48 protein-coding genes and 1 pseudogene (2 of these 49 only partly in view) are annotated in these 57368 nt (G+C 62.8%); 22 read left to right on the forward strand and 27 right to left on the reverse strand.

Annotation, left to right across the window (positions count from 1 at the left end):
• From FW789_RS05375 to FW789_RS05390, 4 genes are all read right to left on the reverse strand, one after another.
• On the reverse strand, positions 1-1169 hold the 5' portion of the coding sequence (locus FW789_RS05375) for an LLM class flavin-dependent oxidoreductase (RefSeq protein ID WP_411563327.1). 226 nt of this gene lie to the left of the window's left edge; 1169 of the gene's 1395 nt are visible here — the first part of the coding sequence; its start codon is at positions 1167-1169; the stop codon falls past the left edge of the window.
• A gap of 92 nt (positions 1170-1261) precedes the next feature.
• On the reverse strand, positions 1262-1858 hold the full coding sequence (locus FW789_RS05380) for a TetR family transcriptional regulator (RefSeq protein ID WP_207074158.1): 597 nt from the start codon (positions 1856-1858) through the stop codon (positions 1262-1264).
• Between the two features lie 12 nt (positions 1859-1870).
• On the reverse strand, positions 1871-2719 hold the full coding sequence (locus FW789_RS05385; protein WP_103437145.1) for a 3-hydroxybutyryl-CoA dehydrogenase: 849 nt from the start codon (positions 2717-2719) through the stop codon (positions 1871-1873).
• Positions 2720-2730: 11 nt separating this feature from the next.
• Entirely contained in the window at positions 2731-3915 is a 1185-nt protein-coding gene (locus FW789_RS05390) for an acetyl-CoA C-acyltransferase family protein (RefSeq protein ID WP_207074157.1), read from the reverse strand.
• Between the two features lie 169 nt (positions 3916-4084).
• Here FW789_RS05390 and FW789_RS05395 point away from each other — a divergent pair, with 169 nt between their 5' ends.
• Positions 4085-5098, forward strand: coding sequence for an AraC family transcriptional regulator (locus tag FW789_RS05395; protein WP_103437147.1), 1014 nt, complete (start codon positions 4085-4087; stop codon positions 5096-5098).
• Between the two features lie 7 nt (positions 5099-5105).
• Here the strand turns inward: FW789_RS05395 and FW789_RS05400 are convergent, their stop codons facing one another.
• Positions 5106-5543, reverse strand: coding sequence for a carboxymuconolactone decarboxylase family protein (locus FW789_RS05400; RefSeq protein ID WP_103437148.1), 438 nt, complete (start codon positions 5541-5543; stop codon positions 5106-5108).
• Between the two features lie 213 nt (positions 5544-5756).
• On the opposite strand from FW789_RS05400, the gene FW789_RS05405 reads away from it, so the two are divergent.
• Both FW789_RS05405 and FW789_RS05410 read left to right on the forward strand, forming a co-directional pair.
• Entirely contained in the window at positions 5757-6215 is a 459-nt protein-coding gene (locus tag FW789_RS05405; RefSeq protein WP_103437149.1) for a nucleoside deaminase, read from the forward strand.
• On the forward strand, positions 6212-7408 hold the full coding sequence (locus FW789_RS05410; RefSeq protein WP_207074156.1) for a cyanate transporter: 1197 nt from the start codon (positions 6212-6214) through the stop codon (positions 7406-7408). Before FW789_RS05405 ends, FW789_RS05410 begins: the two co-directional genes overlap by 4 nt.
• Here the strand turns inward: FW789_RS05410 and pdxR are convergent.
• The 6 genes from pdxR to FW789_RS05440 all read right to left on the reverse strand — a co-directional run bounded on the left by pdxR (position 7401) and on the right by FW789_RS05440 (position 14947).
• Complete coding sequence (pdxR, locus tag FW789_RS05415; protein ID WP_446431099.1) at positions 7401-8834, reverse strand: MocR-like pyridoxine biosynthesis transcription factor PdxR; 1434 nt, start codon at positions 8832-8834, stop codon at positions 7401-7403. The two genes, FW789_RS05410 and pdxR, sit on opposite strands and share 8 nt — an antisense overlap.
• Positions 8835-8875: 41 nt before the next feature.
• A complete protein-coding gene (locus FW789_RS05420; protein ID WP_181003796.1) occupies positions 8876-9658 on the reverse strand; it encodes an EAL domain-containing protein in 783 nt (260 codons plus the stop codon).
• A 244-nt stretch (positions 9659-9902) separates the two neighbouring features.
• Positions 9903-11129 carry a glycolate oxidase subunit GlcF gene (gene glcF, locus FW789_RS05425; protein WP_207074153.1) on the reverse strand — a complete coding sequence of 409 codons (1227 nt, stop codon included), beginning with the start codon at positions 11127-11129 and terminating at the stop codon, positions 9903-9905.
• Between the two features lie 9 nt (positions 11130-11138).
• Positions 11139-12191, reverse strand: a complete 1053-nt coding sequence (glcE, locus tag FW789_RS05430) for a glycolate oxidase subunit GlcE (RefSeq protein ID WP_207074152.1) — start codon at positions 12189-12191, stop codon at positions 11139-11141.
• Positions 12191-13690 carry a glycolate oxidase subunit GlcD gene (glcD, locus tag FW789_RS05435; RefSeq protein WP_207074151.1) on the reverse strand — a complete coding sequence of 500 codons (1500 nt, stop codon included), beginning with the start codon at positions 13688-13690 and terminating at the stop codon, positions 12191-12193. Before glcD ends, glcE begins: the two co-directional genes overlap by 1 nt.
• Before the next feature lie 24 nt (positions 13691-13714).
• Entirely contained in the window at positions 13715-14947 is a 1233-nt protein-coding gene (locus tag FW789_RS05440) for a M20/M25/M40 family metallo-hydrolase (RefSeq protein ID WP_207074150.1), read from the reverse strand.
• A 102-nt stretch (positions 14948-15049) separates the two neighbouring features.
• Between FW789_RS05440 and FW789_RS05445 the strand changes: the two genes are divergently transcribed.
• A complete protein-coding gene (locus tag FW789_RS05445; protein ID WP_446431235.1) occupies positions 15050-15949 on the forward strand; it encodes a LysR substrate-binding domain-containing protein in 900 nt (299 codons plus the stop codon).
• Positions 15950-15977: 28 nt separating this feature from the next.
• Here the strand turns inward: FW789_RS05445 and FW789_RS05450 are convergent, their stop codons facing one another.
• Together FW789_RS05450 and FW789_RS05455 are read right to left on the reverse strand one after the other, a co-directional pair.
• Positions 15978-16994: a zinc-binding alcohol dehydrogenase family protein gene (locus FW789_RS05450; RefSeq protein ID WP_446431100.1), complete on the reverse strand. Its 1017-nt coding sequence runs from the start codon at positions 16992-16994 to the stop codon at positions 15978-15980.
• 190 nt (positions 16995-17184) lie between these two features.
• The gene (locus tag FW789_RS05455) at positions 17185-17487 is read right to left on the reverse strand and encodes a DUF2388 domain-containing protein (protein WP_101318955.1); all 303 of its coding nucleotides are present in this window, start codon (positions 17485-17487) and stop codon (positions 17185-17187) included.
• Positions 17488-17654: 167 nt separating this feature from the next.
• On the opposite strand from FW789_RS05455, the gene FW789_RS05460 reads away from it, so the two are divergent.
• Entirely contained in the window at positions 17655-18284 is a 630-nt protein-coding gene (locus FW789_RS05460; protein ID WP_207074148.1) for a glutathione S-transferase N-terminal domain-containing protein, read from the forward strand.
• A 45-nt stretch (positions 18285-18329) separates the two neighbouring features.
• On the opposite strand, the gene FW789_RS05465 is transcribed toward FW789_RS05460, so the two are convergent.
• Positions 18330-20444, reverse strand: a complete 2115-nt coding sequence (locus tag FW789_RS05465; protein ID WP_446431101.1) for a TonB-dependent receptor family protein — start codon at positions 20442-20444, stop codon at positions 18330-18332.
• 479 nt (positions 20445-20923) lie between these two features.
• On the opposite strand from FW789_RS05465, the gene FW789_RS05470 reads away from it, so the two are divergent.
• Genes FW789_RS05470 through FW789_RS05505 form a run of 8 tightly spaced genes read left to right on the forward strand, consistent with a single transcriptional unit; the run spans position 20924 to position 31947 of the window.
• The gene (locus FW789_RS05470; RefSeq protein WP_446431102.1) at positions 20924-23023 is read left to right on the forward strand and encodes a TonB-dependent receptor family protein; all 2100 of its coding nucleotides are present in this window, start codon (positions 20924-20926) and stop codon (positions 23021-23023) included.
• Positions 23023-24744: an ABC transporter substrate-binding protein gene (locus tag FW789_RS05475; RefSeq protein WP_446431103.1), complete on the forward strand. Its 1722-nt coding sequence runs from the start codon at positions 23023-23025 to the stop codon at positions 24742-24744. The genes FW789_RS05470 and FW789_RS05475 overlap by 1 nt, the downstream gene beginning before the upstream one ends.
• Complete coding sequence (locus tag FW789_RS05480) at positions 24741-25673, forward strand: ABC transporter permease (RefSeq protein ID WP_446431104.1); 933 nt, start codon at positions 24741-24743, stop codon at positions 25671-25673. The genes FW789_RS05475 and FW789_RS05480 overlap by 4 nt, the downstream gene beginning before the upstream one ends.
• A gap of 19 nt (positions 25674-25692) precedes the next feature.
• On the forward strand, positions 25693-26949 hold the full coding sequence (locus FW789_RS05485) for an acyl-CoA dehydrogenase (RefSeq protein ID WP_340610805.1): 1257 nt from the start codon (positions 25693-25695) through the stop codon (positions 26947-26949).
• Positions 26950-26963: 14 nt separating this feature from the next.
• Positions 26964-28343: an LLM class flavin-dependent oxidoreductase gene (locus tag FW789_RS05490; protein WP_340610803.1), complete on the forward strand. Its 1380-nt coding sequence runs from the start codon at positions 26964-26966 to the stop codon at positions 28341-28343.
• Positions 28344-28356: 13 nt separating this feature from the next.
• Complete coding sequence (locus FW789_RS05495) at positions 28357-29412, forward strand: NADP(H)-dependent aldo-keto reductase (protein WP_207074144.1); 1056 nt, start codon at positions 28357-28359, stop codon at positions 29410-29412.
• A gap of 13 nt (positions 29413-29425) precedes the next feature.
• Positions 29426-30298 carry an ABC transporter permease gene (locus FW789_RS05500; protein ID WP_446431105.1) on the forward strand — a complete coding sequence of 291 codons (873 nt, stop codon included), beginning with the start codon at positions 29426-29428 and terminating at the stop codon, positions 30296-30298.
• Entirely contained in the window at positions 30295-31947 is a 1653-nt protein-coding gene (locus FW789_RS05505) for a dipeptide ABC transporter ATP-binding protein (protein ID WP_446431106.1), read from the forward strand. Before FW789_RS05500 ends, FW789_RS05505 begins: the two co-directional genes overlap by 4 nt.
• A 3-nt stretch (positions 31948-31950) precedes the next feature.
• On the opposite strand, the gene FW789_RS05510 is transcribed toward FW789_RS05505, so the two are convergent.
• Entirely contained in the window at positions 31951-32562 is a 612-nt protein-coding gene (locus FW789_RS05510; RefSeq protein ID WP_446431107.1) for a cell wall hydrolase, read from the reverse strand.
• Positions 32563-32741: 179 nt separating this feature from the next.
• Between FW789_RS05510 and FW789_RS05515 the strand changes: the two genes are divergently transcribed.
• Positions 32742-34685, forward strand: a complete 1944-nt coding sequence (locus FW789_RS05515; protein ID WP_446431108.1) for a S8 family serine peptidase — start codon at positions 32742-32744, stop codon at positions 34683-34685.
• Between the two features lie 50 nt (positions 34686-34735).
• On the opposite strand, the gene FW789_RS05520 is transcribed toward FW789_RS05515, so the two are convergent.
• A complete protein-coding gene (locus FW789_RS05520; protein ID WP_446431236.1) occupies positions 34736-35491 on the reverse strand; it encodes a methyl-accepting chemotaxis protein in 756 nt (251 codons plus the stop codon).
• Between the two features lie 102 nt (positions 35492-35593).
• A pseudogene (locus FW789_RS05525) lies at positions 35594-36982 on the reverse strand (HAMP domain-containing protein); the annotation flags it as partial.
• 124 nt (positions 36983-37106) lie between these two features.
• On the opposite strand from FW789_RS05525, the gene FW789_RS05530 reads away from it, so the two are divergent.
• Positions 37107-38426 (forward strand): Na+/H+ antiporter NhaC family protein, encoded by a 1320-nt coding sequence (locus FW789_RS05530; protein ID WP_207074140.1) that lies wholly within the window; start codon positions 37107-37109, stop codon positions 38424-38426.
• A 9-nt stretch (positions 38427-38435) separates the two neighbouring features.
• Here the strand turns inward: FW789_RS05530 and FW789_RS05535 are convergent, their stop codons facing one another.
• Both FW789_RS05535 and xthA read right to left on the reverse strand, forming a co-directional pair.
• Complete coding sequence (locus FW789_RS05535) at positions 38436-39443, reverse strand: FecR family protein (protein ID WP_446431109.1); 1008 nt, start codon at positions 39441-39443, stop codon at positions 38436-38438.
• A 141-nt stretch (positions 39444-39584) separates the two neighbouring features.
• Positions 39585-40397 carry an exodeoxyribonuclease III gene (xthA, locus tag FW789_RS05540; protein ID WP_446431110.1) on the reverse strand — a complete coding sequence of 271 codons (813 nt, stop codon included), beginning with the start codon at positions 40395-40397 and terminating at the stop codon, positions 39585-39587.
• Positions 40398-40558: 161 nt separating this feature from the next.
• On the opposite strand from xthA, the gene FW789_RS05545 reads away from it, so the two are divergent.
• From FW789_RS05545 to FW789_RS05555, 3 genes are read left to right on the forward strand one after another with little or no spacing between them, the layout of a single operon-like run.
• Entirely contained in the window at positions 40559-41221 is a 663-nt protein-coding gene (locus FW789_RS05545; protein ID WP_103437172.1) for a GNAT family N-acetyltransferase, read from the forward strand.
• Positions 41222-41261: 40 nt separating this feature from the next.
• Positions 41262-43004, forward strand: a complete 1743-nt coding sequence (locus tag FW789_RS05550) for an autotransporter assembly complex protein TamA (protein WP_411561746.1) — start codon at positions 41262-41264, stop codon at positions 43002-43004.
• Positions 43001-46675, forward strand: a complete 3675-nt coding sequence (locus FW789_RS05555) for a translocation/assembly module TamB domain-containing protein (protein ID WP_446431111.1) — start codon at positions 43001-43003, stop codon at positions 46673-46675. Before FW789_RS05550 ends, FW789_RS05555 begins: the two co-directional genes overlap by 4 nt.
• 9 nt (positions 46676-46684) lie before the next feature.
• On the opposite strand, the gene FW789_RS05560 is transcribed toward FW789_RS05555, so the two are convergent.
• From FW789_RS05560 to FW789_RS05575, 4 genes are all read right to left on the reverse strand, one after another.
• Entirely contained in the window at positions 46685-47224 is a 540-nt protein-coding gene (locus FW789_RS05560) for a DUF2589 domain-containing protein (protein ID WP_103438763.1), read from the reverse strand.
• Between the two features lie 100 nt (positions 47225-47324).
• Entirely contained in the window at positions 47325-47954 is a 630-nt protein-coding gene (locus tag FW789_RS05565; protein WP_207074135.1) for a DUF2589 domain-containing protein, read from the reverse strand.
• Positions 47955-47975: 21 nt separating this feature from the next.
• A complete protein-coding gene (locus FW789_RS05570) occupies positions 47976-48365 on the reverse strand; it encodes a Mor transcription activator family protein (RefSeq protein ID WP_103437175.1) in 390 nt (129 codons plus the stop codon).
• A 271-nt stretch (positions 48366-48636) separates the two neighbouring features.
• Positions 48637-49098, reverse strand: a complete 462-nt coding sequence (locus FW789_RS05575) for a hypothetical protein (protein WP_242548712.1) — start codon at positions 49096-49098, stop codon at positions 48637-48639.
• 149 nt (positions 49099-49247) lie between these two features.
• Between FW789_RS05575 and FW789_RS05580 the strand changes: the two genes are divergently transcribed.
• On the forward strand, positions 49248-49436 hold the full coding sequence (locus FW789_RS05580; RefSeq protein WP_101318997.1) for a hypothetical protein: 189 nt from the start codon (positions 49248-49250) through the stop codon (positions 49434-49436).
• Positions 49437-49471: 35 nt separating this feature from the next.
• Here FW789_RS05580 and FW789_RS05585 read toward each other — a convergent pair whose 3' ends face one another.
• Complete coding sequence (locus FW789_RS05585; RefSeq protein ID WP_103437177.1) at positions 49472-49846, reverse strand: fe2+ zn2+ uptake regulation protein; 375 nt, start codon at positions 49844-49846, stop codon at positions 49472-49474.
• 199 nt (positions 49847-50045) lie between these two features.
• Here FW789_RS05585 and pvdQ point away from each other — a divergent pair, with 199 nt between their 5' ends.
• Positions 50046-52361 carry a bifunctional acylase PvdQ gene (pvdQ, locus tag FW789_RS05590; RefSeq protein WP_411561744.1) on the forward strand — a complete coding sequence of 772 codons (2316 nt, stop codon included), beginning with the start codon at positions 50046-50048 and terminating at the stop codon, positions 52359-52361.
• Positions 52362-52439: 78 nt separating this feature from the next.
• Here the strand turns inward: pvdQ and FW789_RS05595 are convergent, their stop codons facing one another.
• Together FW789_RS05595 and FW789_RS05600 are read right to left on the reverse strand one after the other, a co-directional pair.
• The gene (locus FW789_RS05595; protein WP_103437178.1) at positions 52440-53162 is read right to left on the reverse strand and encodes a UDP-2,3-diacylglucosamine diphosphatase; all 723 of its coding nucleotides are present in this window, start codon (positions 53160-53162) and stop codon (positions 52440-52442) included.
• Positions 53159-53662: a peptidylprolyl isomerase gene (locus FW789_RS05600; protein ID WP_103437179.1), complete on the reverse strand. Its 504-nt coding sequence runs from the start codon at positions 53660-53662 to the stop codon at positions 53159-53161. Before FW789_RS05600 ends, FW789_RS05595 begins: the two co-directional genes overlap by 4 nt.
• A gap of 234 nt (positions 53663-53896) precedes the next feature.
• Here FW789_RS05600 and FW789_RS05605 point away from each other — a divergent pair, with 234 nt between their 5' ends.
• Both FW789_RS05605 and cysS read left to right on the forward strand, forming a co-directional pair.
• On the forward strand, positions 53897-55600 hold the full coding sequence (locus tag FW789_RS05605; protein WP_411561743.1) for a glutamine--tRNA ligase/YqeY domain fusion protein: 1704 nt from the start codon (positions 53897-53899) through the stop codon (positions 55598-55600).
• 9 nt (positions 55601-55609) lie between these two features.
• Positions 55610-56992, forward strand: a complete 1383-nt coding sequence (gene cysS / locus FW789_RS05610) for a cysteine--tRNA ligase (RefSeq protein ID WP_103437181.1) — start codon at positions 55610-55612, stop codon at positions 56990-56992.
• 36 nt (positions 56993-57028) lie between these two features.
• On the opposite strand, the gene FW789_RS05615 is transcribed toward cysS, so the two are convergent.
• Positions 57029-57368: the 3' portion of a sensor histidine kinase gene (locus FW789_RS05615; protein WP_103437182.1), read on the reverse strand. Its footprint extends 1043 nt past the window's final position; only the last 340 of its 1383 coding nucleotides appear in the window; the start codon falls outside the window, past its right edge; it ends in the stop codon at positions 57029-57031.

Here is a 57368-nt window from a genome sequence, read left to right on the forward strand (position 1 = left end):
CGCTGCGCTACCTGCTCAGGCGTGCCGACCAGGATCAGGTCGGTGCCTCGGGTGACGCTGGCAAAGCGCTGTTTCACATCGCCAGCGGTCAGCGGCTTGCCGCTGCCGTCAGGGCGCATCATGTACGAGGTCAGGCCTTCGGTGTGGGTCGCCAGGGGTTCGTTGTCGGCATAGCGGCTGATGTCGATGCCCGTGTCGCCGGCGTAGCTGACCAGTTGCGCTTGCAGGTGGTAGTTGCTCTGCAGTTGCTCGTATTTGCGCTGCGCCTCGATTTCGGTTTTGGCGGTGACGATCCGCAGCACCGTCAGCGACTTTACATCGTCGGCATGGCGACCACGGGCCTGCGCCTGGGCCCATATTTCATCCAGACCCTGACGGATTTCCAGCGGGTTGGACTTGGCGATGAAGATCAGCTCGGCGTGTTTGGCGGCAAACTCGCGCCCGCGCCCGGACCAGCCGGCCTGGATAAGCAGCGGTGTGCGCTGGGGTGACGGTGAGCTGAGGTGCGGGCCGGCGACGCGGTAGTGTTCGCCAACATGGTTGATCGGCCGCACGCGTTCACCCTGGGCATAGAGTTGGCGGGACTTGTCGGCGACCACCGCGTCCTGCGCCCAGCTGCCTTCCCACAACTTGTAGACCACATCGAGGAATTCTTCGGCACGCTCGTAGCGGTCATTGTGCTTGATCATCTGTTCCAGGCCGAAGTTGCGCGCGGCGCTGTTCAGGTAGGAGGTGACGATGTTCCAGCCGACCCGGCCATTGCTCAGGTGATCCAGCGTGCTGAAGCGCCGGGCATGGGTGAAGGGATGTTCGTAGCTGGTGCTGACGGTGACCCCGAAGGCTAGGTTTTCAGTCACTGCAGCCAATGCCGGGATGATCATCAGCGGATCATTGGCAGGCGCTTCGACGGCCCACTTGAGGGCAGCGTCGGCTGTGCCGCCATAGCCATCGTAGAAGCCCAGCACATCGGCAAAGAACAGCATGTCGAGGTTGGCCTGATCGGCGATTCGCGCCAGGTTCGACCAGTAGCTCAGCGAGTTGATGCTCAGGCGTTCGTCGGCCGGGTGGGTCCACAGGCTCGGCGCACCGCCACAGCCGACACTGGCTTGTTCATACAGGGCAAACAGCAAAGGTTTGGGATCAGCTCCCGGGTGCGGCGAAGTGCTCAAGTTGCGGCTCCAGTCCAATAGAATTCGTTAGATTGAAGCGCACTAAAAAATCTAAATAAACGACTTATTGGGAATATAAGACTCTGTTGCGGCTATATGACCGCATCTTTGAGGGTGCGCTCGATACCGCCCAGCAGCAGGCTCTGCATCAAGCGCAGGCCCTCATCCTCGGCCAACCCGCGGCCCTGTAGCCAGCCAGGCAGTTGATTGAGCAGTGCGCCGAGCGCTTGCCCGGTGGCCGTCAGCGCCGGACCACTGAGGCGTGTCTGTGGTGCCACCAACTTCAGCAAGCCCGCCTGATAACGCAGGCGAACCAGCGCCAGCCGCGCCTGCTGCTCATCGCTCAGGCAACACAGATCGCGTTCGGCCAGGCGAAACTGCAAGCCGCGCTCAGCGTGCAGTTGCCAGTGCGCTGCGATCACCGCAGGCAGCGCCGGCTTGCCTCGGGCCAAGGCCTTGCGGCCCTGGTCGAGGGTCGCCTGCAGCTCCTCGTACAACTCTTCGATCAGGTCATAGAGCAAATCCTGCTTGCTCGGAAAATGGTGATACAGCGAGCCTGCAGTCAGGCCGACATGCGCCGCCAGCTCACGCATGCTGACCTGGCCAAAGCCCTTGGCGGCGAACAGTGCCATGGCCTTGTCGCGACGCTCGTCAAAATTGCTGCAGCGCAGGGCGGCATTGGCCGACATGGCGGGCGCTCCTCAGTAGGTGAAGAAGCCGCGACCGCTTTTGCGGCCGAGGTAACCGGCCGCGACCATTTCCCGCAGCAGCGGAGCAGGGCGGTACTTGCTGTCGTTGAAGCCATCGACGAATGCCTCCATTATCGCCAGCACTGTGTCCAGGCCGATCAGGTCAGCCAACGCCAGCGGGCCGATTGGCTGGTTGCAGCCCAGGCGCATGCCGGTGTCGATGTCTTCAGCGCTGGCCAGGCCTTCCTGGCGCACGAAGATGGCTTCGTTGATCATCGGCAGCAGGATACGGTTGACCACAAAGCCCGGACGGTTGCCAGCTGTGATCGGCGTCTTGCCGAGCTTTTCGGTCACCACCAAGGCCTGGGCGTAGGTGCTGTCGTCTGTCTGCAAACCACGGATGATTTCCACCAGCGCCATCATTGGCACCGGGTTGAAGAAGTGCACGCCGATAAAGCGCTCGGGGTGCTCGATGCTGGCGGCCAGCTGGGTTACCGACAGCGATGAGGTGTTGGTCGCGATCAGGCAATCGCTACTGACGTTGGCCGCGGCCTGTTGCAGGATGCGCTGCTTCAACTCAAGGTTTTCGGTCGCAGCCTCGATCAACAGCTGCACATCGCGCAGGTCTGCATAAGCGGTGCTGGTGCGAATCCGGCCCTTTGCTGCTGTAGCCTTGTCGGCCTCGAGCGTGCCCTTGCTGACCTGGCGTTCGAGGTTCTTGTTCAAGGTCGCCATACCGCGCTCCAGCGCAGCATCGCTGACGTCGATCAGCAGCACCTGATAGCCCGCCACTGCGCACACCTGGGCAATGCCGTTACCCATGGTCCCGGCGCCGATCACTGCAATCCGTTCAATGCTCACAACGTCGCTCCTTATACGCGTTCAAAGACAACAGCGATGCCTTGGCCGCCGCCGATGCACATGGTCGCCAGGGCATAGCGGCCCTGCACCCGCTGCAGTTCATGGATGGCCTTGGTAGCAATGATTGCGCCGGTGGCGCCGACGGGGTGACCGAGCGAGATGCCCGAGCCGTTCGGGTTGACCTTTTCAGGGTCGAAGTCCAGCGCGCGAGCCACTGCGCAGGCTTGCGCGGCAAACGCCTCGTTGGACTCGATCACATCCAGGTCATTGACCGTCAGGCCGGCCTTTTGCAGCGCTTTTTGCGTAGCCGGAATCGGTCCCAGGCCCATCAGTGCCGGCTCGACGCCGGCATGGGCGTAGGCTACCAACCGCGCCAGCGGCTTGAGGCCCAGCCGGCGTACCGCTTCACCGGTGGCCAGCACCAGGCCGGCGGCGCCGTCGTTGATACCGCTGGCATTGCCTGCGGTGACCGTACCGTCCTTCTTGAACACAGTCTTCATAGCTGCCAGCTGCTCGGCGCTTACATCGCTGCGCACATGCTCGTCGACGGCGAACTGCACTGGGCCTTTGCGGGTTTTCAGTTCCAGCGGCACGATCTGGCTGTCAAAACGGCCTTCGGCAATCGCCCGGGCGGCGCGTTGCTGGCTGGTCAGCGCCAGCTCGTCCTGCATCTGCCGGGTGATGCCGTGCTTGGCCGCGACGTTCTCGGCGGTGATGCCCATGTGGAAATGCTCGAACGGGTCCTGCAGCACACCGACCAGATAATCGATGCCTTGCAGATCACCCATGCGTGCGCCCCAGCGCGCCTGTGGCAGCAGGTACGGCGCGCGGCTCATCGACTCGGCGCCGGCCGCCAGGGCGATATCGGTGTCGCCCAGCAGCAAGCTTTGCGCGGCCGAGACGATCGCCTGCAGGCCCGAACCGCACAGACGGTTGACGTTGAAGGCCGGGGTTTCCCTGGGGATGCCGGCATTCATCGCCGCCACCCGGCCCAGATAGGCATCGCGGGCTTCGGTGGGGATGACGTTGCCCATCACTACATGACCAATCTGCTCGGCAGCCACGCCGGAGCGCTCGATGGCGGCACGGGCCAGCGCCGTGGCGAGGTCGGCCAGCGGCAGGTCCTTGAGGGCACCGCCAAAGCCTCCGATGGCGGAACGGACGGCACTGACGACGTAGATTTCTGTACTGCTCATGGCGGGCTCCAGTTGCGAAGGCGTAGCGGGACGGGGCCAGGCTCTGCGAGAATGGCCGCCATCTGTGGATGGCCCGAGTCTAGGCAATGCCTGCCTCGCGGCCTATGTCGGATCTGCTCATTCAACCTGGCGTTTTTTGCCACTCAGCATAGACAAGCGAACCCCAGCCATGCGCGATAGCGATTCGGTCGCGGTGTATTTTCTCCAGGCCATGCTGCATGCCCTGGCTGATCAGCCGCAGTTGCGCGATGCACAGTTGCGCGCCGTCGGCATAGCCCCTGAGCTGCTTGAAGACCCGGAGGCACGGGTGCCGGCCAAGGCCTTTGCCCAGCTTTGGTTAAGTTTGATCCAGGTGTTGGACGACGAATTTTTCCGCCTCGACAGCCATGGCATGCCGCTGGGCAGCTTTGCCTTGATCTGCCGTGGGTTGATTCAGGAACCCAGCCTGGACAAGGCACTGCGTCAGTGCCTGGGCAATTTCGGCCTGTTTCTGCGCGACCTGCGTGGCTCGATCAGCGTACGTGGCTCGCGCACAGTGATCAGCGTGCAGTCGAGCATTGCCGATCCGCTGACCCGGGGGTATGCCGAGGAAACCTATCTGGTGCTGGTGGTCGGTCTGCTGTGCTGGTTGGGCGGTCGCCGGTTGCAGATCGAACGCACCGAGCTGGCCATTGCACGCCCGCCACTGGAAGACGACACGCTGCTGTGGGGCGCTGACCTGCGCCTGGGCAGTGGCTGTACCGAGGTGGAGTTCAACAGTGCCGACCTGCGCCTGCCCGTAGTGCAGGACCTGGCTGCCCTAAAGACTTTTTTGCGCACTGCGCCGCAAGGGCTGGTCATTCGCTTTCGCAATCAGAACGGCCTGGTGGCGAAGGTTTATCGCCACCTCAAGGCCCGCGATTATGGCGAGTGGCCGACGCTGGTCGGCCTGGCAGAGCAGCAGGGTTTGAGCGCCAGCAGCTTTCGCCGGCAGTTGCAGCGCGAAGGGCGCTCATACCAGCAGATCAAGGACGAAGTACGTCGGGCGATGGCCTTCGAACGCCTGCGCGAAGGCCGCTTGAGCATTGCCGAAATCGCCGAGCAGACCGGTTTCCAGGAGCCCAGCGCGTTTCACCGGGCGTTCAAGAAATGGACCGGGCACAGTCCTGGAAGCTATCGCTCGCAGCTGCTCGGACGCGAGTAACCGCGGCTTAAGCCGGGATCATTGCGAACCCTACGCCGAAACGATTCCAGGCGTTGATGGTGGCAATTGCCAGCGTCAGGTTGACCACTTCGGCAGGCTCGAAGTGCTCCTGCAGCGCTTGATACTGGTCTTGCGGCGCACCGTGTTCAGGCAACTTGGTCAGGCTCTCGACCCAGGCCAGTGCCGCCCGCTCGCGAGGGGTGAAGTAGTGGGTTTCCTGCCAGACCAGCAAGGTTTGTAAACGGGCCTCGGTTTCGCCGGCCTTGCGCGCATCATTGCTGTGCAGGTTGACGCAGTAGGCGCAGCCGTTGATCTGCGATGCGCGCAGGCGGATCAGCTCGAGCAGCGAGGTTTCCAGGCCACTGTTGGCCAGCGCCTGCTCCAGGCTGAGCATGGCTTTGTAGGCTTCGGGCGCGTGTTTGGCCCATTCAAGGCGACTGTGCATGGTTTGGCTCCGGTAGGTGCTAGAGGCCGCCGGCTGGCGGGCTGTTGCGCAAAGCTTAGCGCCGGGCAGCGTGGCGCCCGATAGCCAATCCCCGGCTTTGCCAGGAGGCCAATGGCGCTATTCAGGTGGCCACTGACAGGCATCCAATCTCTTCATTTCAGCCTTGACCCTGGAGTCGGGATAATCAGCGCATCGCTTACCGGAGATTCATTCATGTCCAACCCAAGCCATATGCGCGAAGCGCTGGATCTGGCCCGAGAGAATATTCAGGCCGGCGGCCGTCCGTTCGGGGCTGTGCTGGTCTATCAAGGTCGGGTAGTGGCGCGTGCCGTCAATGAGATCCACAGCAGCCAGGACCCAACTGCCCATGCCGAAATGCAGGCCATCCGCCAGGCGTCGCAGGTGCTCGGCACAGCGCGCCTGGACGGGGCCGAGATCTATGCCAGCGGTCACCCGTGCCCGATGTGTCTGGCGGCCATGCACCTGTGCGGCATCGAGCGCGCATGGTTTGCCTACGACAACGACGAGGGCGCTGCCTTCGGCCTGTCGACCGCTGCCGTATACGCTGAAATGGCCAAGCCGGCGCAACAGCAAAGCCTGCCTTTGCGGCCACTCAAGCCGCAGGGCGAGGCTGGCCTGTATCAACAATGGCAGCAGGCCCAGCAGGTATGAGAGGTGCATTGAACCTGCTGCTGATCATGCTCCTGGCGCTTAATCTGCGGCCGATCCTGACCAGTATCGGGCCGTTGCTTGAAGCGATGCGCGCCAGTACCGGCCTTGGCTATCAGCAAGCGGCGCTGCTGACTGCGTTGCCGGTGCTCTGCATGGGCCTGGTGCCCTTGACCCAGCCCTGGCTGCGACGCTGGCTGAGTGAGCATGGCGGCATGCTATTCGGCTTGGGCGCCATCGCTGCGGCATGCCTGTGGCGTTTGCAGGTGGCCAGCGCGTGGGCGCTGATCGTCAGTGCTTTGCTGGCCGGGATCGGCGTGGCGCTGGTGCAAGGCATGATGCCGGGGTTGGTCAACCGCTGGTTCCCGCAGCGGCTGGCAGCCAGCATGGGCCTTTATTCAGCGGCGTTGATGACCGGCGGCGGCCTGGCGGCGGTGCTTGGCCCGCACATCAGCGAGTACTTTCAGCGCTGGCAGGTCGGCCTCGGCATCTGGGCAGTGCCGGCGCTGCTGGCAATGCTTGCCTGGGGTGTGTTGCGTCCACGCCAGGCGCCTGCACAGGCATCGGGCGCGGCGCGCGGGCACTGGTTCGGCAATCGCCGGGCGTGGTTGCTCGCACTGTACTTCGGCCTGATCAACGGCGGTTACACGAGCATGGTGGCGTGGCTGCCGGCCTATCATCTGGAGCACGGCGGCACCGCTCAGGGCGGGGGTGACCTGGTCGGTTTGATGACCGTGTTCCAGGTCATCGGCGCGCTGGGGATGCCATTGCTGTTGCGCCATTTGATGGATCGCCGGCCTGGCCTGTGGCTGGCGTTGCTGGTGCAACTGTGCGGCTTCAGCGGGCTGCTGCTGGCACCCAACAGCGCGATGGGCTTGTGGGTCGGCTTGATCGGTTTTGGTCTGGGCTCATGTTTCAGCCTGAGCCTGACCTTGACTCTGGAGCATGTGAAAACCCCAGCAGAGGCGGGTAGCCTGGCGGCTTTCGTGCAAGGTATCGGCTTTATCATTACCGGCATCGTGCCGTACATCACCGGCTGGCTGCGCGATGTCAGCGGCGACTTTCAGGCCTCATGGACCTTGCTCACGCTGACGGTAGTGGCCATGTTGCTGGTCACCGCTCGGTTCGTCCCGCAGGGCTACGCTGGCGCGATGGCCCGGCCAGCACGTGGTGCCGAGGTGCAGCCGCTCAGCTGATCTGGCGCAGGGTATCGGCGACCCGGTCCAGCGCCGGGTCGATATCCAGTAGCTCGATGGCGCCGAAGCCCAGTAGCAGGCCAGGGCGTACGGGCACCTCGCTGAAGAACGGCGCCAGCGAATACAGGCCGACCTCGACCTTGCGCACCAGCTTGATCAGCAACTCGACATCGACAGTGGGGCTGGCCAGCGCGCTCATGTGGAAGCCAGCATTGGCCGGCACCGCACTGAACCATGGCGCCAGGTCCCCCTGCAAACGCTGCAGGATCCGCCCGCGGCGGGCGCTGTAGATTTCGTGGCAACGGCGGATGTGCTTGCTCAGGTAGCCCTCGTTGATAAACCGCGCCAGTGCCCACTGTTGCAGGGCCGGGCTGTGCAGATCGCTCAGGTGCTTGGCCACGCAGGCGGCGCGCAGTACTGCGGGCGGCAGCACCGCATAGCCGAGGCGCAATTCCGCAAGCAAGGTCTTGGAAAAGGTCCCGACATACGCCACCAGGCCGTGCCGGTCGAGCCGCTGCAGGGCGTCGCTGGTTGGTCCCTGATAGCGGAACTCACAGTCATAGTCGTCTTCGATGATCAGCGCGCCCAGCTCAGCGGCCCTGTCCAGCAAGGCCTGGCGGCGTGCTTCGCTCATCGGCATGCCCAGCGGAAATTGATGCGATGGCGTCACATAGATCAGCCTGGTGCCAGGCTCGATCTGTTCAACACACAGGCCTTGCTCATCCACCGGCACCGATTGCAGTTGAGCGCCCAAAGCGAGAAACAGCTGGCGCGCCGGTGAATAGCCGGGGTCTTCCATGGCCACTCGACAGCCCGGCTCGACCAGCACCCGGGCGATCAGGTCCAGCGCTTGCTGGGCACCGTTGCAGACCAGGATGTCCGCCGCACTGCAATGCACGCCGCGGGCGTAGGCAATATGATGGGCGATGGCTTCGCGCAGCTCCGCCAGGCCCTGGGCATGGAATTGCCGTTCGGGGTGGCGCTGGCTGCGCCGCAGGGCGTACTGCATGCAGCTGCGCCATTGGTCGAACGGGAACTGTGCCTTGGACGAAGCGCCCCCGATGAAGTCATAGCGCGACGGGCTGTTCAAACCGGGCCTGGCGAGCACCGTCGCGCGTTGCTGCCAGCGTTGCAGCGACGCGCTGGCCGCCAGTTCGACCACCGTCGTAGGAGTTGCCTGAGGCGCGCGCCGCTGGCTGATGAATGTGCCGCGGCCAACCACGGCGCTGAGCAAGTTGTCGTAGGTGAGGCGCGAATACGCCTCGGCAACGGTCTTGCGCGACACGCCCAATTGCTCTGCCAGCAGGCGCGTAGGCGGCAGTTGGCTACCCGCCGCGAGGTGGCCACTGTCGATACCGGCGCGCAGCTGCTGATAGAGCTGATCGGCAAGGCCTTTGCCCCCTTCGAGGCGAATGTGCAGTTCCATGGAGCATTCCCGAGCGCGTCTGAATGCTCAGGATACCTGCTCTAGCAGACAGTTTCGCGCCCAGGCCAGTGCACGTCCGGCAGCGTCTCGAAGCCAGGGCGGGCGAACAGATAGCCCTGGAACAGATTGACGCCCAGGCTGCGCAGCGTCAGGTACTCCTCGACGCGCTCGATACCTTCGGCGATCACCGTAATGTCGAGCTTGCGGCAGATACCGACGATGCCTTCGACAATCGCGCAGCGTGCGCGACTCTGGTGGATATCGCGGATCAGTTCCATGTCGATCTTGATGATGTCTGGTTGAAACTCTGCCAGCAGACCCAGCCCCGAATAGCCAGCCCCGAAGTCGTCGATCGCGGTCTTGAAACCAAGCTTCTGGTACTCGAGCACAATGCCGCGCAGGTGCTGCTTGTCGACCATGCTTTCGTTTTCAGTGAACTCGAAGATGATCCGATTGGCAGGGAAGTTGAAGCGCTGAGCAGCATCGAGCGTGGCACGGATACACGCGGCTGGCTGATACACCGCGTTGGGCAGGAAGTTGATGCTCAGGTAGGTCGGCAGCGCGAGCTTGGCGGCCAGCTCCACCGCCTTGACCCGGCACGACTGGTCGAACTTGTAGCGATTGGCCTGAGTGACCTGGTCGAGGATGCTCTTGGCACCGCTGCCATCGGTGCCGCGGACCAAGGACTCGTAGGCGAATACGGCCGAACTTGACGCGTCGATGATCGGCTGGAAGGCCATGCTGATGGCAAACGGCAGCGGTTCGCTGTCACGACAGTGACGGCACCCAGGGGAAGGGGTTTCGCCGGTGCTGGAAATGTTCATTGCGGGTGCCTCTTGATGGCTGGGTATCAACATCTCGCCAGAGGCGGAAATGGCTTGAACGTACGGGCCTCTTCCTGAGGTAGACAGCTCGGGTATACGGTATGACTGCATTAATGTGCACATGGTATGCAAAAACAGTGGGCGCGCGGGGCGAATACCGACGTATGGCACTTTGGTATTACGGCTGCAGGGTACGTTTCAGAGCGTTTTTGCGCCACTCTTGAAAACAGATCAAGCGAGTTGATCAGCCCTGCGGGGTCAACGCTTGCTCGACGATTTCGATCCAGTGCCGCACAGGCGTGCGGCCCGCGCCGTCGAGATGGGTCTGACAGCCGATATTGGCAGTGGCGATGATCTGCGGTTTGCCGCTTTCCAGCGCGTCCAGGCGATTATCGCGTAGTTGCCGGGCCAACTCGGGCTGGGTCAGCGAGTAGGTACCTGCCGAGCCACAGCACAGGTGCCCGTCCGGCACGCGGGTGAGACTGAAGCCCAGCCGTGTCAACACGGCTTCCACCGCACCGCCGAGTTTGAGCGCATGTTGCAGCGTGCAGGGGCAGTGGAACGCCAGCCGTTGTTCGCGGCACAGGCCGAGCTGCTCCAGCGGCTCGTCGCGCAGAACCTCCACCAGGTCACGGGCGAGGGCGCTGATGCGGGCGGCTTTGCCGGCGTACAGCGGGTCGTGGGCAAGCAAATGGCCGTACTCATGGATAAACGCGCCGCAGCCGCTGGCGGTCTGCACAATGGCTTCAGCTCCGGCCTCAACCGCCGGCCACCAGGCATCAATGTTGTTCCGGGCGCGTTGCAAACCCTGTTCTTGGGCGTTCAAGTGATACTCCACCGAGCCGCAACAGCCCGCCGCCGGGCTTGGCTCGACACTGATGCCGAGGCGATCGAGCACGCGTGCGGTGGCGCTGTTGGTGTTGGGAGAAAATGCTGCTTGTACGCAGCCTTCAAGCAAGAGCACGCGGCGATTGTGCCGTGGCGCCGGGCGCAGGCCTGGCGCTGTCACGCTTGCAGGCAACTTGGTTTTTAGACCCGCCGGTAGCAGCGGGCGCAGTACCTGGCCGCTGCGAGTCAGCGCCTGGAACAGGGTTGGGCGTGGCACCACGGCGCGCAGCGCCCCACGCAGCAGGCGTTGACCGAGCGGGCGGGGTACCTGTGCCTCGACCACGGCGCGGCCGATGTCCAGCAGGTCGTGGTATTGCACGCCTGAGGGGCAAGTACTTTCGCAGTTGCGGCAGGTCAGGCAGCGGTCCAGATGCAGTTGGGTGCTGGCGGTGGCCGGCGCGCCTTCCAGCACTTGCTTGATCAGGTAGATCCGCCCACGTGGCCCATCCAGTTCGTCGCCCAGGAGTTGGTAGGTGGGGCAGGTGGCGGTGCAGAAACCACAGTGCACGCAGGAGCGCAGAATGCGCTCGGCTTCTGCGCCGCGTGCCAGGCCTTGGGCTGCTTCGCTCAGATTGGTCTGCATGATCTGCCCTCACAAGTCTGCATACATACGCCCGGGATTGAAGATGCCCTGGGGGTCGAGCTGCTGTTTGAGTGCTCGGTGGTAGCGCAGCAGCGCTGCGGGCAATGGGGTAAAGCTGTCAGCAACCGCCGAATAGCCCGTGGCGTGCCCTCCGAGGGCAGCGGCCTGGCTGCGGATCTGCGCAGCGGGTGCTGTGGACTTCAGCCAGCGTTGGGCGCCGCTCCAGTCGATCAGCTCGCGCCCAGGCAGGCCGGTGGTGCCTGAGGCAATTGGCAGCGACAGGCGCCAGAGCGGCTGTGAATCGGCAAAAAACGCCAGCCGCTGCTCGCGCAGATCGTCCCAGAAGCGGCTATCGATCAGCTCGCCGCCGAGGCGCTGAAATGCCGACTGTACCGACCCTTCGCCACCCTCCAGGCGCAGGCAGAGTGCCTCGCCGTCATGGCAGGCTGCGCTGATCGGCAGCGGCTGTTGACCCCATTCAGCGAGCGCACTGAGTGCCAGATGCGCAGGCATGTGCAAGCGCAGGCTGAGGCATTGGCGCGGTCGCGGCAGCACTTTGAGCGAGACTTCGGTCAGCAGCCCAAGGCAGCCGAAGCTGCCGGTGAGCAGGCGTGACAGGTCGTAGCCGGCAACGTTCTTCATCACTTCGCCGCCAAACTGCAGCAACTTGCCGTGGCCGGTGATGACGCGGCTGCCGAGAACATGATCGCGCGCCGCCCCCGCCCAGGGCCTGCGTGGGCCGGAAAGACCCGCAGCAACCGTGCCGCCCACTGTTGCTGCCGGCCCCAGATGCGGCGGTTCCCAGGGCAGGATCTGCCCAGCTTCAGCCAATACGGCTTCGATTTCAGCCAGTGGCGTCCCGGCGCGCGCGGTCAGGACCAGCTCGGTAGGGTCGTAGCTGATGATGCCGCTATGGCCGCGGGTGTCGATGAGCTTGCCTGCAACGTGGTTGCCGAGCATGGCCTTGCTGTTGCTACCCTGGATGCGCAGTGGCGTATTAGAAGCCAGCGCCTGCTTGACCTGATCAAGCAGGTCCTGGCTCAGATCACCGGCAAGGCTCATCAGAAGCGCTCCAGGTCAGGGAAGGGCAGTTGGCCATGGTGTACATGCAGGGCGCCAAATTCGGCGCAGCGCTGCAGGGTCGGAATGTTCTTGCCGGGGTTGAGCAGCCCCCGCGAGTCAAACGCCGCCTTGACCGCGTGAAACAGGGTGATTTCGTCGCTGTTGAACTGCGCGCACATCTGATTGATCTTTTCCCGGCCGACGCCATGCTCGCCGGTAATGCTGCCACCCACCGCCACGCACAGCTCGAGGATCTTGCCGCCGATGGCTTCAGCCCGCTCCAGCTCGCCCGGCACATTGGCGTCAAACAGGATCAGTGGGTGCATATTGCCATCGCCGGCATGAAACACATTGGCCACGCGCAACCCATATTCGGCGGACAACTCAGCGATCGCACTAAGCACCCGTGCCAGCTGGCGGCGGGGGATCGTGCCGTCCATGCAGTAGTAGTCCGGTGAAATCCGCCCCACGGCAGGGAAGGCGTTCTTGCGCCCGGCCCAGAAACGCACCCGCTGCGCCTCGTCGCAGGCCAGTTGCACCTGGCTCGCCCCAGCCTGCTCCAGCACGGCCTGCACCCGCGCGCAGTCAGCCGTTACATCGGCTTCGACGCCATCCAGTTCACACAGCAGGATCGCCGCTGCGTCCACCGGGTAGCCGGCATGGATGAAGTCTTCAGCGGCGCGGATAGCCAGGTTGTCCATCATCTCCAGGCCCGCGGGGATGATCCCCGCACCGATGATTTCGGCAACCGCGCGGCCAGCGTCCTCGACGCTGTTGAAGCTGGCCAACAGCACCCGCGCCACCTGCGGCTTGGCCAGCAATTTGACGGTGACTTCGGTGACAATGCCGAGCATGCCTTCGGAGCCGGTAAACAGCGCCAGCAAGTCAAAGCCCGGGCTGTCCAGGGCATCACTGCCCAGACTCAGGTGCTCGCCTTCGATGGTGAGGATGTCGACTTTGAGCAGGTTGTGCACGGTAAGGCCGTATTTCAGGCAATGCACACCGCCGGCGTTTTCAGCCACGTTGCCGCCAATCGAACAGGCGATCTGCGACGACGGATCAGGTGCGTAGTAGAGGCCGTACGGCGCTGCAGCCTGAGAGATGGCCAGGTTGCGCACGCCAGGTTGCACCCTGGCATAACGCCCCTGCGGGTTGACCTCAAGGATCTGGTTGAAGCGCGCCATCACCAGCAGGATGCCTTTGCTCAACGGCAAGGCGCCGCCGGACAAACCAGTGCCTGCGCCGCGCGCAACCACCGGCACCCCGCGCTGGTGGCAGACCTTGAGCAGCGTCTGCACCTGCTCCAGTCGCACTGGCAGTACCACCAGCAATGGAAGTGTGCGATAGGCCGAGAGGCCATCGCACTCATACGGTCTGAGGTCCTCGTTGCGGTGCAGAATCTCCAGGTCGGGGAGGGCGCTGCGCAGCGCCCCCAATACCTCGGCCTGGTCGATGGCCGGCAGCCGGCCATCGACGCGTTCATCGTAGAGAATGTTCATCACGCTCCCTCACGAGTGCAAGGCTTACTGCGCCAGCTTCCTGATCATCGCCACCGTAAGGTACAAGCGCGGTGCGACACTAGCCAGCTCGATGTACTCGTCATCGCCATGCAGCCCGGCACCGACCACACCCATGGTTTCCAGCACTGCGGGCTTCGCGCTGCCCGGCACGTAGGCATACCCGGCGTCGGTGCCAAAGCGCATCGCGATTGGCTCAAGCGTGCGGTCGATCTGGCCATACAGCTGGCCGGCGGTTTTGGCCAGGGCGCTGGAGCCTTCATTGCGCGCCAGGGGTGGGCGGCCTTTCTCGAGGGTGACGCTGGTCTGGGTGTCGGCGATCAGCTGCTTTTGTGCGATGCGTTTGGCATCGGCCGCGACGCGATCACTTTCGCTCAAGTCCGAATAGCGCATGTCGGCTTCGGCCGTGGCCAGGGCAGGAATGATGTTGGCCTTTTCGCCGGCTTTTGCCAGGGTCCAGTTGACCGTGGTGCCTTTGTTGCCATCGCCCAGGTCCTTCAACTGGAGGATCTGATGGGACAATTCGGTCAGTGCGTTGCGGCCTTCTTCAGGTGCAGAACCAGCGTGCGAGGAGCGGCCTTTGACTTCGAGTTTGAGGCGGTTGATACCGTTGGTGGCGACAGTGACGGCGTCCTTGTCTGGCGGCTCGTAGGAGAATACGTAATCATGCTTACGGGCCAGCTCGGCGATGATCTTTTTGGAGCCGGCGGAGCCCATTTCTTCATCTGGATTGAACAGTACGGTTAGCGTCCGGTAGCCTTTGAATTGCTGGTCCTGCAGCAGCTTGAGCGCGTGCAGGATCATCGCCACGCCGCCTTTGGCATCGGCAACACCGGGTCCGTAGGCGCGTTCGCCTTCGATACGGAACGGCCGCTTGGCCACCGTGCCGGGGCCGAACACGGTGTCGTAGTGGACCATCAGCATGAAGTCTTTGCTGCCGGTGCCCTTGAAGGTACCGACAATGTTGTCGCCAACAGAAGGTGTGGCGGGATGGGTTTCAACCTGGGCACCGAGCGCCTTGAGGCGCTTGACCAGTTCGGCGCTGACCTGGCTCAGGCCTGCTTCGGTGCCGGTACCGGTGTCGACCGAGACCAGGCTTTTGAGGGTGTCGAGGTAATGTGCTTGCTCTGCTTGGGCTTGCTTGAGCAGGTCCTGTGGGGTCGGTTCGGCGGCAATGGCCTGGGAGCAGGCCAGGCACAGGGCGAGGGCGGCGGCAAAGGGTGGGCGGGGCATCGGCATTGGTGGTCTCTTTTTATTGGCTTGAACTGTCAGCCTAGACCCTCAGCGCTCTACGGCAAGGCTTTGGCTTGAATCAGTGAGGATTGGCGGTTGATCAAGAAACTGGTGCGCATGGACGATCTGCAGGTATTCGTCACCACCGTCGAGGCCGGCAGCTTCTCGGCGGCGGCGCGGCAACTGGATATTTCCCCGGCCTTGGCCAGCGGTGCGGTGCAGCGCCTGGAGCGCAGCCTGGGTATCCGTTTGTTCGTGCGTTCGACGCGCAAACTGCGCCTGTCCGACGATGGCCAGCGCTACCTGCCGCACGCCCGTCAGGTGCTGGAAGCACTCAGCGAGGGTGAGTTGGCACTGGCTGACGGGCGCGAGGAAATTGCCGGGCCGCTGCGCCTGTCGATGCCTTCCGATCTGGGCCGTAACCTGCTGTTGCCTTGGCTGGATGAGTTTCAGGCGGCGCACCCACGGATCGAACTGCAGCTAAGGCTGAGCGACCAGGTCGCGGACTTTTTCAGTGACCGGCTGGATGCGGGGATTCGTTATGGGCAGTTGGCCGACTCCAGCCTGGTGGCGCTGCCGCTGGCGGCGAACAACCGGCGCATCCTCTGCGCAGCACCTGCCTACCTCGCCCGGCATGGTGCGCCGCGCACCCCAGAAGATCTCACCCAGCACAACTGCCTGCGCTACATGATGGGCGATCTGACCCATGAACGCTGGAACTTTCATACCGAGCACGGCGTCAAGGCGGTGATGGTCGCCGGCGATCGCACCAGTGATGATGCCGATGTGGTGCGGCGCTGGGCGGTGGCGGGGCTGGGTGTGGTGTTCAAGTCGCAGCTGGATGTGCGCGCCGACCTCGAGGCCGGGCGGTTGGTCGAGCTGTTCCCGCGGGCCTGGGGGCAGCCGACGCCGTTACACCTGGTGTGTGCCCACCGGCAGTCATTGACGCCGGTGGTGCAGCAATTGCGCGCATTCCTGGTACAGCGGCTGCAGGCTCTGGGCGATTGACCCAGGTACAGCCGCTGGCTGAGCAAGCCTAGGCGTCGAACCCTGCAAGAACGATCTTGCCCTTGGCCTTGCCGCTCTCGATCAAGGCGTGAGCCCGGCGCAGATTCTGTGCATTGATCGCACCGAAGTGCTCACCCAACGTGGTGCGCAACACCCCTTCGTCAACCAGTGCCGCAACCCGATCCAGCAATTGGTGCTGCTTGATCATGTCGGCGGTCTGGTACAGCGAGCGGGTGAACATCAGCTCCCAGTGCAGCGACACCGATTTGCGCTTGAGCGGCACGACGTCAAGGGTTGCCGGGTCATCGATCAACGCCAGCCGACCTTGTGGACGCAGGACTTCGATCAGCTGAGCGAAGTGGCGGTCGGTATGGGTCAAGCTGATGACCATGTCGACCTGGCCATCGCCGATCTGGGCAAGCTGTGCGGGCAGCGGCTGGCTGTGATCGACCACATGATGCGCGCCCAAGTCCTTGACCCATTGCTGGGTTTCGGCGCGTGAGGCAGTGCCGATCACGGTCAGGTCGGTCAGTTTGCGGGCCAGTTGTGTAAGAATCGAGCCCACCCCACCGCCAGCACCGACGATCAGCAGGGTCTGCCCCTGGCCGCCACCTTCGGCAACGCCCAGGCGGTCGAACAACAGCTCCCAGGCGGTAATCGACGTCAGCGGCAGCGCTGCGGCACTGGCGGCGTCGAGGCTGCGCGGTTTGTGCCCGACAATGCGCTCATCCACCAAGTGAAACTGGCTGTAGCTGCCGGGTCGGTCGATGGCGCCGGCGTAGAAGACCTCATCGCCTGGCTGGAACAAGCTGACGTCGCTGCCGACCTCCCGGACGATACCCACGGCGTCCCAACCGAGTACTTTCGGCTGTGCGGTGCTGCCGCTGCCGGCGCGGACCTTGGTATCGACCGGGTTGACCGAGATGGCCTGCACTTCGACCAGCAGATCGCGGGGCCCAGGGGTGGGCTGCTCAAGCTCGGTGTCGAACAATGCCGCAGGATCGCTGATCGGCAGGCCGTGCTGGGTAAAGACAATGGCTTTCATGGAGGCTGTTCCGCTGAGTGGTGAGGAGTTGCAGCAACCATAGCGGCTGTCTGTGGGGGCACCAAGGCGTGGCGCGCCGAGACTGTTTCGTCAATTTATTGAAAATGACGGAGGATTATCAAAGCCGCACAGCAAAAGACCACGCTACGCGGGGCGTAGACGTGGTCCGGTTAGATAGAGGGGGCAGCAATCAGTTGTCTTGCGACAGGATCGCCTGAGCCAGCTCTTCGTCACTGACCTGCAGGCCTGGGTTGCTTTGACGCGCCTGCTCCAGCGCCGATTCAACGTAAGCGCCACGGATGGCACCGCCGCTGGCCACGAATGCCGACAGCTCGTCACGCGCCGGGATGATCCGTTTGTCATCCTTGAAGGTCGAGTACAGGGAAGCGGATACACCCGCCGATGTAGCGATATCACGGCCATCGACACGGGCCATCGCCGAGCCAACAGGCAGCAGAACCAACAGCGAAGAAACAACAATCAAACGACGCATGGCGAAACCTCCAGAAGGGTGAAGCCTAGGGGAATGTCTGCATGATAATAAGAGCGGCAATGACTGAAACTAGTTCAATTGGCTGCGTGCGCGCAGTGGTCGGCGTACCCGAGCCATGCTCTACTGCTGGACGAGCTGTCTCACTCAACCCAAGCTGAAGGTCGACCATGTCTGAATACACGCTGCACTGCTTTGGTGAATCCGGCAACGCCTACAAGGTTGCGCTGATGCTTGAATTGACCGGTTGCGATTGGCAAGCGGTGCCGGTCGACTTCTTCAATGGCCAGACCCGAGATGAAGACTGGCGCAGTCAGGTCAATCAACAGGGCGAAGTGCCGGTGCTCGAACACCGCGGCAAGACCCTGACCCAGTCGGCACTGATTCTTGAATACCTGGTCGAGCAGACGGGTAAATTCGGCTGGCAGAGTGACGATGAGCGCCGTGAGATCTGGCGCTGGATGTTGTTTGATAACCACAAATTCACCAGCTATTACGCGACCCTGCGTTTTCTTTACGGTTTGAAAAAGACAGGTGAAACCGAAGTCACGACGTTCTTCCGCGATCGGGCAAAAGCGGCCTATCGCGTGGTCGACCAGCACCTGAGCACCACGCCCTATATGGTCGGCGGGCGCTTGACCATCGCTGACCTATCGCTGGCCGGCTACGTGTACATGCCTGAAGATACCGGCATGCAGCTGAGTGATTTCCCTCATATCGAAGAATGGAAACAGCGGATCAAGGCCATGCCCGGCTTCAAGTTGCCCTATGAACTGATGCCGCGCGCCTCGAACCTCTGAGCCGTCGGCGTTGCTCCGCTTGCGCGGGGCAACGCCGGCTTGCCGTCAGTAGCGCAGCTCGAGCCCAACATAGGCGCCGATGCCGTCGCCCGGCCAGAACGACGCCGAATCCTGCCCGCGCGCGTTGTAGACGGGGGTAATGGCCGAAACATAAGCTTTGTTGGCCAGGTTTTTCACGTCCAGCGAGACCTTCCAATTGCCCTTGGGCGCCTCGTAACCCACTTTCGCGCCCCAGATCGTGTACGAAGGCGCATACAGCGTGTTGGCGTAGTCCACTGCCGTGCGCGATGCCGACTGCACGTTGACGCCGCTATACCAGCCGCTGTGGTGCTGGTATTGCAACTCGCCTTGATAGACATGCTTGGGGATGCCAGGCAGCTGGTTGTCGCCGAAGGTATCGTCGTTGCGGTAGTAGAAGTCGTTCAGGGTGTAAACCTGGCGCAGGCGCACCTGATCGCCTTGCGGGTTTTCCCACAGGCGGGTGTTCAGGCCTGCTTCGATGCCCTGGTGAATGGTCGGCGTGGCATTGAATGCGCCGGTGACCGCCGCCGCGCCGTTGCTGGCGGGGATGATCTGCACGTTGAGCAACTCGTTGTGAATCCACGAGCGGTACAGCGCCAGGCTGCCGTCGAAGATCCCGTGCGAGCCTTTGATGCCGACCTCGAAGGTGTTGCCTTTCTGTTCAACCAGCGGGCGAATGTACGGCAGGGTCGGGCCGGAGCCTGAGTATTCCCAGGATGCCGGCGGGTCGATACTGCGACTGAGGTTGGTGAATACCTGCAGGTTGGGGCTGAACTCATAGCGCAAACCGACCCGCGGGGCGACGCTCCAGTTGTCGTAGTCGACATGCTGCGGGAAGTCGGTGCGGTTGGGGTTTACCGCGTAGTCGATGTCGGCCTTGCGGCGCACGTTGACGAACGACACACCGCTGGTCAGCCACAGGCCATCGACCAGGTTGAGGTCATTGCCCAGGGCGATCACCCTGTCGAACGAATCCTGATAATCGACTTTCTTTAAGCTGACCTTTTCGTCATTGGCCGAATTGACCCCGCCGCGTAGGTGCTGGGTTGAGGTGAAGGCAACGCTGCTGCGGCTTTCATGGCCGAACAAAGTGTCGATGCGGTCATAGCCGAGGAGCAGGCCGAGGTCGTGCCAGTCCCAATAGCTGGGGTTGGTCGGGCTGCGCGGGTTATTGGTGTGGCGGTAGTCGTGGTAGGACAAACCGACGGTCAGCCGGGCATCGTCGTCGAAGGTGTAGGTAGTCTTGCTGCCCAGCCAGATGCTGCCGGGGCGGCGCGCACCGGCACCGCTGCTTTCGGCGGTCGCACTGGCCCGGCGTGGGTTGTGCTTGGCTGCGGCGAGGGTCGTCGCGCTCGGGTCATTGTGGAATTCGTCGCGGTAACGCAGCAATACCCGCGTTTCAAGTTTGGGGCTGAAGCGGTAGCCGGCATTGGCAACCATGCCTGAACTGCGCGACAGGCTGTAGTCGCGGTAGCCGTCGTTGCGGTAGTTGTCGGCTTGCAGGTAGTAATCCAGGTCGCCCTCGACCCCGCCATAACTGATGCTCTGCTTCTGGTAACCATAGCTGCCGGCCTCGCCACGCAGGCGCAGGCCGGGCGCGGTATAGCCACTGTGATTGACGAAGTTGACCGCGCCGCCGAGGGTCAAGGCACCGTACTGGAAGGCGTTGGCGCCGCGCAGGATCTCGGTGTAATTGACACCCGCGGCGTTGAGGAACTCATACGGCGTACCGCCCGGACCGGTCAGCGGCAGGCCATCGAAGAGGAACTTGATGCCTTCCCGAAAGTAGCCCGGCGAGGTGTTTGCGCCCGAGCCTCGAATGGAGATCTTGGCCGCATCGTTGCCGCCGGTGGACTGCACGAATACCCCCGGCTGATAGCCAAGCGTGTCCTGCAGGTTGCCGGTGCGGCCTTTTGCGACTTCTTCGCTGTCGACCACGCTGGTGCCACCAGGGACCTCTGCCAGTTGGCTGCTGGCCGCTTGCGCAGCAGTCTGCTTTGCCCCTTGGACGGTGACGGTACCCAGGGTCCGTTCGGTCTCTGCGGCATACAATGGGCTGGCCAGGGTGGCGCTAAGGGCTGTGGCCAGGGTGGCGTGGCGGACGGCCACACGCAGTTGATTGGGTTGCAGCACAGGCATTGGGGTAATCCTTGAAGTTCATTAGTTAGTTGCCTCGGCGTTCTATGGGCATAGTCAGGCCTGTCACAAATTGCAGAGCAGGTTTTATGCCAGCTTGGGAAAGACACTGCGCGGCGGCGCGCGCCGCCACACAGTCTTCGATGCGTGAGTAAAAAGCACCTTAATTGTTGCTCGGCTGTCGGCATTCAAACACTTAAGGTTATATGTTAATTACTCAAATTAAGGACTGAAGTAGTCTTTGCAAAATTGCTCTGATGGCCGTGCTTGAGCGCTTATTGGAAAGATATCCGCAACTGTTGGCTGAGCAACAGGGTGGCAACAGTTTGTGCTGGAGCACAACTAGGCAAGGCGCCTGAAGGCCAGTAAACAGGTAGTTTAATAGCTGGCACGACACCTGCAGTACTCACTTTACAAGCATTCAACGGTGGCCCTCGAAACAGCGAGGTGCGGCGGTGATATATATAAAGGGAGTATCAGCATTGCGTGCGAAAGTTCGACTTACCGGTCACCCGCTGGGCAACGCCGCCAGTGTGGCAGTGCTGATGGCGCTGCTCACCCCCTCGGTATTTGCTGCCGGGGAGTCCACCCTCGGCACAGTTACCGTCACCGGCGCCGCAGCCAGTGGCGCTCAGAAGAATCAGAAGCGCCTGCAGAAGGTTGCCGGCAATACTGCAGTGATCGACAACCGTCAGGTCGAGCAGGGCCGTGCTGCCAATGCCGAAGACGTTCTCGCCCTGCAGCCGGGGGTGTTCGCCCAAGGCACCAGCGGCACCGCCGCGAACAAGATTTCGATCCGCGGTTCCGGGCTCAATACCTTCTATCAAGGCTACGTGCTGGGCACCAAGTTTCTTTTCGACGGCCTGCCGATCACCGGTCCCGGCGGCACTCAAGAAGACTTCCTCGACATGCAGGGCATCGACCACACCGAGGTCTTATACGGCGGCAACGCCTCTGAGTACGCAGCGCTGTCGCTGGGCGGTGCGATCAATTTCGTCAGCAAGACCGGGCGCACCGACCCGGGTAATTACGCCCGCTTCGAGGTGGGCAGCTACGGCTACCGCAAGCAACAGCTGAGCACCGGTGGCGTTGTCGGCGACAGCGACTATTACATCAACGTGCTGCACAACGAGCGCGACGGCTATCAGGACCAGGCCAACAACGAAGGCCGCGGCCTGGCTGCCAACTTCGGTCACGTATTCAGCCCCAAGCTGGAAACCCGGCTGTTCGTCAAATACCGCGAGGAGCAACTCACCAACGGCAACACGCTGACCCGCCAACAGCTCAAGCACGACCCGCGCAGCAATAGCGCCCCGACCGGACGGCGCAAGGACGGCACCACCTTCATCGGCAACAAGACCACCTACACCTTCGACGATGGCAACAAACTCGAAGTCGGCGCTTCATACAACAACTACCCCTTGCTCAACGGCTGGCGCTACTCGCCCACGCCCCAGGACTGGCGCTCCAAGGACATCAACCTGACCCTGCGCTATTTCCGTACCGGCGACCGCCTGTTCGGCCTGCCCAGCGACAGCAGCATCATCTTCAGCAACACCCGGGCTTCGCTGGCTGACGTCAAGTCGCACAATCGCAGCACCGGCGCGAAAATCCAGGAGACCAACTACACCGGCTCGCGGGACACGGTGCTGACGTTCGGCAACGAGCTGCAATTGACCGATGCTCTGTGGCTGTCCTCCGGCTTGTCGTTCGTCAATATCCGCCGCAAGGCCGAGATCGAAGGCACCACGCTGACCACGGCCAACACCAGCAACCTGCCGACCCGCGTTGAATATGTCGAAAATGATCTGGCGCCGCGGCTCGGCCTGCGCTATCAGATCAACCCCGAATTCCAGCTGTTCGGCAATGTCAGCCGCAGCATCGACCCGCCGGTGACCTGGCAGTTGGGCAGTACTGGCAACCCGTTCCTCTATGATGTGCGGCCACAAAAAGCCACCACCTTCGAAGTTGGTGTGCGCGGCAGTCATGGCATCTTCGATGGCAGCCTGACCCTGTACCGCTCGTGGGTACAGGATGAGCTGCTGACCGTGGTGGTGCGCCAGGCCAGCGCCACCCAGGACCAACTGACGACGACCTCGAACGCCAGCCCGACGATTCACCAAGGCATCGAAGCCGGCCTCAATGCGCTGCTCTGGACCGGTGCCAGCGGCGATACCCTCGACCTGCGCCAGGCCTACACCCTCAACGACTTCAAGTACCGCGACGACGACACCTTCGGCGGCAACGAACTGCCAAGCCTGCCGCGCCAGGTGTACCAGGCTGAACTGGCCTACCGCCAGGCCAGCGGTTTCTACGCCTCGCTCAACCTGCGCGCAGCCTCCAGCTATTACATCGATTACGCCAACACCTGGCAGGCGCCGTCGTACCTGCTGTGGGGGGCCAAGGTCGGCTTCCAGGCGCCGAGCCGCAAGTGGGAAGTGTTTGCTGACCTGCGCAACCTCACCGACCAGCGCTACGCCAGTGCGGCCAACACCGCCTACAACGCCAACGGCCGCGACTCTGCCAATTTTTATCCGGGTGATGCGTTCTCAGTCACCACCGGCGTAGCGGTGCGCTTCTGATGCCGGCTGCCCAAAGGCACATGCTGACGCCGATGCTGCTGGCCAGCGCGCTGCTGTTCGGCGGCTGCTCGCCACCCGCGCCGCCGCACACGGCAAGCAGCCTCAAAGGCGAGGCGGTGACGGCCGTCAACGGCATCATGCGCTACCCGGCGAGTGATTTTGTCGAGCAGCGTGAGGGCCTGCGCGGTGGCACCTTGCGCGTGTCTGCCGCCACCGATTCGGGCAGCTTCGACATCCACGGCTTGTCCCACGGCAACATGCAGTGGTTGGGGCGGATCCTGTTCGATTGCCTGGTCTATCAGGCCGAAGACGGCACGCTGACGCCCTGGCTGGCGAAAGCCTGGGATATCAGTGCCGATGGGCTGACCTATACCTTTCACTTGCGCGATGACGTCACCTTCAGCGACGGCGCGCGGTTCGATGCCGAGACAGTGCGGCTGAACCTTGAGCACATGCGTGACCCGGCGACCAAGTCGCCGCTGGCGGCCGCTTATATTGCGCCTTACCTCAAAGGCCGGGTGATCGACGAGTTCACCTTCGAGGCGACCCTGCGCGAGCCTTACGCGCCGTTCCTCGACGTGCTCTCGCAGGCATGGCTGGGCATGATTTCGCCGAAGCAGATCCTGGAGGCACCTCGTAGCATCGCGACCCGGCCGATCGGCAGCGGGCCGTTCGTGCTCGACAGCTACGTGCGTGACCAAGGCGCGATGTTCAGCCGTCGCGCTGGCTATGATTGGTCGCCGCCGGCCATCAAACATCAGGGCGAGGCTTATCTGGATCGGCTCGAACTGAGCTATGTGCCCGAGGCGATGATCCGCTACACCGCACTGGAAGCCGGCGACAGCGACATGGCCCTCGACGCACCGCCGCAGAACGCCGCTGCGATCCGCGCCAACCCGCAATTGACCCTGCGCAGCCGGATCCGCAAAGGCAATCCTGCGCGCAGCATCACCTTCAATGTCGAGCGGGTGCCGTTTGACGATGTGCGGGTGCGCCAGGCCATGGCCAAAGCCATCGACCGCGACGGCCTGGCATGGATATCGGGCTTTGGCGAATTTCTCGCCAAGGGCGACTATCTCGCCGTGAATACCCCAGGCTATGACCCGGTCGCGCAGGACGCACTGACGTTCGACCCGGCCACAGCCAATCGCCTGCTGGATGCGGCCGGCTGGACCGAGCGCGCTGCCGACGGCGTACGCATGCGCAACGGCCAGCGCCTGCAAGCGACCTTGCTCACCTATGACAACCCGGCGTTTCCGGCCAACGTTGCAGTGGCGGTACAAGCCGATCTGCGCAAGATCGGCTTTGCCATGGCCATCGATGTACTGCCGCTGACGCGGGTCATGCAGCTGCGCTACGCCGGGGAGTTCGATGCAATCGGTGGCGGCTACTGGCACACCAATACGGCTGACGGCCTGTACATCCTCTCTCACAGCAATGCCATTCCCAGCGCGCGTTTGATTGGTCAGAACGTTGGCCATTTTCGTGATGCGCAACTGGACCAATACCTGGGCGAGGCGCGCCGCAGCACCGACCCGCAGCGGCGTCGCGAGCTCTATCGGCTGGCCCAGCAACGGCTCGGCGAGACCGTGCCAGCAGTGCCGTCGGTAGAAAGCCAGATGCTGCTGGCCTACCGCAAGGCCGTCGGCGGCGTGCTGTTCGACGGCTCACACAATGTCCCTCTGTTCACCAGCGCGTGGCTGGCCAAGGAGCAACCATGAAGTTAGTGGCGACGGTACTGCGCCGCCTGCGCGATGGTGTGATTGTGCTGTGGGCGGCGGCCAGCCTCACTTTTCTGGGCATGCAGCACAGTGGCGGTGATACCGCGCTGGCGATTGTCGGCGGCCCGGATGCGATGCCCAGCGCCGAGCTGTTGGCCCAGGTGCGCGCCGAGTACGGCCTTGATCAGCCGCTGTGGCGGCAGTACCTGAGCTACCTGGGACGCCTTGCTCAGGGTGATCTTGGCGAGTCGTACCGCTTGCGTATCCCGGTAGTGCAGGCGATCGGCGAGCAACTCGGGGCGACCTTGGCCCTGGCCAGCACTGCAGCGTTGCTGGCGGTAGTGCTGGCCCTGGCGTCGGCGCTGCTCACCGCCAACCGCGGACGGCGCTTGCGGGCGCTGGTATCGGGGGGCGAGTTGGTGCTCTCGGCGGTGCCCAATTTCGTCATCGGGACGGTGCTGCTGATCGCCTTTAGTTTCTATTTCCACTTGCTGCCGCCGTCCGGCTCGGCCGGCTGGCAGTCGCTGCTGCTGCCCAGTCTGGCGCTGGGTCTGCCCATCGCTGCGCTGCTGGCGCAGGTGCTGCGCCAGTCACTGGAACAGGTGCTCGAGCAACCCTTCATCACTCAGGCACGCGCCCGCGGCATGTCCGATACCGGCGTGCGCCTTCGGCATGCCTTGCGTCACGCGCTGGTGCCGTTGGTGACGCTGGCCGGATATGTATTCGCCAGCCTGCTCGGCGGGGCGGTGGTGCTCGAGCTGCTGTTCGGCCGCCAGGGCATCGGCCGCTTGATGCTCGACGCGACTGCCAACAAGGACGTGCCGCTGGTGCTCGGCGTGACCTTGCTGGCTGCTGCCATCTACGTGCTGGTCAATCTGCTGGTGGACCTGTTGACCCAGGCCATCGACCCGCGCACTGCCCACCATTGAATCCGCGAAAGGAACCGTCATGAGTCATCCATCGAACACTGCAATCACCGATGCCGAACTGGACGCGCGGTTCGGCCCGATCTACACCCGCATCGCCGCCGGCGCTGTTGAACGCGAGCAGCAACGAGCCCTGGCCCATGAGCCAGTGGCCTGGTTGCGCGCAGCGGGGTTTGGCGCGCTCAGGGTCCCGCAAGTCCACAGCGGGCTGGGCGCCTCGCTGCCGCAGTTGCTGCGCCAGCTGGTGCGCCTGGGACAGGCTGATTCGAATCTGCCGCAGATCTTTCGAGCGCACTTTGGCTTCGTCGAAGGTCGCCTGTCGGCAGCCGATGCTGATTCGCAGCAGTACTGGTTTGCCCGCGTTGCGGCCGGTGAGCTGTGGGGTGCGGCCATGGCCGAGCGCACTGAAAGCACCAGCAACACGGTGCAACTGAGCGACAGCGGGGAGGGCGGCTATCGCCTCGATGGCGAAAAGTATTACTGCACCGGCACGCTCTACGCGGACTGGGTTGCAGCCGTGGCCAACCATGGCGACGACTTCGTCAGCCTGGCGGTGCCGACCCGCGCGGCCGGGGTTGAAGTGGTCGATGACTGGGACGGCTTTGGCCAGCGCCTGACCGGCAGCGGCACCACTCGCTTCAACCACGTTGCCGTCCCCGATCGGCACATTCTGCGTCGTTTTGCCAAGCGCGAACTGCGCGCCGAGTCGTACCTGACGGCGTTCTACCAGGCCGTTCACCTGGCCACCCTGGCAGGCATCGCCCGGGCTGTCCTGGCGGATGCCGTGGGCTTTGTACAGGGCCGCACCCGCGCGTTCGGCTTGCCCGGCCAGTCGCGACCGGCTGACGACCCACTGGTGCAGCAAGTGGTCGGGCGCCTGTCGAGCCTGGCCTTCAGTGCCGAGGCGCAGGTTGGCGCGGTTGCCCAGAGCCTGCAGGCTGCATTTGCAGCCGGCCAGCTCGGCGCGGTGCCGGAGCAGCTCTACACCGATGCCGAAGTGCACGCCTTCCAGGCGCAACAAATCGTTTTGCCGCAAGTACTTGAGGCGACCAGCTTGCTGTTCGAAGTCGGCGGCGCTTCGGCCACCAGCAACCAGCGCCGGCTCGACCGCCACTGGCGCAACGCGCGCACCCTGGCATCACACAATCCGGCGATCTATCGCGAGCAGGCGCTGGGCAACTACTACCTCAACGGCATCAGCCCGGCTGCCGCCTGGCGGGCCAAACAGTCGGCAGCCAGTGACGTGCAGCCTGCCTTCGATGAAGCCAGCGCTGTCTGAACAGGAGCAACCCCATGACGCAAGCAAAACAGATGAGCCTGGGCATGAACATTCTCGGCTTTGGCTCACACTCCGGCGCCTGGCGTCAGGGCGAGGCTGGGCTGAATGCCTACATCGACGTCGACTATTACCGCAACATCGCGCGCATCTGCGAACGTGGCTGCCTTGACGCGATCTTTCTCGCCGATGGCCCGGCATTGCCACCGGATGTCGCCAGCCAGCCGGGCGGGCGCCTGGAGCCGACCCTGCTGCTTACCGCCGTGGCAGCGGCCACCGAACATATTGGCGTCATCGCCACCTGTTCCAGTACCTACAACGAGCCGTTCAACCTGGCCCGGCGGATCGCCTCGCTGGATCACATCAGCGGCGGCCGTGCCGCCTGGAACGTGGTCACCAACGCCGGCGATGCCGCCGCGCAAAACTTCGGCCTCAGCGGTGCGCCGCTGCATGTCGACCGCTATGGCCGTGCCGAGGAATTCGTCGAGGTAACCCTCAAACTGTGGGACAGCTGGGAGGACGACGCGATCATTGGCGACCGCGCCACAGGCCGCTTTGCCGACCCGAGCAAAGTGCACACGGTGGACTTCAAGGGCGAGCACTTTCAGGTCAAGGGCCCGCTCAACCTGCCACGCTCGCCGCAAGGCCGGCCAGTGCTGGTCCAGGCCGGTTCGTCCGAAGGCGGCAAAGCGCTTGGCTCACGTTATGCCGATGCGATCTTCACCACCCAGACCACCTTGCCCGACGGCCTGGCCTTTTATCGCGAGATGAAACAGCGGGCCAAAGCCTGGGGCCGCGACCCGCGGCACTTGAAGATCATGCCTGGGCTGTCGACGGTAATCGGCAGCACCGAAGCCGAGGCCCACGCGCGCTTCGACCAGCTCAATGCCTGGCACGGTGAGCACGGCTTGTTGCAGCAGGTGGCCGGGCGGATCGGCATTGATGCCCGCGAACTGGACCCGGACGCGCCGCTGCCCTGGACGCAAATCGGCGCTGTAGCGGACTTCGAGCGCGGCTCGCATGGGTTTCTCGAGGCGCAACTGAACTTGGCCCGGCGCGAGAACCTGACCATCCGCGAGCTGTCGCGGCGGATTCTGGTCGGCCACCGTTTGGCGGTGGGCACGCCCGAGCAGGTTGCCGACACTCTGGCCGAATGGTTCCTCGCTGGCGCCGGCGATGGCTTCAACATCATGCCGGACATGTTTCCGTCGGGCGCGCAGGTGTTCGTCGAAGAGGTAGTTCCGCTGCTGCAGAAGCGTGGTTTGTTCCGCCGCGAATACCAGGGCCGCACCTTGCGCGATCACCTCGGCTTGCCCAAGGCCGTCAATCAGTACACCCAGGCCAGCAGCGCAGAGCTATCGGCTGGCCTGAGCCCTTCGCCTTCCGTCATTTATTGAAAAGGATCACACCATGCAGTACCGCCGCCTGGGCCACACCGACCTCAACGTCAGCCTGCTCAGCCTTGGCTCGATGACCTGGGGCCACCAGAACACCGAGCAGGATGCCCACCAGCAACTGGACGCCGCCGTCGCCGCCGGGATCAATCTGATCGATACCGCCGAGATGTACCCAACGCCGACCCGGGCCGAAACCTGGACCACCACGGAGCGCTTCATCGGCAGTTGGCTTGCTGCACGCGGTAACCGCGACAAACTGGTGCTGGCAAGCAAGATTGCCGGGCCGTCGCGTGATCCTGCCGGGCAGACGCACATTCGTGACGGCCTCTCGCACCATGATCGGCGCAATATCGTTGCCGCGCTGGATGGCAGCCTCAAACGCCTGCGCACCGATTATCTGGACCTGTATCAGCTGCACTGGCCGGACCGCACCACCAACTTCTTCGGGGCGCGTGAATACCCCTACGTGGATGACCACCCAGACAGCGCCGCAATCGCTGAAACCTTGGCGGTGCTCGACGAACAGGTCAAAGCCGGCAAGGTCCGCCATATCGGCGTTTCCAACGAAACACCGTGGGGCGTGGCGCAGTTCCTGCGGCACAGCGAACAACGCGATTTGCCGCGCATTGCCAGCATCCAGAACCCGTATAGCTTGCTCAACCGCCTGTATGAGAACGGCTTGTCGGAGTTCAGCCACCGTGACGGCGTGAGCTTGCTGGCGTATTCACCGCTGGCGTTCGGCACGCTGACCGGCAAATACCTCGATGGCGCACGCCCCGAAGGCGCGCGCCTCTCGTCGGTGTACCGCACCTTCAACCGCTACGACAGCAGTGAAGCCAACAGCGCCATCGCCAGCTATGTGCAGATCGCCGCCAAGCGAGGTTTGAGCCCAGCGCAGTTGGCGCTGGCCTTCGTCATCCGTCAGCCGTTCGTAGCCAGTGCCATTACTGGCCAGACCAGCCTGGCACAGTTGCACGACAACCTCGGTGCGCTGGAGCTGCAACTGGATGACGACCTGCTGGCCGAGATTCAGGCTGTGCATCGGCGTACGCCAAATCCGGCGCCTTGAGCCAGGAGGTTGCATGAACGCGATCATTCCCGCTGCCCAGGTGCAGACGCTGACAACCAGTGCGCGACTGTCGCGCTGGCGCCCTGCGCGGCCAGGGTTATGCCTGGCCTGGGCGACCATCGGCTTGCTGTTGCTGGCGGTGGCAATACCTGGCTGGCTGGCGCCGGCCGATCCTTTGCTGGCTGATGCGCGCCTGGCCTATCAACCGCCCAGCAGCCAGTTCTGGCTGGGCACCGATGAGAATGGACGGGATGTGCTCAGCCGGCTCATTCACGGTGCGCGCGCCTCTTTGCTGATCGGTTTGACGGCGACCTTGCTCGGGCTGGGCCTGGGCACGTTGCTCGGGTTGCTTGCCGGCCTCGCACCGCGCTGGCTGGATAACCTGCTTATGCGCGCGGTGGATGTGCTGCTGGCATTTCCCGACCTGCTGCTGGCGCTGGTGGTGATCACGCTGTTTGGCCAGGGCACGACCAACTTGATCATTGCCGTCGGCCTCGCCGCAGTGCCGCGCTATGCCCGGCTGGTGCGCGCGCAGACCTTGAGCATCCGCCATGCCAGCTTCGTCGAGGCGGCACTGACCCTGGGCCGGCGGCCGCTGGCGGTGGTGTTTGCCCATGTCCTGCCCAATGCGGTGCAACCGGTCCTGATCCTCGCCTGCATCGGCCTTGGCGGGGCTATCACCGCCGCTGCCGCGCTGAGTTTTCTCGGTTTTGGCGCTCCGCCACCGGCACCCGAGTGGGGCGCGAGTATGGCAGTGGCACGCAATTTCATGGCCAACGCGCCCTGGCTGATGGCCTGGCCGGCGCTGGCAATTACCTTGACTGTGATTTCCATCAGCGCCATCGGCCGAGACTGGCTACGGCGCAGTGAGGGCAAAGGCCTATGAGTGGTTTGAATACGGCGTCGGCACTGGTCGACATCCGCGACCTGCGAGTGAGCTTCAACGGTGTAGCGGTGGTACACGGAGTCGATCTGCAGGTGCGCGCCGGGCAGTGCGTGGCGTTGGTTGGCGAGTCGGGCTCGGGCAAGAGCGTCACTGCCCGCAGCCTGGTCGGCCTGGCGGGCCCCGGCGCGCAGGTGCAGGCGCAACGGCTGGAGTTTGCCGGGCGCGACCTGCGTGTATTCGACCAGGCCGACTATCAACGCCTGCGCGGCGCGCAGATCGGTTTCATCATGCAGGACGCACTGGGTTCGCTCGACCCGTTGCGGCGGGTGGGTGGCGAAATCGAAGAGGCACTGCTGCTGCACTCTGACCTGGGCGCGGAGGCACGTCGTCTGCGGGTGCTGCAGTTGCTCGCCGAGGTCGGCGTGCCTGAGCCGCAGGTGCGCGCTCAGCAGTATTCGTGGCAGTTGTCGGGTGGCCTGCGTCAGCGCGCGTTGATCGCTTCGGCGATGGCCTGTCGGCCGCGCCTGCTGATCGCTGATGAGCCGACCACGGCGCTTGACGCGACCGTGCAGGCACAGATTCTGCGCCTGCTTGAACAACTGCGCGATGAGCAGAACAGCTTGTTGATGGTCAGCCATGATCTGGCGGTGGTGGCACGGTTGGCCGATTGGGTGGTGGTGATGCGCGGCGGACATGTAGTGGAGCAGGGCAGTGCCGAACAGATTCTGCAGGACCCGCAAGACCCTTACACCCAGCGCCTGCTCAGCGCCGCGCGTGCCGTCCATTTGCAGCGCCCAACCCAGCCTGCGCTGGCGTTGGTTGAGCCCAGTGCCAGCAGCATTGAACAGCCGGTATTGCTTGCTGCAAGCGGGCTGGGCAAATCCTTTGCCGGCCCCGACGGCAGCGTCCGCCAGGTGTTGAACGAGGTGTCGTTGCAGTTGCGCGCCGGGCAAACCCTGGGTGTGGTCGGTGAGTCCGGTTCTGGCAAAAGCACCCTGGGGCGCATCTTGCTCGGTCTGGAGCAACCCGACCAGGGCCGGGTCGAGTTCGCCGGTAGCGACTGGTTGGCGCTCGGCGCCGAGCAGAAGCGGCGGGCGCGGCAGGGCATCCAGGTAGTGTTTCAGGACCCGCTGGCTTCGTTCGACCCTCGCTACAGCGTACTGCGCGTACTCAGCGAAGCGCTGGCGCTGGCCGGGGTGCCGCGCTCCTTGCAGCGGGCCGAGGCGGTGGCGTTGTTGGAGCGTGTGCAGTTGCCTGCCAGCGTGCTTGAACGGCGCCCGCTGGAGCTGTCCGGGGGCCAGCGTCAGCGCATTGCCATTGCCCGTGCACTGGCGATGAAACCGCGCCTGTTGATCTGCGACGAACCGGTGTCGGCGCTGGACGTGTCGGTACAGGCACGCATCCTCGCCTTGCTGGCTGAACTCAAGGCCGAGCTGAACCTGGCCTGCCTGTTCATTTCCCATGATCTGGGTGTGGTCGAGCAGGTCAGCGATCATGTGCTGGTGATGCAAGCGGGCAGGGTGGTAGAGCAGGGTAGCGCCGCTCAGGTGTTGGGCCAGCCGCGCCATGCCTATACCCGGGCGCTGCTGGATGCGGTGCCGACGTTGCCACCTGCGCAGCCACTGTGGGTGCGCCGCCTCGCGGTATAGGGCTCAGCGCGCCAGTGCTGGGTTGGGCTTGTAAAAAAGGAACAGCCTGGTCTCGGCAGTCTTGCGGTAAGCCTTGGCCCAGGCTGGCCGCGCCGAGCGGTCGTGGAAATACAAGGCGCCATTGGTAGTGTCCTTGAGCTGCTGGTTGAGCGCCTTGCGGGCGATTTCCTTGGCAATGTCGTAGCGGTCCTTTTCCTCGACCTGGTCAGGGCGCCCGTCGCACCACCAGGAAAACTGGCAACTCTTGCTTTCGACCCCCTGCTTGACCACGCCGCAGATGGTGTCAGGGAAACCGTCCTGGCCGAGGCGATTGAGCACCACGCTGGCGACTGCGCTCATGTCTTTGGCATCGGCCTGTTTGGCCTCCCAGTAGATGGTGCGGGCCAGGCAGGTGATGCTGTCGTCCATCGGTGCCTGGCCATTGGGATCGACCGCCATGACCTCGCCTGAAGTCAGTGCCTCGTTTTTTTTCGGCGGTGGTGCGTCGTTGACGACCTTTTTCTCGAGCGCTTCGGCCTTGTCTTCGGCGACCGCGGCTGTGGGTGCATCGGCGGCAAGGGTGGGGCCTGCGAGCAGGGCCATAAACAAAGCAAAAATGATCGCTGACGCGCGCATGACGAGCCTCGCAGGTGGGTGCTGGAGGTCAGTCTAGCTGCCGCTGCGTTGGGCTGCCGCAACCTGGACTGCGGGCTGCAGAGGAACCGCTTCGTGCTGGGAGGCGGCGGGATACGGCGCAATCATTGTTGTTCGGCCGCCCGCAAAGGAGGCGGCTGCACTTGAAGGGAAGCCGCCTGATGAGCATCGATATCGAAATCCTCTACTACCGAAACTTCAATTTCGATGGCAAGTTTCACTTGCGCTGTATTGGTCCAGACCTGGACAAGATCAAGCGTATTCGCTACGTGCTGCGCGTCATCAACGCGCGAGGGCCCAAGCGACTGCACTCCTTCACCTCAAGCTCCCAGGTTGACAGCGGGCTGCTGGTTGACCATGGCTGTCCGGCCATTCTCAGCACCGATCTGAGGCACGGCCGCTTCGAGATAACCGCAAGCATCACCCTGACCGACGAGCAGATCATCCAGCTTGACCTGCCCTCCGATGCTGATGCCACCATCACTTGGCCAACGATGGTGATCGAGATCCAGCCCGAAGAAGCCGACCGGCGTATCCTGGATCGGGTCCCGCTGACGGGAGCCTCGTTACGCGTCAAACGTTCTGCAGCGCCGCCTGAAACTGGGCCCAGGCCTGTTTACGACCCACTGCTGGCCGGGTTCAGCGGACTGCCCGACGGCACTGCCGAAAAGGCTCTGCCGGCGCTGCTGGTCAAGTTCGGCAAGGACGGTTTTGCCTCCTTCGTTGCCGATCTTGAGCCGGACAGCCGCTCGAGGCTGGTCCGTCTGTGGCCGAACCTCAAGCAGGTCATCCAGCTGCAGCCGGTGCTGAGCGCGGAAGAGCATGACGACGACGCGCTTGCAGTGCTGCGCGATTACTACCTGCTCGCACAGCCAGCAAGCATGTTCAACGATACCTTCATCGCGCTGCTACGAACCCTGGCGGCGCTGGACTACGTCGAGTCGCTATCCATCCCGCCCGCCGAGCAGGAACCCGGAAACCTCATTGCCGCGGCGCTCGCTGCGCTAGTAGCGACACTGATCACGGGTGCGGCGGTGGTAGCGGGTGATGACGCTCACGACGAATCGCAACCGACGCCGGACTTCGATGCGCTGCAGACTTACCTTGATGCACCGACCGCCTCGCACAAGGGGATGAACATCCGCAGCGTCTGGAGCAAACAGGTGACCGGCAAGGGCACCCGCGTGCACTTTTCCGATGGGGGCTTGTTCGCCAGACATGAGGACCTGCGCGGGACTGATCGGCTACGCGTGATCAGCGACCAACCCAACGCAGACCCGGCCCACGGTACCGCATCGGTGGGCCTGCTGTTTGCCCAGGCCAATTCGTTCGGCATGAACGGGATCTGCCATGATTGTGAGCTATACCTGTACGACAATCGGGCCATCGACCACCGCAAATACCCCCGCACGCCCGCAGACCTGCTGCGCCAGGTACGCGCAGGCGACATCGTCGCCATCAACAGGCAAAGCGCCAGCATCCATGTACTCAGCACCTTTTTGCCGTCGCTGCACGAGCGCGACTGGTGGGATGTGTGCGAGGCGCTGACCGCGCGCGGCGCGGTCGTGGTCAATGCCGCCGCCAATGGCAGCAATCAGTCGCTGGCGGACAAGGGTACGGCGCTGGGGCACGGTGTCGATCTTGGCCAATGGCCTTACTTCGACGACCATGGCGATGCCTCGACCATTTTGGTAGGGGCCTGCCAGTCGTGGGACGGCAAGCCTCATCAGTACTCCAATTACGGTTACCGCTATCGAATGCTCAACGCGTGGGGTGATAGTGTCGCCACGCTGGGCTACGGCAAGCTACAGGACAAAAAGGGTGACGACCGAGACTACACCAACAGCTACGGTGGCACCTCCAGCGCAACCCCTTTGGTAACGGGTGCCCTGAGCCTGATTCAGTCCTACGCCATGCGCCAGCATCATGTCTATCTGAATGCCGACCAGATGCATTTGCTGGTGATGGCGACAGGTTATCAAGACGCGACCTTGCCTCTGACCGATGTCCAGCCGATGGGCAGAAGGCCGAACGTGGAAGCCGCGTTGGCGTTGCTCGACCGCCTGCTCGGCGGCGGCAGCTTCAGCGCCCACGACGAGCTGTAGCGGTTCGGATCAGCTACGGTCCGGGCTGCGTGATGTGCCAGACGCAGCAGTCAGACTCTGAACTGGTCCATCAATGCTTGCTGCTGGTTGGCCAGTTGATTTAGCGACTGGCTGACCCGCGCCGACTCGTTGGCCTGGCTTGACAGTGACTCGGTTACATCGCGAATGGTCGCGACGTTACTGTTTATCTCTTCCGCCACTGCGCTCTGCTCTTCGGCAGCGGATGCAATCTGCAGGTTCATGTCGGTGATCACCGTGACTGCCTGGCCGATCCGTTGCAGCGCAGTGACCGCCTGACCGACTTGCTCGGCGCCGCCCTGGGCCTGGCGGTGGCTACTGTCCATGGCGTCGACTACTTCACGCGTGCCAGCTTGCAGCGCCTCGATCACCTGGCGAGTTTCTTCGACCGATTCCTGTGTGCGCCGGGCCAGATTGCGCACTTCATCAGCGACGACGGCGAAGCCGCGCCCGGCTTCGCCGGCGCGGGCTGCTTCGATCGCCGCGTTTAGGGCGAGCAAGTTGGTTTGTTCGGCGATCGAACGAATCACCTCGAGCACCGAGCCGATTTTTTCGCTGTTGCCGGCCAGCCCTTCGACCTGGGCCATGGCACTGCTCATGTTGGCCGCCAGGCTGTCGATGCTGTCGGTAGTCTGGCCGATCACGGCCAGGCCTTCACGGGTGGCCAGGTCAGCTTCGCGGGCGGCCTGAGCAGCTTGCGCTGCGCTGCGCGCGACGTCCTGCGCGGTAGCACTCATCTCATGCGAGGCCGTGGCGGCCTGGTCGACCTGGCGGTACTGCTGCTCCATACCGGCGCTGGTCTGGCTGGCAATCGCAGCAGACTGGTCAGCTGTGCCCCGGGCGGCCTGCACCGAACGTTTGACGTCGGCGATGGTTGGCTGCAGCTTGTCGAGGAAACGGTTGAACCAGCCAGCCAGCTCACCGAGTTCGTCGCGCTTGTCGTACTGCAGGCGGCGGGTCAGGTCACCTTCACCGCTGGCGATATCCTTGAGCATCGCCGCCACGCCCAGAATCGGCCGGGTGACGCCTCGCGCCATCAGCCAGACCAAGAGCAAGCCGGCCAACGCAGCGCCCAGGCCCAGCCCCAGCTCAAGCAAGGTGCCGCTGGTATTGAGTGCGTCGAGCTCGTTCTTCAGCGCTTCGGCAGGGCCGGTCAGGGCGCTTTGCGGCACGTCGAGCAATACGCCCCACGGCTTGCTGCCGGGAATCGGCTGAAACGCTGCCAGCACTTTCAAACGCTGCTCGGCGTGAACAATCTGCAATTTGCCGTCCGCCAGCTTGCGCACCAACTCGGCGCCTTGCGCGGTATCGACCTGGTCGAAGCGCTGGGCCAGCTTGCTTGAGTCGGCGCTGTAGCCTGCGAGCAGGCCGACCGGGCTGAGGATGCCGACCGTGGTCTGGCCTTGATAAAGGCCGCGGCTGGCTTCTTCGCTCATGGCCTGCAAGCTGCTCAGGTTGATGTCGACCGACAGCGTGGCAATCACCTTGCCCTTGACCGACAGCGGGAAGACGATGCTCGTCATCAACACCTGTTGGCCGTCGATGGCGTAGAAATACGGCTCGACCACGCAGACCTTGCCGGTGCTGCGCGGGCATACCCACCAGGTGTTGGCCGGTTGCCCGCTGGGGCCGGTTTCGATGTTGGCCATGTCCAGTTCAGGCAAGGCCATCGAGGTCAGTTTGCCGGCCTGCGGTTGCGACCAATACAAGGCAAAACGGCCGGTTTCGTTGCTGCCCAACTCGTGCTGATTGGTGAACAGGCTGTCCTTGCCATCCAGCGCGTCAGGCTCGAACACCAGCGACAGGCCGAGCAGCTCAGGGTTGGCCAGCAAGGCGCTGCGCACTTGTGCGGTCATGTCTTCGCGCAGGTCAAAGGCGTCCAGATAACGTTTTTCCGCCTGCTCGCGCAAGAACAGCACCTGCCGAGCAAAACCTGCGCCGTACTGGTAGGCATCCATGAACTGGCGACGAATGTTCAGCGCCTGCACTTCACCCTGCGATTCGATGCGCGCTTGAGCTGAATCGGAGAGCATCTTCATGCTGCTGGCCTTTACCAGGTCGGAGCTGTGGTCCATGCGGTACAGGGACAGACCGACCAGTAGCGTGACGATGGCGGCCAGGCACAAGCCGGCGAGCAGGGTGATCTTCCACTGGATGGACAGTTGTCGCAGAGGCATTTTGGGAAAGTCCCTTGTAATAGGTCTGCACTCTGTGTCGGCGACCACAGGATTTTCTTTATTCAAACGTTCAATTGAATTCGGCCTTGGCCGATTTGACATCTGTCGACTCGCCCTTCAGAGTGTGCGCCCTTCGCATTGCACCCCTCTGGACCGGCCGCTGCCTGTGTGCAGCCTGACGCCGGTGCCAATGCCTTCCGTCTGTCGTAACGAGGTAGTCCACACCATGAATGCAGTCATTGCCGCGGTCGGCATCATGCTGATATTGAGCCTGTCCCGCGTGCATGTGGTGATCGCATTGATCATCGGTGCGCTGACCGGCGGCCTGGTCGGCGGCCTGGGTATCGAGGGCACGTTGAAGGCCTTCAATGGTGGGCTGGGCGGCGGCGCTACGGTCGCGTTGTCCTACGCGCTGCTTGGCGCGTTTGCCGTAGCCATTGCCAAATCGGGCCTGGCTCACGCGCTGGCAGATCGGGCCTTGAACATGATCGAGCGCCAGGGCCATAGCGAGGGTGGCAAGGTCAAATGGTTGCTGATCGGCCTGATGCTGGTGGTGGCCGTGTCGTCGCAGAACATTCTGCCCATTCACATTGCCTTCATCCCCCTGTTGGTGCCCCCGCTGTTGTATGTGCTGACCCGACTGCGCATCGATCGGCGGCTGATTGCCTGCGTGATCACCTTTGGCCTGATCACGCCGTACATGTTCCTGCCGGTTGGCTTTGGCAACATCTTCCTCAATCAAATCCTGCTGGCCAATGTCAGCCGCGCCGGGGTCGACGTCAGCGCGGTCAACGTTACCCAGGCGATGGCCATTCCTGCGGCCGGCATGCTCGCCGGGCTGCTCCTGGCAGTGTTCGTCAGCTACCGCAAGAAACGCGACTATGACCTGGCGAAAATCGAACAGGTTGAGCAGGTCAGTGTCAGCTACAACCCCTTGACGCTGATGGTCGCTGGCCTGGCGATCGCAGCAGCGTTCATCATTCAGCTGTGGCTGGATTCGATGATCATCGGCGCCATGGTCGGTTTTCTGATCTTTTCGCTGTCGGGCATCGTGCGCTGGAAAGATACTGATGATCTGTTTACCGAAGGCATGAAGATGATGGCCATGATCGGCTTCATCATGATTGCCGCCTCGGGCTTTGCCGACGTGATGAAGGCAACCGGCGAGGTCAACAGCCTGGTCCAGGCCTCTGCGCAGTGGATCAGCCACAGTAAGGGCGTTGGTGCCTTGTTGATGTTGCTGGTGGGCTTGCTGGTGACTATGGGCATCGGCTCGTCGTTCTCTACCGTTCCCATTCTTGCCGCGATCTTCGTGCCGCTGTGTGTGCAACTGGGCTTCGATCCAGTGGCTACAGTGTGCATCGTCGGCACAGCGGGTGCGTTGGGTGACGCCGGGTCGCCAGCATCGGATTCGACCCTGGGGCCTACTTCGGGCTTGAATGTGGACGGCCAGCATCACCACATCTGGGACACCGTGGTGCCGACCTTCCTCCATTACAACCTGCCACTGCTGGCCTTTGGCTGGCTTGCGGCGATGGTGCTCTGACGCCCTGCGTCAGCCCTTGTTGGTCAACGGTGTGATGCGGTTGAGGACGGTGCTACCGTCCTTGCTGCGAGTCAGGTAGACCGGCAGCACCTTGGGCAGGTTATCGACCATGCGCTTGACTTCGCGGGTGTTGTACACGCCGCTGACGCGGATTGCGCCGGTGCTGTCATCGGCCAACAGCAGCGGGCGCTCCAAGTAGCGGTTGATCACCGGCAGGGCCTGGGCCAGGCTGAGGTTGTCCAGCACCAGCTTGCCACTGCGCCAGGCCAGGCTGTTGTCGGCGTCATCAGTCTGCGCCAGGGTCGGCTCGAAATCGCCAGCGTGATAACTGGCTTGCATGCCCGGGCCCAGTCGATAGCCGCCATCGTCACCGTGGCTGCTGACCAGTACCGAGCCTTCAACCAGCGTCACCTTGACCTCGTCGTTGTACTTCCAGACGTTGAACTGGGTCCCGGTTACTCGCGTCTGGCCGTTGCCGGCGCGCACGATGAACGGGTGGGCGGTGTCGTGGGTAACCTTGAAAAACGCCTCGCCGCGGGTAAGCGTGACCTGGCGTTGATCTTTGTAGTTGAAGAAGCGCAGTTCGCTGTGCAGGTTGAGCTCGATCTGGCTGCCATCGCTCAGCTGCAACTGGCGCACCTGATCGGTAGCTTCGAAATGCTGGTAGCGATTGGGTAGCCAGCCTTGCTCCCAACCGACCCAGCCAGCCAGCGGCAGGGCCAGCAGGGCAATGGCTGCAGCCGAAGCGAATGGCCGCCAGTGGCGTGGCTGCGCCTTGCGTACAGGGCGGGCGCCGATCTCGACGACAGCCGTGCGGCGTGGCAACAGGTCAGCGGTCTGCCAGATTTCCTGCATTGCGCGGTATTCATCAAAGTGCCGCAGGTCGGCCGCCAGCCACAGATCAAATGCCTCGCGCTCGGCCGTCGTGCAGTCATCGGCATGCAGGCGCATGCACCAATGCGCCGCAGCGTCGGTGATGGCATCGTCCTGGTTGGGGGTCAAGCGGTCCTGATTCATTACGGCTCCCGGTTTTGCGCATTCTACCCCTGCCAAGGGGGTCCCGAGAACCGAGATAATGGCGAATGACTATCAGATACGCGATATTTCGTCAGCTTTGCCTATCTGCGCACGCTGTTCAGCGTCCGCAGCGCTGATTTATCAGGCCAGCTCTAGCCAGATCGGCGCGTGATCGGAAGGTTTTTCCATGCCGCGCAGGTCATAGTCAACACCAGCGTCCTTGAGTCGTGGCAGCAAGCCACTCGAAGCCATGATCAGATCAATGCGCAGACCGCGCTTGGGCTGGTCTTCAAAGCCGCGGCTGCGGTAGTCGAACCAGCTGAAACGGTCGCTGACCTGCGGGTTCAGGTAGCGGAAGCTGTCGACCAGGCCCCAGTCCTTAAGACGCTGCATCCACTCACGCTCCTCTGGCAGGAAACTGCATTTGCCAGTCTTCAGCCAGCGCTTGGCGTTGTCAGCGCCGATGCCAATGTCGCAATCTTCAGGCGAGATGTTGACGTCGCCCATCACGATCAGCGGCTGCTGATTATCGAACTGGCCTTCGAGCAGCACCTGCAGGTCGCTGTAGAAGCGCTGCTTGGCGGGGAACTTGGTGGGATGGTCGCGGCTTTCTCCCTGCGGGAAGTAGCCGTTCATGATGGTGATCGGGGTGCCGTTGGCGTCGGCGAAGGTGCCCCAGATGAAGCGCCGTTGGGCGTCCTCTTCGTCAGTGGCAAAACCCTTGTGCAGTGCCAGCGGCGCCTGGCGCGAGAGCAAGGCGACGCCATAGTGGCCCTTCTGGCCGTGGTAATGGACGTGGTAGCCCAAGGCTTGCACGTCAGCCAAGGGGAACTGCTCGTCACTGACTTTGGTTTCCTGCAGGCCGATAACGTCTGGCTGATACTTCTCGATCAGCGCCGCCAGCTGATGCGGACGGGCGCGCAAACCGTTGATGTTGAACGAGACGATCTTCATGGCGAGGCAACCCTGGTAAAACTGCGGATGCTATCGAACATCGGCGCTCATCGCCAGCATGGTGGCGCTGCCTCAGGCCTGTTGACCTGCGCGCAGCGGTGAACCAACCCGCGCTGCCTCGCCTCCAAGGTGTACGTTCACTCCATGAAGGTTTAACTGCAATGCCCGACGATATCCGCGCAACCGCTCGCACCTGTTTGCTCGACAAGGGCTACCGCCGCGAGGTGCGCGCTGTGCTGTACGAAGTCTATCGGCAAGAGCCGACCGTTGCCTATCTGTTCGAGGCGCAGCGCCCTGGCTATGAACGGCGCCTGCGCGCCATGATTCGGGCATGGGTGCGCCAGCACTTCTACCTGCAGCTACCGGCAGTGGGCCTGATGGTCGAAGACCGTCTGGCCGGGGTGGCGCTGATCGTGCCGCCACTGCGGCGCCTTGGCGTGGCTGACAGTTGGATGTGGCGCTTGCGCATGATCATCGGCACCGGCCTGCGCTGCACCCGCCGCTACCTGGATTATCAGGCAGCGTTGGTAGGGAGCTTGCCGTCAGATCAGGTACATATGCTGCCACTGCTGGGCGTGCACCCTGACTTCAGGAGTCAGCAGCACGCTGAGCAATTGTTACAGGCTGTTCATGACTGGTGCGCCGAGGAGCCAGGCAGCCATGGTGTGGTGCTGGATACCGGCAATGCGCGTTATCTGGCGTTTTACAAGCTTCAGGGGTATCAGGAGATTGGCGAAATAGCTATAGGTCCAGTCACTGAGCGGGTGTTCTTTCATCCCAATCCTTTGTCATCCAGATCAGTAACAGCGGGACCTGCCAGGTAGACGGCTCCTTTGCGCGCCAAGCTCTGGTAGCATGCGCGGCATGACGTATTCAGGAAGATTGACCTGGGGCCTGATCATCCTGGCCGCCAGCAGCACAGTATGGGCCCAGAGCGAACTGCTGGTGCGGGTCAAACCCGCCAACAAGGCGCTCAAGGCGAATGTCGAAGGCTATATTGGCAGCCTGGGAGACCGTGACGAGGACGCGTTGCTGCGTTTCAGTCGCGGTGCCGAAGAGCAGGCGCGCAAAGCCGCGCAGGCACTTGGCTACTATCAGGCCCAGATCGACACCGAGGTCAAAGCGCCGACCGGGCCTGACCAGCATCCGCAATTGATCATTCGCATTGACCCCGGTGAGCCGGTGCGCTTGCGCAATGTCACTGTGCGCATCGAGGGCCCGGCCACCGAGCTGAAGAGTTTTCGTGTGCCTGATAGCGCCGCGCTGCGCCCAGGCGAACGCCTCAATCATGGTCTGTATGAAGACGCCAAGCGCCTGATCCAGAATCAGGCTTCGCGTTACGGCTTTTTCAAAGGGCGCTTTACCAGCCAGCGCCTGGCCGTAGATCCGCAGGCCGGCGTTGCCGACATCGAACTGGTGTATCAAAGCGGGCCACGCTTCCAGCTTGGCGCCGTGCACTTTGCCGGCGACACGCCGCTGGACCAGGACCTGCTGCAGCGCATGGTGCCGTTCAAGGCCGGTACGCCCTATGATTCCGAGCTCATCGCGGAACTCAACAACGACCTGCAATCGAGCGGCTATTTCGAAGGCGTGCGGGTCGATGCGGCGCCCACCGCTGCGGTGGGCGAACAGATCCCGGTCGAGGTCAGCCTGGAAACCCGCAAACCACGCACCATGGGCCTGGGCCTGGGCTTCTCGACCGACGTTGGCCCGCGCGGCAAGGCCAACTGGACCCGCCATTGGGTCAACCCGCAGGGTCACAGCTATGGTTGGGAAACCGAACTGTCGGCGCCGCGGCAGAACGTCGGCCTGTGGTATGACATACCGCTGGATCCGCCACTGACCGACAAACTGCGCTTCGCCGGTGGCTACCAGAATGAAGAGATCGCAGGCACCGATACCGTCAGCAAGCTGCTCACCGTTGGCCCTGAATGGCACAGCAAGCTGCCCAGCGGCTGGCAGCGGGTGGTGTCGCTCAAGTATCAGCGCGAAGAGTACAAGCTGGGGGATGACTCCGGTTTGAGCAAGCTGCTGATGCCTGGGGTAAGTTACTCGTACCTGCGCAGTGACAACCGCATCGACCCGCACAATGGCTACCGTCTGCAGTTCGATGTGCAGGTGGCCAAGGAAGGGCTGATGTCTGACACCAACCTGCTACACGGCAACGTCCTGCTCAAGGGCCTGACTACCCTGGGCCAGAATCACCGGCTGCTCGGCCGGCTGCAATTCGGTGGCAGCGCCACCAACAGCTATCAGAGCAAGATTCCGCCCTCGTTGCGCTTCTTCGCCGGTGGCGACCAAAGCGTGCGTGGTTACGACTATCAGACCCTGTCTCCGAAAAACAGCGACGGCGACCGTATTGGTGGCCGCTACATGGTGGCCGGTAGCGCCGAATACCAGTATTCGGTGGCCGAGAAGTGGCGTATCGCGACCTTTGTCGATCAAGGCAACTCGTTCAACTCGCTGGATCTGCCCAGCCTGAAAACCGGCGTCGGTGTCGGCGTACGTTGGGTGTCGCCGGTCGGGCCATTGCGCCTGGACCTGGCCAAGGCACTGGACGACGACGGCGGCATCCGCCTGCACTTCTCGATGGGGCCTGAGCTGTGACGCGTGCTTTGAAGTACATATTAATCAGTCTGCTGGGCTTTGCGCTGCTGATCGCACTGAGTCTGAGCCTGCTATTGGGCACGCAAGTCGGTAGCCGCTGGGCGCTGGGCCTGGTGCCAGGGCTGACGGTCGACGACTTCCAGGGCCAGCTTGGCAGTAACTGGCAGGCCAGTCGCTTGAGTTGGGACGACGGCGCCAGCCGGGTCGAGGTGCAGGCACCGCAGTTGAGCTGGTCGCCGCTGTGCCTGCTGCGGGCCACCCTGTGTATCAAGCGCCTGCAGGCTGAGCGCATCGACATGGCATTTGCCGCCAGTGAAACCGTAGCCGACAGCAACCCGCTGCAGTTACCGACGCTGCGCCTGCCAGTGGCTATCGAACTAGGCGAAGTGAAACTTGGCCAACTGCGCCTGGATGGCAGTGACCTGCTGGGTGACCTGCAGCTTGCGGCGCACTGGAGCAACAATGGCCTGCGCATCGATACCTTGCAGTTGCAACGCGATGACCTGCATGTGAGCGTGCAGGGCGACGTGCAGCCTGAGGGCGACTGGCCAGTGCAACTGACTGGCAGCGTGCAGCTGCCGCCGGTAGAGGGGCAGGCCTGGCAACTGGCGCTGAATGCCACCGGCGAGCTGCAGAAGACACTCAATCTGGACGCAACCAGCACCGGCTACCTGAACGCCCGCCTTACCGGTGAACTGCAGGCTTTGGCGGAGCACCTGCCAGCCAGACTGCGGCTTGAGTCGGCCGCCTTCAAGCCGGTTGCGACGCTGCCGGATACCTTGCAGCTCGAGCAAATCAAGCTGGATGCCGTGGGCAATCTGGACAAGGGCTACCAGCTCTCCGGCTCGGCCAATCTGCCGGCCGAGCAGGGGCCTATAGGTCTGCTGTTGGCGGGCAAGGTCGACGCCAAAGGCGCCCGACTGGATGCTTTGGACCTGAACGCCAGCGACAGCCAACGGCTCAAACTGCAAGCCAATGCCGACTGGCAGCAGGGGCTGATTGCCGATGCCAAAGTCGATTGGCAGGACTTCCCGTGGCTGCGTCTGTATCCGCTTGAAGAAGCGCCGCAAGTGGTGCTCAAACGGTTGACTGCGGATGTACAGTACCGCGATGGCAACTATCAAGGTTCGTTCAAGGGTGATCTGGACGGCCCGGCCGGTGCATTCAATTTGAGTAGCCCGTTCGAGGGCGACTTGAGCCAGGTACGCCTGCCGCAATTACTGCTCAGCGCGGGGCAGGGCAAAGCTGCCGGCAGCGTCATCGTCGGTTTTGCCGAGAAGATTAGTTGGGACGTCGACCTGCAGCTTTCAGCGCTCGATCCAGCCTACTGGCTTGCCGAGCTGCCAGGCACGCTCGCCGGGCCTCTGCGCAGCAAGGGCGAAATGCACAACGAGCGCCTGCAACTGAGCGCCTTGCTCGACCTCAAAGGCCGCTTGCGCGGTCAACCAGCAGTGCTCAAGGCCGAGGCCGAGGGGGCTGGCGACAGCTGGACACTTGGCGCCCTGGCCATCCAATTGGGCGACAACCGCATCAACGGCAGCGGTAGCCTGCAGCAGCGCCTGGCCGGCCGGATCGATCTGGATATGCCGCGCCTTGGCCAGCTGTGGCCCCGCTTGCAGGGCCAGGTCAAAGGTCGCCTCGACCTCGCCGGCACCCTGCAAGCGCCGCAGGGCACTTTGAGTATGCAGGGGCAGCAACTGGCTCAGGCAGACAACCGTGTACAACGACTTGATCTCGATGCCCGGCTGGACAGCGCCCAGCGCGGCCAACTCACCCTCAAAGCGGGCAATATTCGCCTGGGCGAGACTTCGCTTGGCGATCTGAACATTGCCGGCAAAGGCGATATTCGCCAGCAGGCCGTGACGCTGGCGCTGGCGGGCCCGCAGCTCAAGCTCGACCTGGCTGCCGACGGCCAACTGGCCAAGGGTGACTGGCGTGGTCGTCTTGCCAGCGGTCGGATTCAAGCTGGCGGGCAGGACTGGCAGTTGCAGGCGCCGGCCCGTTTGCAGCGCTTGGCCAACGGTCAGCTGGATTTCGCTGCCCATTGCTGGCGCTCGGGCCAGGCCAGTCTGTGTGGCGAAGACCAGCGCCTGGCGCCGGAGCCGCGGCTGCGTTACCACCTCAAGCAGTTCCCGATCGAGAGCCTGGCACAGTGGATGCCAAAGGACTTCGCCTGGCAGGGGCAGCTCAATGCCGATATCAATCTGGATATTCCTGCCGCCGGACCCAAAGGCACGATACGTGTGGATGCCAGTGGCGGCACCTTGCGCGTGCGCGATGGTCAGCGGTGGCTGGATTTCCCGTACCAGGTCCTGCGCCTGGACAGTACGCTCAATCCGCGTCGCATCGACACGGTGCTGAACTTCCGCGGCGAGCGCCTTGGCGAGCTCGCGCTGACAACCCGTCTCGACCCGTTGGGCAAGGACAAGCCGCTGTCTGGCGATTTTCGTCTGAGCGGGCTCGACCTGGCGATCGCGCGGCCATTCGTGCCAATGGTCGAGCGCCTTGCCGGGCAGCTCAACGGCAGCGGCCGTTTGTCTGGCTCTTTGCTTGCACCGCAAGTCAATGGCACTCTGGCCCTCACTGGCGGCGAAGTCAGCGGTGCGCAGCTGCCGGTCAGCCTGCAGGATCTGTCGGTGCAGGCGCTGATTGCAGGGGAACAGGTTCAGTTGCAAGGCGGCTGGCGCAGCGGTACAGCCGGTCGCGCTCAGCTCAGCGGCAACCTGACCTGGGGCCAGGCGCTGGCGATGCAACTGCGCTTGCAGGGTCAGCAACTGCCAGTCACGGTCGAGCCTTATGCCACGTTGGAAGTAGCCCCTGACCTGACCATAAGCCTTGAAGGCGAACAGCTTGCGGTCAAGGGCAAGGTATTGGTACCCAAGGGTGCAATCACCGTACGTGAGCTTCCACCCTCCACGGTCAAAGTGTCCGACGATACGGTCATTATCGGCAATCAGACCGAACAGGGCACGCCGCCAATGGCCATCGCCATGGACGTCAATGTTGAGGTCGGCCAGGACAAACTGTCGTTCAATGGTTTTGGTCTGACGGCCAACTTGCGCGGGCACGTGCACATTGGTGACAACATGGATACCCGTGGCGAACTGAGCCTGGCCGATGGCCGGTATCGCGCCTACGGCCAGCGCCTGACAATCCGCCGTGCACGGCTGTTGTTCGCAGGTCCTATCGATCAGCCCTACCTGGATATCGAAGCGATTCGTCAGGTTGACGATGTGATTGCCGGTATTCGTCTGAGTGGCAGCGCTGAGCAGCCGACCACCCAGGTGTTCGCCGAGCCAGCGATGAGCCAGGAGCAGGCCTTGTCTTATCTGGTACTGGGGCGGCCGCTGGGTGGCTCCGGCGAAGACAACAACATGCTCGCCGAAGCAGCCCTGGGTCTGGGCCTTGCCGGCAGCGCCGGGCTCACTGGCAGCCTGGCGTCCAACCTGGGCATCGAGGACTTCCAGCTCGATACCGAAGGCTCGGGCAACACCACCAGCGTGGTTGCCAGTGGCAATCTGACCGAGCGCCTGAGCCTGCGTTATGGGGTGGGTGTATTCGAGCCGGCCAACACCATCGCTCTGCGGTACAAGCTGAGCAAGAAGGTATATCTGGAGGCGGCCAGTGGCTTGGCCAGCTCGTTGGATATCTTCTACAAACGCGACTTCTGATCGAGAGGGTCAGCGTACGCTGGCCGCCTCGACATATTCGTTGCTGTCTGCTCCAGGTGGCTGCGGGTTGTCGCGCGGCGTGGGTACGATGAGGTTGGTGTATTGCTCGATCAGACGATTGAGCGCCTCAGGCGGCTCGCATGCCTGGAACTGCATGCGGATCTGCACTTCGTCCGGGTCGCGGCCATCGCCGCGGCGTGCTTGTGCTCCAATGCTGACCTTGAAGCGAGCGCACGCATGCGCATCGGCCGCTTCGGCCAGCGCAGTTTTTATCTCTGTGCTCCTTACCCGGACCGAAAGGTCCACCTGCATACGCTCCAGGGCCAGCCCCTTGGGCGCCACCAAGGTAATCAGCGGCACTCTGATCATGTGCTGACCATCCATGGCCACCTCGACCATTTTGGCTTTCATCGGTGCGCCGAGGGCGTCGGGGTCATGATCGAAAAACTGATCGAACAGGGTGATGTACTGCTGGGCGATCAAGCTGTTGGTGGCGGCTGCGGCTTCCTGCAGACCGCGGGTGATGTCGCGCAGGTCACTGCAGAGCATGGGCGCGGGCGGGGTAGGGGTGTCATCCAAGTTCATCGCTCCTCTAGGCGGCAAGCCCGCCATCAAGGCCGGGCTCTGGATTCACGGCAGGGCGTTGCAGTCATGCCTGCTCGACAGGCGGCAGGGTGTCGTCCTGGGAGATGTCGCCAGGGTTGCGTGCGTTTGCCGAAGGCAGAAGGCTCGGCCTGGTCGCTGCTTCGGTCAAAAAGTCGATCACCCGTATCATCGCCTCCGGTGGATCCTGGCGGCGGACGGTTGTGTTGAACGCGTAGCGGGCGCGGGTATCGGTCTTGCGTACCTGAGTCGACTTCTGGCTGACGCTACCTTTGACTTCAAGCTTGAACGGGCCCCAGCCGAGGCTACCAGTGAGGCTGGCGTCGCGCTCGGTGGAGGTGCTCAGTTCAGCCATCTGGCTGATGGTTATCTCGAACTCGACCCGACCTTCTTCGATAACGATGTTGGGGTGGGTGACGGCGGCCAGCAACGGCACTTTCAGACTCTTTTGCACTACGCCCTGGTATTCACCGTCTGCGCCGACCAGCGTTTCGTCGTAGTCGATCTGGATCGCGACCGCCTTGCCATTCTGGATGCATACACCCATCAGGAAGTCTGCGTAGGCTTTGCTGGCGCTGATCTGGGCCTGGATCATCGCCTGTAATGGTGCGGAAATCATGCGGTCCATGGGCAGGGCGTTGATGACCGAGCCGACCAGTGTGGGATCAATAGACATTATCAAGCTCCTTGGCTAGCACTAGGGGTGCTCAGCGGGCGTGGTTTCCTGACGGCGAATGTTGCCGATTTGGCGCAGGCTCAACCCGTACTTGTCGGCCAGCAGGCTGCGCGAGAGGCCATCGGCGCTCTCTTGCTGAATCTGCAAGTTGCGCAGTTGGCGCAGGAAGTGGTCGGCCTTGGGAATCTCCAGGGCAACCCCGGCGAAGCGCTTTATCAACGCGTCCAGGGCTGCGCCTGGAAGCACTTCTGCAAGCTTGGTGCGGTCGCGATGCTTGGGAATGTACTTGGGGCGCCCACCATAGGCGCAGGTCAGGTTGTAGGCATTTTCAATGCCGATACACTCAATGAGCGACTGAAGTGAGTGCGGCAGCAAGGCGATATCGATACGGCTGAAGTCTGGCGTTTGCATGTGTGTGGCTCCCTCGTGGGGTAATGGATTGCGCTGTGCGTGACCATGACTGGGTAGAACATGCCGGGGTTTTTGCCCCGTGGCGTGATTCGATTGTCGATGACCCGTGCAGGCAGTCCTAGGCGTCAAGCGAACCGATATGTGTAGTTCCTGGGTGCGCTTGACGCAGGGATCGAGAGATTGGGGTGTAGGACTATGCAACAGGGCCCGCCTGTACGCCTTGAAACTTCTTGCTCCGCTGCCAGAACAGTTGCCATGGGTAGGGTTGCCCTCAGTCACAGGGATAGCTACTCAGCAGGCTCACGCCAGCCAGGTAGGCGTGGGGCGCGTCGACCATGCTTGCTGGGAGTGCTCGGTAGTCGACCAGCAAACACAGGGCGGTCATTGGATGATCGTTGATGCGTCCTGTCACGGTCGGCGCAAAGTCTTTTCGGTATAACGCTTGCGCGTGTCCGCGCAGGCCTGTCTGGTCGGCGTGGGCCAGCGTTTCCCGGGCGAGGCGGGGAAGCTCGCGTTGCTCCACCAGAAAATGCAGCTGGTCAGCCTCGGGGTTCAGGTAACCGGCGTTGCGCACGCGTTGCCACAGTTGTTGCCACTGGCTTGAGCCGGCACTTTGGGCGAGTTGCCTACCCAGTTGATGCAGGTGATCATCGGACAGCGCTGGCCGCTCGACGGCCAGGGCCGACGCTGCGGCAAACCAGAGAGTGAGGATGCGAAGACAAGTATTCAGCATGGGGGCACCTATGGGCTGGGTTGAACCCCTATGCTTTCAGGAGACGCGGATGTGGCTCAGCAGGAAATACACGCCTGCGCCTGATGCCGTTGTATCATTGCCTCGGCTCCATGTGAGCCCAATGTCTCTGATGTCGCAAGGAACTCCCGATGACACACGTGCAGCGCCTGAAATACTCGATCCTGATCATCCTGGTGGTACTGGGCATGATGCTGGGGCTTTCCTACCTGCAAAAGCAGGGAACGATCACCGAGCAGACGTTCCAGTACTGCGCCATTGCCATTGCAGTGATCGTAGTGGTGATCAACGGTTTGTTGCGGCGCAAGGTCAAACCCTGAATCCGGCGGGCCGGCCATCCTGGCCGGCCGGCGGTTCAGCGTATTTGAGCCGACTCGAGTACGGCGCGTGCCTCTGGGTTGAGGCTGTAGCATTTGTCGCCGCCCAGGCTGATCACGCCCTCGGCGCAAAGTCGCTTGAGCACTTCGCGCACGCTCAGAAACGACAACGGGATGTCGAGCTGTTCAAGCTGCGCATGGATGCCGCGCACACCGACACTGCGACCGTTACGATCAGCGGCATGCAAGGCATCGATCACCTTCAGTCGGATCAGGCTGGTGCGCAGGCCATATGTGCGCAGCAGCTCGCGAATCAGCTCATTGCCAATCCGCTCTTCACTATCGGCAAGTTGCCCAGCGCCGGCATTGGCTGCGCCGTTCGGCTTGGCTGTGGCCTGTTGTGGCTGATACATGTGAATGCTCCTTTTCGTGGGCTGTCCCGAAATCATGGTTCCTCATTGATAAAGACGAACGAGATTGGAAAAACTGCAGTTTTGCCGGAAAAATAAACGGCTGATTCTGTTCAATACGTGTCAGCACGGCTGCAATGCGTAAAATTTTCGTCCAGCTATTCGTCTCAACGGGATGACCTCAGATACTCAAGGAACGCTCGTGAACCTATATTTGCGCCGCCCCGCTCAGTTGAGCGTGGCTGTTGCGTTGGCGGTATTCGGCCTGTTGGCCCAGCCCCGTGAAAGCGCTGCTGCTGCCAGCGCCGAAATCCGCCGCACCAGCTTTGGCGTGCCGCACATCCTGGCCAGCGACGAGCGGGGGCTTGGCTACGGTATCGGCTACGCCTATGCACAGGACAACCTGTGCCTGCTGGCCAATGAGGTGCTGACGGTCAACGGCGAACGCTCGCGTTATTTCGGCGGCCAAGGCAAAACCGTTGAGCAGCGCAACAACCTCGACAGTGATCTGTTCTTCACCTGGCTCAACACGCCCGCTGCAGTCAGTGCTTTTCTACAGGCTCAGCCGGTGGAGGTGCGCAACCTGCTCGAAGGCTATGCCAGCGGCTTCAATCGCGCGCTTGGCGAGCGGCGGGCGCAAGGCTTGCCGGCGGAGTGCGGCGCGGGTGAGTGGGTGCGACCGTTAACCAGCCTGGATCTGGTCAAGCTGACCCGGCGCTTGTTGGCCGAGGGCGGCGCCGGGCAGTTCGTCGAAGCGCTGGTTGGCGCATCACCACCCAAGCTCGCTGCGCAGCATCAGGCCGCTGACTTCAGGCTGGCGCTCGAGCGCCAGGCACTGTTCGCCATGCAGCGTGGCAGTAACGCGGTAGCGGTGGGCTCGGAGCGCTCCAGCAATGGTCGCGGACTGCTGCTGGCCAATCCGCATTTCCCGTGGATGGGCGGTATGCGTTTTTATCAGATGCAGCTGACCATTCCAGGTCGGTTGAATGTGATGGGGGCGGCGCTGCCGGGCCTGCCTCTGATCAATATCGGCTTCAATCAACATCTGGCCTGGACGCATACGGTCGATACCTCCAAGCACTTCACGCTCTACCGGCTGCAACTGGACCCCAAGGATGCAACCCGTTATTTGCTCGATGGCAAGTCGCTGCCACTGGCGCGGCAATCCCTGCGGGTAACGGTCAAGGGCGAGGATGGCTCACTGCGCGAGGTCGAGCGGCAGGTCTACACATCGGAGTTCGGCCCGGTTGTGCAGTGGCCAGGCAAGCTTGACTGGGACAACCGCTACGCCTATAGCCTGCGCGATGCCAATCTGGACAACAGCCGCGTGCTGCAGCAGTGGTATCGGATCAACCGCGCCGACAGCCTTGACGCCCTGAGGGGCTCTGTTGCTGAACTGCAAGGGATTCCTTGGGTCAACACGCTGGCAGTCGATGCCGGCGGGCGGACGTTGTACCTCAATCAATCGGTTGTACCCTATGTCGATCAGCAGACGCTGGCGCAGTGCAGCGACCCGGCAGCCGGCACCAAGCTGGTGGTACTGGATGGCTCGCGCAGTACGTGCCAGTGGCAAAGCGACCCACAGGCGGCGCAGGCCGGGATCGTTCCGGCGCGACTGTTGCCGAGCCTTGAACGGCGCGACTTTGTGCAGAACTCCAACGACCCGGCGCGGATGAGCAATCCAGCGCAGCCGTTGCTGGGCTTTTCGCCGCTGGTCAGCCGCGATGATCAGCCCCTGAGCATGCGCGGCCGCTTCGCCCTGCAGCGGCTGCAGGGCCGTGGCAAGCTCGGCGTCGCTGAACTGCAAGGCATGGTGTTTGATGATGAGGTCTATCTGGCCAGCCTGCTGCTGCCGGAGCTGCTTGATTGGTGCAAGGGGGGCGGGGCTGACGTTGCCCAGCTGTGCCAAGGCCTCAAGGCCTGGAATGGCAAGGCTGACCTGGATACCGGCGTGGGTCTGCTGTATTTCGAGCATATCGCCGAAGCGATGGCCGAGCATCCGCAGAGCTGGCGCGTGGCCTATGATCCGGCCGACCCAGAGCACACACCGCGTGGGTTGGCCGTCGAGCAGGCCGCTGTACGCAAGCTGCTGCACCAGGTGGCGCTGGCCGCGCAAGACCAGGTAAACCAAGCCGGGATAAGCGCAGACAGCCGCTGGGGGCAAATCCAACAGGCGGCGGATGGCACCCCGGTGCCAGGCGGACCGCAGGAGCTGGGGGTCTACAACGCCATGTACAGTGTGCCAGTGGGGCAGGGCAAGCGTCTGGTCGTCAGCGGCACCAGTTACCTGCAAATCGTCAGCTTCACCGAGCAAGGGCCGCAGGCTCAGGGCTTGCTGGCGTTTTCGCAGTCCAGCGAAGCGGCCTCGGCGCACCATGCCGACCAGACTCATGCGTTTGCTGCCAAGCAGCTGGCACCGCTTGCGTTCACTGAAGCGCAGATCAAGGCTGACCCGCAGTATCGGCGGTCGGTCATCAGTGAGCGCGACAAGGCTGCGCAGGTCAGCAGCGCAGATTAAGCGATGGGATAGACAAGGCCGCTGTCGCAGATCCCTGCAACAGCGGCCTTGGTGAGTGCAACAGCCGACGTCGACGACTCAGGTGAAGTCGAACGGCGCCAGCTGGAAACCCTGATCATCTACCTGCAAAGCCCAGCCGCGACGGTCCCAGTCGCCCAGAACAATCCTGCGCGCCGGGCTGCCATCGACCAGCAACTTGTGGATCGCCGGCCGGTGGGTATGCCCGTGGACCAGCGTGCGCACGCCGTGCGCAGCCATCACCCGCGGGACTTCATCGGGTGTGACATCGACAATCTCGGTGTTTTTCATGCGGGTCTGGGTCTTGCTTTCGCTGCGCAGCTTGCGTGCCAGCTTGAGCCGCATGGACAGCGGCAGGTGGCGCAGCACCCACAGCGTCAGCGGGCTACGCAGATAGCGGCGCAGCTTCATGTAGCCGACGTCGCGGGTGCACAGCGTGTCGCCGTGCATCAGCAGTACCGGCTCGCCGCCCAGATCGACCACACTGGGATCGGCGAGCAAGGTGCAGCCAGCGGCAGCACAGAAATCCTCGCCCAAGAGAAAATCGCGGTTGCCGTGCATCAGGTAAATAGCGGTACCGCTGTCGCTCAAGTTACGCAATGCCTGGCAGATCGACTGCTGATACGGGGTCATCGCGTCATCGCCGATCCATGCCTCGAAAAAATCACCGAGGATGTACAGCGCTCTGGCGTGGCGCGCGCGACCTTCGAGCAGGTCAACAAACGCCCGGGTGATCTCCGGGCGTTCTTCTTGCAGGTGCAGATCAGAGATCAGCAGAATCACCCAATGATCTCGGCTTTCTCGATAATCACGTCTTCTTTCGGCACGTCCTGGTGGCCGGCTTTGGAGCCGGTGGCAACGGCTTCGATCTTGTCGACCACGTCCTTGCCTTCGATGACTGCGCCAAATACCGCGTAGCCCCAGCCTTGGGTGTTCTTGCCGCTGTGATTAAGGAAACCGTTGTCGGAGGCGTTGATGAAGAACTGCGCCGAGGCCGAGTGCGGTTCCATGGTGCGGGCCATGGCGATGGTGTACTTGTCGTTCTTCAGGCCGTTGTCGGCTTCGTTCTGAATGCTTGGGCGCTTGTCTTTCTTCTCGCTCATGCCAGGTTCAAAACCGCCGCCCTGGATCATGAAACCTTTGATCACACGGTGGAAAACGGTATTGCTGTAGTGACCGGCTTCGACGTAGGCGAGGAAGTTTGCAACGGTCAGCGGCGCCTTCTCGGCGTTCAGTTCCAGGACGATGTCGCCGTGGTTGGTGGTCAGTTTGACTTGGGACATGCTCAAATTCACTCTTCAAGGCATACAGAAATTGGCTGCGCGCAGCACGCGTACATCAGCTGACGCAGGATTGGCTTGCCGCGACACAGCGCGCGCGGCGCCATTTTGCCCGGGTTGCGATAAATCGCGCCACTTTGTCGGCGCCCGGCTGTCAGCAGCTTGACTGCTTCGGCTATGATAGGCCCTTTGATTCAATCGGCCTACCCGGGCTGAACACCAGCATTCAAGGATCCTATGAGCAAGCCCACTGCCGACAACGCGCCCAACGCCGCTGCCAAAGGCGCTCCCGCCGTCCCTGCAAACTTCCTGCGGCCGATCGTTCAGGCTGACCTGGACTCGGGCAAGCACACGCAGATAGTCACCCGCTTCCCGCCGGAGCCCAACGGTTACCTGCACATTGGCCACGCCAAGTCGATCTGCGTCAACTTCGGCCTGGCCGAAGAGTTCGGCGGTGCCTGTCACCTGCGCTTCGACGACACCAACCCGGCCAAGGAAGACCAGGAGTACATCGACGCGATCCAGAGCGATGTCAAGTGGCTGGGCTTCAACTGGACCGGTCCGGTGCGCTATGCCTCGCAGTACTTCGACCAGTTGCACGACTGGGCGGTCGAGCTGATCAAGTCGGGCAACGCCTATGTTTGCGACCTGACTCCGGAGCAAGCCAAGGAATACCGCGGCAACCTCACCGAGCCTGGCAAGAACAGCCCGTTCCGTGAGCGCAGCGTTGAAGAAAACCTCGACCTGTTTGCGCGCATGAAAGCCGGCGAGTTCGCTGATGGCGAGCGCGTGCTGCGGGCCAAGATCGACATGGCCTCGCCGAACATGAACCTGCGTGACCCGATCCTCTACCGGATCCGCCATGCCCACCATCACCAGACCGGTGACAAGTGGTGCATCTACCCCAACTACGACTTCACCCACGGCCAGTCGGACGCGATCGAGGGCATCACCCACTCGATCTGCACCCTGGAGTTCGAAGGTCATCGCCCGTTGTACGAGTGGTTCCTCGACAACCTGCCAGTGCCGGCGCACCCGCGTCAGTACGAGTTCAGCCGGCTCAACCTGAACTACACCATCACCTCCAAGCGCAAGCTCAAGCAGCTGGTCGACGAGAAACACGTGCAGGGTTGGGATGACCCGCGCATGTCGACCCTGTCGGGCTTCCGTCGTCGTGGTTACACCCCGGCCTCGATCCGCAACTTCTGCGACATGATCGGCACCAACCGCTCGGACGGAGTGGTCGACATGAACATGCTCGAGTTCAGCATCCGCGATGACCTCGACCGCACCGCGCCGCGCGCCATGTGTGTACTGCGGCCGTTGAAGGTAGTGATCACCAACTACCCGCAAGGCCAGGTCGAAAACCTCGAGCTGCCACGCCACCCGAAAGAAGACATGGGCGTGCGCGCGTTGCCCTTCGCCCGTGAGCTTTACATCGACCGTGACGATTTCATGGAAGAGCCGCCAAAAGGCTACAAACGCCTGGAGCCGAACGGCGAAGTGCGTCTGCGCGGCAGCTACGTGATACGTGCCGACGAAGCGATCAAGGACGCCGATGGCAACCTCGTCGAACTGCGCTGCTCGTACGATCCGGACACCCTTGGCAAGAACCCTGAGGGGCGCAAAGTCAAGGGCGTTATTCACTGGGTCCCGGCAGCGGCCAGCGTCGAGTGCGAAGTACGCCTGTACGACCGCCTGTTCCGTTCGCCGAACCCGGAGAAAACCGAAGAGGGCGGCAGCTTCCTGGACAACATCAACCCCGATTCGCTGCAGGTGCTGAGCGGCTGTCGTGCGGAACCTTCGCTGGCCAACGCCCAGCCTGAAGACCGTTTCCAGTTCGAGCGCGAGGGTTACTTCTGCGCCGACCTGAAAGACACCCAGCCGGGCCGCCCGGTGTTCAACCGCACTGTCACCCTGCGTGACTCCTGGGGCAGCTAAGGAATCGCCGTGCTTAACATCTACAACACGCTGAGCAAGACCAAGGAAGCCTTCAAGCCGCTGGATGGCAACAAGGTGCGCATGTATGTCTGCGGCATGACCGTGTACGACTACTGCCACCTCGGCCACGGCCGCAGCATGGTGGCCTTCGACCTGGTCACTCGCTGGCTGCGCAAGAGTGGCTACGAGCTGACTTACGTGCGCAACATTACCGACATCGATGACAAGATCATCAACCGGGCCAATGAAAACGGCGAGACCTTCGATGCGCTGACCGCACGCATGATCGATGCAATGCACGAAGACGAGCGCCGCCTGAACATCTTGCCGCCGGATCAGGAGCCGCGTGCCACCGAGCACATCGCTGGCATGCACGCGATGATCCAGACCCTGATCGACAAGGGTTATGCCTACGCACCGGGTAATGGCGATGTGTACTACCGGGTGGGCAAGTTCGTCGGTTACGGCAAGCTGTCGCGCAAGAAGATCGAAGACCTGCGCATCGGCGCCCGTATCGAAGTTGACGAGGCCAAGCAGGATCCACTCGACTTTGTCCTGTGGAAGGGCGTCAAGCCGGGCGAACCAAGCTGGGATTCGCCATGGGGCCCGGGCCGTCCGGGCTGGCACATCGAGTGCTCGGTGATGTCCACCTGCTGCCTGGGCGAGAGCTTCGACATTCACGGCGGCGGCAGCGACCTCGAGTTCCCGCACCACGAGAACGAGATCGCGCAGAGCGAAGCGGCCACTGGCAAGCAGTACGCCAATGCCTGGATGCACTGCGGCATGATCCGCATCAATGGCGAGAAGATGTCGAAGTCGTTGAACAACTTCTTCACCATCCGTGACGTGCTGGAAAAGTATCACCCGGAAGTGGTCCGCTACCTGTTGGTGGCTAGCCACTACCGCAGCGCGATCAACTACTCGGAAGACAGTCTGCGCGACGCCAAAGGTGCGCTTGAGCGCTTTTACCACGCACTGCGCGGCCTGCCACGGGTCGCTCCTGCGGGCGGTGAGGCATTTGTCGAGCGCTTCAGTGTGGCGATGAACGATGACTTCGGCACCCCCGAAGCCTGTGCCGTGCTATTCGATCTGGTACGCGAGATCAACCGCCTGCGCGACACAGACGTCGAGGTTGCCGCTGGCCTGGCTGCGCGCCTGCGCGAGTTGGGTGAGGTTCTCGGTGTGCTGCAACTGGAGGCTGATGACTTCCTGCGGGCCGGCGCCGAGGGCAAGGTCGACGCCGCTGAAGTGGAGGCGCTGATTCAGGCGCGTCTGCAGGCTCGGACTGACAAGAACTGGGCCGAGTCCGACCGTATCCGTGATCAGCTCACGGCGATGGGTGTGGTGCTTGAGGACAGCAAAGGCGCCACCACCTGGCGCCTGGCTGACTGACCGCAGTGCCGGGGCCGCGCAATGCGGCCCCGGTGTTCAGCTGGCGAGCGGGCAGTGCAGGACCAGCCTGGCGCCGCCCCATTGGCTTTCACCGATTTCCAGGGTGAAGCCGTGCAAGTCAACGATCGCTGCAACTATCGACAGCCCGAGGCCGAAGCCAGGATGGCGATGACCTTCCTCACTCCGATAGAAACGCTTGAGTACGGCGGTGCGTTCCTGTTCCGGGATGCCTGGGCCGCTGTCTTCGATCGCTACATGCACGCCGCTGGCATCCTGACTGGCAGCAATGCGCACCTGGCCACCTTCAGGGGTGAACTTGATCGCGTTGCCGACCAGATTGGCCAGCGCCTCGAACAGCAGCTCGCGATCGCCGTGC

The organism is Pseudomonas sp. 1121_17 (assembly GCF_052850745.1).

Excerpts from the sequence above, each read along its gene's own strand:
- FW789_RS05380 (WP_207074158.1), bottom strand. The coding sequence starts at position 1,858 with ATGTCGGCCAATGCCGCCCTGCGCTGCAGCAATTTTGACGAGCGTCGC.
- FW789_RS05390 (WP_207074157.1), bottom strand. The coding sequence starts at position 3,915 with ATGAGCAGTACAGAAATCTACGTCGTCAGTGCCGTCCGTTCCGCCATC.
- FW789_RS05395 (WP_103437147.1), top strand. The coding sequence starts at position 4,085 with ATGCGCGATAGCGATTCGGTCGCGGTGTATTTTCTCCAGGCCATGCTG.
- FW789_RS05400 (WP_103437148.1), bottom strand. The coding sequence starts at position 5,543 with ATGCACAGTCGCCTTGAATGGGCCAAACACGCGCCCGAAGCCTACAAA.
- FW789_RS05405 (WP_103437149.1), top strand. The coding sequence starts at position 5,757 with ATGTCCAACCCAAGCCATATGCGCGAAGCGCTGGATCTGGCCCGAGAG.
- FW789_RS05410 (WP_207074156.1), top strand. The coding sequence starts at position 6,212 with ATGAGAGGTGCATTGAACCTGCTGCTGATCATGCTCCTGGCGCTTAAT.
- pdxR (WP_446431099.1), bottom strand. The coding sequence starts at position 8,834 with ATGGAACTGCACATTCGCCTCGAAGGGGGCAAAGGCCTTGCCGATCAG.
- FW789_RS05420 (WP_181003796.1), bottom strand. The coding sequence starts at position 9,658 with ATGAACATTTCCAGCACCGGCGAAACCCCTTCCCCTGGGTGCCGTCAC.
- glcF (WP_207074153.1), bottom strand. The coding sequence starts at position 11,129 with ATGCAGACCAATCTGAGCGAAGCAGCCCAAGGCCTGGCACGCGGCGCA.
- glcE (WP_207074152.1), bottom strand. The coding sequence starts at position 12,191 with ATGAGCCTTGCCGGTGATCTGAGCCAGGACCTGCTTGATCAGGTCAAG.
- glcD (WP_207074151.1), bottom strand. The coding sequence starts at position 13,690 with ATGAACATTCTCTACGATGAACGCGTCGATGGCCGGCTGCCGGCCATC.
- FW789_RS05440 (WP_207074150.1), bottom strand. The coding sequence starts at position 14,947 with ATGCCGATGCCCCGCCCACCCTTTGCCGCCGCCCTCGCCCTGTGCCTG.
- FW789_RS05450 (WP_446431100.1), bottom strand. The coding sequence starts at position 16,994 with ATGAAAGCCATTGTCTTTACCCAGCACGGCCTGCCGATCAGCGATCCT.
- FW789_RS05455 (WP_101318955.1), bottom strand. The coding sequence starts at position 17,487 with ATGCGTCGTTTGATTGTTGTTTCTTCGCTGTTGGTTCTGCTGCCTGTT.
- FW789_RS05460 (WP_207074148.1), top strand. The coding sequence starts at position 17,655 with ATGTCTGAATACACGCTGCACTGCTTTGGTGAATCCGGCAACGCCTAC.
- FW789_RS05465 (WP_446431101.1), bottom strand. The coding sequence starts at position 20,444 with ATGCCTGTGCTGCAACCCAATCAACTGCGTGTGGCCGTCCGCCACGCC.
- FW789_RS05475 (WP_446431103.1), top strand. The coding sequence starts at position 23,023 with ATGCCGGCTGCCCAAAGGCACATGCTGACGCCGATGCTGCTGGCCAGC.
- FW789_RS05480 (WP_446431104.1), top strand. The coding sequence starts at position 24,741 with ATGAAGTTAGTGGCGACGGTACTGCGCCGCCTGCGCGATGGTGTGATT.
- FW789_RS05485 (WP_340610805.1), top strand. The coding sequence starts at position 25,693 with ATGAGTCATCCATCGAACACTGCAATCACCGATGCCGAACTGGACGCG.
- FW789_RS05490 (WP_340610803.1), top strand. The coding sequence starts at position 26,964 with ATGACGCAAGCAAAACAGATGAGCCTGGGCATGAACATTCTCGGCTTT.
- FW789_RS05495 (WP_207074144.1), top strand. The coding sequence starts at position 28,357 with ATGCAGTACCGCCGCCTGGGCCACACCGACCTCAACGTCAGCCTGCTC.
- FW789_RS05500 (WP_446431105.1), top strand. The coding sequence starts at position 29,426 with ATGAACGCGATCATTCCCGCTGCCCAGGTGCAGACGCTGACAACCAGT.
- FW789_RS05505 (WP_446431106.1), top strand. The coding sequence starts at position 30,295 with ATGAGTGGTTTGAATACGGCGTCGGCACTGGTCGACATCCGCGACCTG.
- FW789_RS05510 (WP_446431107.1), bottom strand. The coding sequence starts at position 32,562 with ATGCGCGCGTCAGCGATCATTTTTGCTTTGTTTATGGCCCTGCTCGCA.
- FW789_RS05515 (WP_446431108.1), top strand. The coding sequence starts at position 32,742 with ATGAGCATCGATATCGAAATCCTCTACTACCGAAACTTCAATTTCGAT.
- FW789_RS05520 (WP_446431236.1), bottom strand. The coding sequence starts at position 35,491 with ATGGAGCAGCAGTACCGCCAGGTCGACCAGGCCGCCACGGCCTCGCAT.
- FW789_RS05530 (WP_207074140.1), top strand. The coding sequence starts at position 37,107 with ATGAATGCAGTCATTGCCGCGGTCGGCATCATGCTGATATTGAGCCTG.
- FW789_RS05535 (WP_446431109.1), bottom strand. The coding sequence starts at position 39,443 with ATGAATCAGGACCGCTTGACCCCCAACCAGGACGATGCCATCACCGAC.
- xthA (WP_446431110.1), bottom strand. The coding sequence starts at position 40,397 with ATGAAGATCGTCTCGTTCAACATCAACGGTTTGCGCGCCCGTCCGCAT.
- FW789_RS05545 (WP_103437172.1), top strand. The coding sequence starts at position 40,559 with ATGCCCGACGATATCCGCGCAACCGCTCGCACCTGTTTGCTCGACAAG.
- FW789_RS05550 (WP_411561746.1), top strand. The coding sequence starts at position 41,262 with ATGACGTATTCAGGAAGATTGACCTGGGGCCTGATCATCCTGGCCGCC.
- FW789_RS05560 (WP_103438763.1), bottom strand. The coding sequence starts at position 47,224 with ATGCTCTGCAGTGACCTGCGCGACATCACCCGCGGTCTGCAGGAAGCC.
- FW789_RS05565 (WP_207074135.1), bottom strand. The coding sequence starts at position 47,954 with ATGTCTATTGATCCCACACTGGTCGGCTCGGTCATCAACGCCCTGCCC.
- FW789_RS05570 (WP_103437175.1), bottom strand. The coding sequence starts at position 48,365 with ATGCAAACGCCAGACTTCAGCCGTATCGATATCGCCTTGCTGCCGCAC.
- FW789_RS05575 (WP_242548712.1), bottom strand. The coding sequence starts at position 49,098 with ATGCTGAATACTTGTCTTCGCATCCTCACTCTCTGGTTTGCCGCAGCG.
- FW789_RS05580 (WP_101318997.1), top strand. The coding sequence starts at position 49,248 with ATGACACACGTGCAGCGCCTGAAATACTCGATCCTGATCATCCTGGTG.
- FW789_RS05585 (WP_103437177.1), bottom strand. The coding sequence starts at position 49,846 with ATGTATCAGCCACAACAGGCCACAGCCAAGCCGAACGGCGCAGCCAAT.
- FW789_RS05600 (WP_103437179.1), bottom strand. The coding sequence starts at position 53,662 with ATGTCCCAAGTCAAACTGACCACCAACCACGGCGACATCGTCCTGGAA.
- FW789_RS05605 (WP_411561743.1), top strand. The coding sequence starts at position 53,897 with ATGAGCAAGCCCACTGCCGACAACGCGCCCAACGCCGCTGCCAAAGGC.